Source organism: Streptomyces sp. NPDC050121, from assembly GCF_044460385.1.
Taxonomy (GTDB): Bacteria; Actinomycetota; Actinomycetes; order Streptomycetales; family Streptomycetaceae; genus Streptomyces; species Streptomyces soliscabiei.
Genome location: NZ_JBITJV010000062.1, coordinates 1 through 40,612 on the forward strand (window position 1 = coordinate 1; position 40,612 = coordinate 40,612).

Annotated in this window: 36 protein-coding genes and 1 pseudogene; 25 read left to right on the forward strand and 12 right to left on the reverse strand. The window is 70.5% G+C overall.

Features of this window, described 5'->3' with window-relative positions:
- Positions 1 to 3,591 (forward strand): BTAD domain-containing putative transcriptional regulator (locus tag ACIBTS_RS45910; protein ID WP_399327415.1); only part of this gene is annotated, 3,591 nt, incomplete at its 5' end.
- 49 nt (positions 3,592 to 3,640) lie between these two features.
- Here ACIBTS_RS45910 and ACIBTS_RS45915 read toward each other — a convergent pair.
- A complete protein-coding gene (locus ACIBTS_RS45915; protein ID WP_399327468.1) occupies positions 3,641 to 3,802 on the reverse strand; it encodes a hypothetical protein in 162 nt (53 codons plus the stop codon).
- 226 nt (positions 3,803 to 4,028) lie between these two features.
- Here ACIBTS_RS45915 and ACIBTS_RS45920 point away from each other — a divergent pair, with 226 nt between their 5' ends.
- The 16 genes from ACIBTS_RS45920 (at position 4,029) to ACIBTS_RS45995 (ending at position 16,880) form a co-directional block, all read left to right on the forward strand.
- On the forward strand, positions 4,029 to 4,898 hold the full coding sequence (locus ACIBTS_RS45920) for a hypothetical protein (protein ID WP_399327417.1): 870 nt from the start codon (positions 4,029 to 4,031) through the stop codon (positions 4,896 to 4,898).
- Between the two features lie 85 nt (positions 4,899 to 4,983).
- Positions 4,984 to 5,691, forward strand: a complete 708-nt coding sequence (gene cpaB, locus ACIBTS_RS45925; RefSeq protein ID WP_319674971.1) for a Flp pilus assembly protein CpaB — start codon at positions 4,984 to 4,986, stop codon at positions 5,689 to 5,691.
- 13 nt (positions 5,692 to 5,704) lie between these two features.
- Positions 5,705 to 6,961: a CpaE family protein gene (locus ACIBTS_RS45930; RefSeq protein WP_399327419.1), complete on the forward strand. Its 1,257-nt coding sequence runs from the start codon at positions 5,705 to 5,707 to the stop codon at positions 6,959 to 6,961.
- Between the two features lie 5 nt (positions 6,962 to 6,966).
- Positions 6,967 to 7,362 carry a TadE/TadG family type IV pilus assembly protein gene (locus ACIBTS_RS45935; RefSeq protein ID WP_399327421.1) on the forward strand — a complete coding sequence of 132 codons (396 nt, stop codon included), beginning with the start codon at positions 6,967 to 6,969 and terminating at the stop codon, positions 7,360 to 7,362.
- Position 7,363: 1 nt separating this feature from the next.
- On the forward strand, positions 7,364 to 7,726 hold the full coding sequence (locus ACIBTS_RS45940) for a TadE/TadG family type IV pilus assembly protein (protein ID WP_399327423.1): 363 nt from the start codon (positions 7,364 to 7,366) through the stop codon (positions 7,724 to 7,726).
- A gap of 16 nt (positions 7,727 to 7,742) precedes the next feature.
- Positions 7,743 to 9,080, forward strand: a complete 1,338-nt coding sequence (locus ACIBTS_RS45945; protein WP_319674975.1) for a CpaF family protein — start codon at positions 7,743 to 7,745, stop codon at positions 9,078 to 9,080.
- 5 nt (positions 9,081 to 9,085) lie between these two features.
- Complete coding sequence (locus ACIBTS_RS45950; RefSeq protein WP_399327426.1) at positions 9,086 to 10,030, forward strand: type II secretion system F family protein; 945 nt, start codon at positions 9,086 to 9,088, stop codon at positions 10,028 to 10,030.
- A gap of 34 nt (positions 10,031 to 10,064) precedes the next feature.
- Positions 10,065 to 10,952, forward strand: a complete 888-nt coding sequence (locus tag ACIBTS_RS45955) for a DUF5936 domain-containing protein (protein ID WP_319674977.1) — start codon at positions 10,065 to 10,067, stop codon at positions 10,950 to 10,952.
- Positions 10,953 to 10,963: 11 nt separating this feature from the next.
- Positions 10,964 to 12,484 (forward strand): sensor histidine kinase, encoded by a 1,521-nt coding sequence (locus ACIBTS_RS45960; protein WP_399327428.1) that lies wholly within the window; start codon positions 10,964 to 10,966, stop codon positions 12,482 to 12,484.
- Entirely contained in the window at positions 12,484 to 13,290 is an 807-nt protein-coding gene (locus ACIBTS_RS45965) for a response regulator (protein ID WP_399327430.1), read from the forward strand. The genes ACIBTS_RS45960 and ACIBTS_RS45965 overlap by 1 nt, the downstream gene beginning before the upstream one ends.
- Positions 13,291 to 13,404: 114 nt before the next feature.
- Entirely contained in the window at positions 13,405 to 13,641 is a 237-nt protein-coding gene (locus ACIBTS_RS45970) for a Flp family type IVb pilin (RefSeq protein WP_399327432.1), read from the forward strand.
- A 62-nt stretch (positions 13,642 to 13,703) separates the two neighbouring features.
- Positions 13,704 to 14,300, forward strand: a complete 597-nt coding sequence (locus tag ACIBTS_RS45975) for a pilus assembly protein TadG-related protein (protein WP_399327435.1) — start codon at positions 13,704 to 13,706, stop codon at positions 14,298 to 14,300.
- A gap of 34 nt (positions 14,301 to 14,334) precedes the next feature.
- The gene (locus ACIBTS_RS45980; protein ID WP_399327437.1) at positions 14,335 to 14,916 is read left to right on the forward strand and encodes a hypothetical protein; all 582 of its coding nucleotides are present in this window, start codon (positions 14,335 to 14,337) and stop codon (positions 14,914 to 14,916) included.
- A gap of 8 nt (positions 14,917 to 14,924) precedes the next feature.
- The gene (locus ACIBTS_RS45985) at positions 14,925 to 15,542 is read left to right on the forward strand and encodes an OmpA family protein (protein WP_399327439.1); all 618 of its coding nucleotides are present in this window, start codon (positions 14,925 to 14,927) and stop codon (positions 15,540 to 15,542) included.
- A gap of 53 nt (positions 15,543 to 15,595) precedes the next feature.
- Entirely contained in the window at positions 15,596 to 15,982 is a 387-nt protein-coding gene (locus ACIBTS_RS45990; protein WP_399327441.1) for a DUF192 domain-containing protein, read from the forward strand.
- A gap of 97 nt (positions 15,983 to 16,079) precedes the next feature.
- Positions 16,080 to 16,880 (forward strand): methyltransferase domain-containing protein, encoded by an 801-nt coding sequence (locus ACIBTS_RS45995; protein ID WP_399327443.1) that lies wholly within the window; start codon positions 16,080 to 16,082, stop codon positions 16,878 to 16,880.
- 35 nt (positions 16,881 to 16,915) lie between these two features.
- Here ACIBTS_RS45995 and ACIBTS_RS46000 read toward each other — a convergent pair.
- A pseudogene (locus tag ACIBTS_RS46000) lies at positions 16,916 to 17,260 on the reverse strand (DNA glycosylase AlkZ-like family protein); the annotation flags it as partial.
- 772 nt (positions 17,261 to 18,032) lie between these two features.
- Here ACIBTS_RS46000 and ACIBTS_RS46005 point away from each other — a divergent pair.
- The 5 genes from ACIBTS_RS46005 (at position 18,033) to ACIBTS_RS46025 (ending at position 23,937) form a co-directional block, all read left to right on the forward strand.
- Positions 18,033 to 18,806, forward strand: a complete 774-nt coding sequence (locus tag ACIBTS_RS46005) for an isoprenyl transferase (protein WP_319671558.1) — start codon at positions 18,033 to 18,035, stop codon at positions 18,804 to 18,806.
- Positions 18,807 to 19,153: 347 nt separating this feature from the next.
- Positions 19,154 to 20,479, forward strand: a complete 1,326-nt coding sequence (locus ACIBTS_RS46010; RefSeq protein WP_319671559.1) for a PhoH family protein — start codon at positions 19,154 to 19,156, stop codon at positions 20,477 to 20,479.
- A gap of 418 nt (positions 20,480 to 20,897) precedes the next feature.
- A complete protein-coding gene (locus ACIBTS_RS46015; RefSeq protein WP_079660021.1) occupies positions 20,898 to 21,572 on the forward strand; it encodes a transglycosylase SLT domain-containing protein in 675 nt (224 codons plus the stop codon).
- 73 nt (positions 21,573 to 21,645) lie between these two features.
- Complete coding sequence (locus ACIBTS_RS46020; RefSeq protein WP_399327446.1) at positions 21,646 to 22,362, forward strand: transglycosylase SLT domain-containing protein; 717 nt, start codon at positions 21,646 to 21,648, stop codon at positions 22,360 to 22,362.
- A gap of 141 nt (positions 22,363 to 22,503) precedes the next feature.
- On the forward strand, positions 22,504 to 23,937 hold the full coding sequence (locus tag ACIBTS_RS46025; RefSeq protein ID WP_399327448.1) for an AI-2E family transporter: 1,434 nt from the start codon (positions 22,504 to 22,506) through the stop codon (positions 23,935 to 23,937).
- 3 nt (positions 23,938 to 23,940) lie between these two features.
- Here ACIBTS_RS46025 and ACIBTS_RS46030 read toward each other — a convergent pair whose 3' ends face one another.
- The 6 genes from ACIBTS_RS46030 to ACIBTS_RS46055 all read right to left on the reverse strand — a co-directional run bounded on the left by ACIBTS_RS46030 (position 23,941) and on the right by ACIBTS_RS46055 (position 29,544).
- Entirely contained in the window at positions 23,941 to 24,483 is a 543-nt protein-coding gene (locus ACIBTS_RS46030; protein ID WP_399327450.1) for an alkyl hydroperoxide reductase, read from the reverse strand.
- 191 nt (positions 24,484 to 24,674) lie between these two features.
- Entirely contained in the window at positions 24,675 to 27,011 is a 2,337-nt protein-coding gene (locus ACIBTS_RS46035) for an FtsX-like permease family protein (RefSeq protein ID WP_399327452.1), read from the reverse strand.
- Entirely contained in the window at positions 27,008 to 27,697 is a 690-nt protein-coding gene (locus ACIBTS_RS46040; protein ID WP_319333410.1) for an ABC transporter ATP-binding protein, read from the reverse strand. The genes ACIBTS_RS46035 and ACIBTS_RS46040 overlap by 4 nt, the downstream gene beginning before the upstream one ends.
- The gene (locus ACIBTS_RS46045) at positions 27,694 to 28,218 is read right to left on the reverse strand and encodes a PadR family transcriptional regulator (protein ID WP_079660011.1); all 525 of its coding nucleotides are present in this window, start codon (positions 28,216 to 28,218) and stop codon (positions 27,694 to 27,696) included. Before ACIBTS_RS46045 ends, ACIBTS_RS46040 begins: the two co-directional genes overlap by 4 nt.
- A 127-nt stretch (positions 28,219 to 28,345) precedes the next feature.
- Complete coding sequence (locus ACIBTS_RS46050; RefSeq protein ID WP_399327454.1) at positions 28,346 to 28,600, reverse strand: hypothetical protein; 255 nt, start codon at positions 28,598 to 28,600, stop codon at positions 28,346 to 28,348.
- Positions 28,597 to 29,544 (reverse strand): SPFH domain-containing protein, encoded by a 948-nt coding sequence (locus ACIBTS_RS46055; RefSeq protein ID WP_319671566.1) that lies wholly within the window; start codon positions 29,542 to 29,544, stop codon positions 28,597 to 28,599. Before ACIBTS_RS46055 ends, ACIBTS_RS46050 begins: the two co-directional genes overlap by 4 nt.
- A gap of 307 nt (positions 29,545 to 29,851) precedes the next feature.
- On the opposite strand from ACIBTS_RS46055, the gene ACIBTS_RS46060 reads away from it, so the two are divergent.
- Entirely contained in the window at positions 29,852 to 32,326 is a 2,475-nt protein-coding gene (locus ACIBTS_RS46060) for a transglycosylase domain-containing protein (protein ID WP_399327456.1), read from the forward strand.
- 93 nt (positions 32,327 to 32,419) lie between these two features.
- Here ACIBTS_RS46060 and ACIBTS_RS46065 read toward each other — a convergent pair whose 3' ends face one another.
- From ACIBTS_RS46065 to ACIBTS_RS46080, 4 genes are all read right to left on the reverse strand, one after another.
- Complete coding sequence (locus ACIBTS_RS46065; RefSeq protein WP_399327458.1) at positions 32,420 to 34,552, reverse strand: SpoIIE family protein phosphatase; 2,133 nt, start codon at positions 34,550 to 34,552, stop codon at positions 32,420 to 32,422.
- Positions 34,553 to 34,868: 316 nt separating this feature from the next.
- Complete coding sequence (locus ACIBTS_RS46070) at positions 34,869 to 35,561, reverse strand: DUF402 domain-containing protein (protein WP_399327460.1); 693 nt, start codon at positions 35,559 to 35,561, stop codon at positions 34,869 to 34,871.
- Positions 35,562 to 35,634: 73 nt separating this feature from the next.
- Complete coding sequence (locus tag ACIBTS_RS46075) at positions 35,635 to 37,020, reverse strand: class II fumarate hydratase (protein ID WP_399327462.1); 1,386 nt, start codon at positions 37,018 to 37,020, stop codon at positions 35,635 to 35,637.
- A gap of 460 nt (positions 37,021 to 37,480) precedes the next feature.
- Entirely contained in the window at positions 37,481 to 39,148 is a 1,668-nt protein-coding gene (locus ACIBTS_RS46080) for a fumarate hydratase (protein ID WP_399327464.1), read from the reverse strand.
- Positions 39,149 to 39,326: 178 nt separating this feature from the next.
- Here ACIBTS_RS46080 and ACIBTS_RS46085 point away from each other — a divergent pair, with 178 nt between their 5' ends.
- On the forward strand, positions 39,327 to 40,013 hold the full coding sequence (locus tag ACIBTS_RS46085) for a DUF1707 domain-containing protein (protein ID WP_399327465.1): 687 nt from the start codon (positions 39,327 to 39,329) through the stop codon (positions 40,011 to 40,013).
- A 130-nt stretch (positions 40,014 to 40,143) separates the two neighbouring features.
- Positions 40,144 to 40,521 carry a WhiB family transcriptional regulator gene (locus tag ACIBTS_RS46090; protein WP_319671573.1) on the forward strand — a complete coding sequence of 126 codons (378 nt, stop codon included), beginning with the start codon at positions 40,144 to 40,146 and terminating at the stop codon, positions 40,519 to 40,521.
- Positions 40,522 to 40,612 lie beyond the last annotated feature (91 nt).

Consider the following 40,612-nt stretch of genomic DNA (forward strand, 5'->3'; position numbering starts at 1 on the left):
CCGAGTAGTCCTTCATCGCCATCGGCGGTCTTCTCGCTTCCTCCGGATCAAGCAGATCCAGTATCAGCGTGTCCACCACTCAGGGGGAGGCTCCGGGCCGTGCTCGCCTTCCTGCTGGCAGATGCCGGCCGGCCGGTCCCGATCGACGCGCTGGTCGACCGGCTGTGGGGTGAGCATCCGCCTGCCGAGGCCCGCGCCTCGCTCTATGCGCACATCGCCCGGATCCGTCGGCTCCTGGAGGTGAAGCCGGGTGCCCCGGTTCCCGAGCACGGTGACCCCACCGCGTCGCCGCGTGTCCTGCGTCGCGCCGACGGATACCTGCTCGACGTGGCCCCCGACCAGGTGGACTTGCATCGGTTCCGGCATCTGGTCGAGCAGGCCCGCGGATTTGCCCGCACGGACGGGGAACGGGCGTTGGCGCTACGTCAGGCGTGTGCGTTGTGGCGGGGAGAACCCATGGCCGGGCTACCCGGGCCCTGGGCGGTCCGGGCCCGGGAAAGCTGGAAGCAGGAGTACCTCGCCGCGCTGGTCGCCTGGGCCCACTGCGAGCTGGAAGCGGGCAACCATGCGGCGGTGGTCGGTCGGCTGCCCGATCTGGTCGCCGAGCACCCGCTGGTCGAACCGCTCGCCGCGGCGTTGATGAGGGCGCTGCACATCTGCGGACGCGGCCCGGAAGCTCTGGCCTGTTTCGCCGCCCTACGGGAGCGGCTGGCCGAGGAACTCGGCACTGAGCCGGGACCCGATGTGCAGCGGCTGCATCAGGCGATCCTCCGCGGTGAGGAAACCGGCCCCGGCCGGGCCGACCGCCACAAGGGTTCGGGAGGCGCCCGCCCCTCAGCGGTGCCCGCCGCCGTCGAGACGCGTCCCGCGACGGGCGGCCGAATGGGTCAGCTGGGTCGGCTGGGCCGGCTGGTGGGACGTGACGAAGAGGTGGCGGTGCTCGACCGCGCCCTTGAGGACGTGACCACTGGTGAGTCCGGCGTCCAGGCACACGTGGTGGAGCTCGCCGGGGAACCGGGTATCGGCAAGACGCGACTGCTCGCCGAACTCGGCGAGCGGGCGAGGCGGCGTGGGCTGCTGGTGCTGACCGGGCGCAGCGTGCAGTTCGATCAGGCTCCGTACGGCGCCTTCGTGGACGCGCTGGACGACCACCTCGCTTCCGCGGCCCCGCGCGAGAACCCTGTGGAGGCGCTGCCGAAGGCGGCCGTGCGTCAACTGGCCGCCGTCTTTCCCGCCTTGTGGGACCACGGCGTGGCGGCGGGGGCGGTGCGGGCCGAGCGGTACTGGTTGCACCGGGCAGTGCGGTCGTTGCTGGAAGCCGTGGGCGCGGGTGGCCAGGGGCTCGTACTCAGCCTGGACGATCTGCACTGGGCGGACGACGCGACCGCCGAGTTGATCGACCACCTGATACGGCATCCGCCGAAGGCGCGGGTGCTGCTCGCGCTTGCCCACCGTCCTCGGCAGATTCCACCTCGTCTGTCGGCGGCCCTGAGCCGGGCCGGAGCGGACAGCCGAGTGTCCCGCGTGGAGCTGACTCCCCTTTCGTCCACGGACGCGGCGCGACTGTTCGCAGCCGACATGGGCCCAGGGCGCTGGCGACAGCTGTATGACGTCAGCGGCGGCAATCCGTTCTACCTGGAAGCGCTGACTCGGATGCCCTCCGAGCAGCTCGCGGTGGCCGTCCCGTTGGATCCGGCAGCCTCCATGAGAGACGTGCCCCGACCCGTGCGGGACTCGCTCCTGGCGGAGTTACAGGGTCTGTCGGAGTCGGCGCGGCTCTGCGTGCGGGCGGCCGCGGTTCTCGGCGACTCCTTCTCGGTCACGATGGTCGCGGACGTCGCCGGGTCCGATCAGGCCCGCACGTTGGCAGCCCTCGACGAACTCACCGCACACGACCTGGTGCGGCCCGTGGGACCCCCGGGCCAGTTCGGTTTCCGCCATCCGCTCGTGCGTGCCGCCGTCTACGAAGGAGCGGGCGCCGGCTGGCTGATCAGCGCGCACGGCCGTGCCGCGCGGTGCCTGGCGGCGCGCGGAGCCTCGTCGTCCGCCCAGGCCTCGCACGTCCAGCGATCGGCGCATCCGGGTGACGAGAAGGCCGCGGAGCTGCTGGCGGAGGCTGCCCGCGACGTGCTGACCATCGCTCCGGCCACCGCCGCGCAGTGGACACAGGAGGCCCTCCGGCTGCTGGGCGACGAGGGCCGCCTCCGGCCGGATCTGTGGTTCCAGAGGGCCAGCGCGCTCGGCGCGGTCGGACGGCTGCGAGAAAGTCGTGACCTGCTGCGTGCCACGGCCTTGCTGCTTCCTCCTCAGGCGGGGGACATACGGATCCGGGTCGTCGTCTCCCAGGCCACGATGGAGTGGATGCTCGGCGACTATCAGCAGGCAATGCGCTTGCTGCTGCGGGAGTTGGAGGACCGGGACGGCCGGTCGGACCACGACGTCGCGGAGCTGGAGATGGCGCTCGCCGCCATCGCTCAGCGCACGGACGAGTTCTCCACGGCGGTCCGCTGGAGCGAACGGGCACTTGCCTCGGCGGAGAGAGCGGGAGACCCCCCGCGGCTCGCCATGGCCCGAGCGCTGCTGGCGCTCGCGTACGCCTCGACCGGCGAAAACGCCCTCTCCCACGCCCACCTCACCCGACTGCTCGAGTCCCTCGGCGGAGCGCAGAGCGAACAGCCGGAGTACATCGAGGCCCTTTCCGTGATCGGCTGGACGGAACTGCTGCACGCCCGCCACGACTCGGCCCTGCGCCATCTCGACCAGGGACTCGAGTTGTCCCGCCGTACCGGCAACAGCCTGTTGCTCAGCGATCTGTTCGCCGCCTCCGCGCACGTCCACCTGCTCCTCGGAAACCTGGACGAAGCGAGCAGATGCGCGGAGGAGGCGCTGGAAGCAGCGTCGATGGTCGGCAGCGAGGAGGCGTCCTCCTTCGCCGCCGGTGTGCTCGCCGCCACTCGTCTGTGGCGAGGGGACTACGCCACGGACGATTCCCTCTTCGAGAAGCTGGTGACCTCACTGCACACGGCCGACGACTGCGAGCCCGGACGGGTCAGATCGGTCGCGCTCGGGATTCTCGGCCAGGCCATGCTCTTCAACGGTGACCCGGACGGCTGCGTCCGCACGGTCACCCGGGCAGGCGGCGGCCCTGACCTGCTCAGGTTCGAAGCTCCCACGCGCGCTCTGTGGTTCGGGCTGCTGACCAGAGCGGAGCTGGCCAGGGGCGACCTCGCCGCCGCCGGCACCTGGACGGATCGGGCGGCCTGCGCGGCCAGGCCTGACGGACCACACCACCAGCGTGCCTTCATCGCGCTCTCCCGCGCCGAGCTCCACCTCGCCCGGCAGGACCCCGCGGTCGCGGCGCGGTTCGCACAGGAGGCCGCCGAGGTGTTCCGCACCTGCCGTATGCCGCTCTACGAAGCACTCGCGCGCATACAGGCCGGTACCGCGCTGGCCTCGTCGTCCGAACACAGCCTGGATGCCCTGGCCCAGCTCGAACAGGCGCAATCCCTGTCCGGGACGCGCGGTGCCCACGGCCTGTCGGCATGGGCCGAGGCGGAGTACCGCCGCATTGTCGACGCACCCGCCCCCTAGAACCGGTTACGGCATGCAATGCGGCATCAGGCCGTCCCCCCACACAGAACTACGGCAACCCGTGCACATGCGGACCCACCGCACCCGACCACGCGCCCCCGCCGCCGCGTCCCAGGTAGGTGTAGCCGCCCTGGACCCAGGCGCTCAGCGTGTAGGTGGAGTTGGGCTTCGCCGCCACCATTTCGTTGGTCCAGATCAATCCCGTTGTCAAGGAGTCCGGTTGTGGAGGGCCCGTGGAGGCCGGTGGGAGACCCTGAGTGCGTAACCTGCCCCGGTTTGCTGTGACTTGTGGGACGAAGAGTTTCCGGGCCGTCACGGAAAGCTGTTCTCCGGCCACAGGGGCGTGGATACAGTGCTGAGGTAGTCACGCAATGAAGTCATCCCGGTGCACCGGAGTAACGCCGGTGGGCCGGACCGCGGGAATCGGGGAGCTGCGTGTGCCAACTGCCATTGCCGTGACCGGAGCGGACCTGGCGCTGCCGCCCCAGGACGAGCGCACCCTGCCCGCCGCCGTCCTCGCCGACCTCGACCGGCAGCCGCTGGAGGGGGCCCTCGCCGCCGTCCAGACCCTCCTCGAACAGTACGGGCATGTGATCGTCGTGTACTCGCGGGCCGTGCCCCCCGCCGTGGAGCAGCGGCTGCACACCATCCGCTCCCTCCTGGAGAGCGACCGCATCGCGCTGTTCCGTCCCGAACTGCCCCCGCTCGCCGTCGCCGTCCTCGCCCGCCAGTTGCGTCAGCTCGCCTCCTGCGACCTCGGCCCCGGCGTCCTCGCCTCCGCGGGCCGGCTGCTCACCCACTACCTCCACGCGGGCGCGCTCCTCGGGTCGGTGGCCCGCCTCGACCGGGTTCCGGTCGTCGGCCTGAAGTCGCATGCCAGGTCATGGGTTCCGGGTAGTCAGTTCGGTGTGCTGGCACATCCGCAGGCGGAGATGGTGAAGGCGAGCCCCGAAGTGACGCTTCCCGGGCCCGAGTTCGGCACCTGGATGCTCGTCGCCCGCGGCCAGCTGCAGTCCGACTGGGTCACCGACACCCTCGCCCCGGCCTGGAAGGTGCAGGGGCTGCGGGAGACGACCCTGCCCGCCGAGTCCGCCGACTGGTGGGGCACCGGCAAGGCGATCGAGTTCTGCGGCTATCTGCCCGACCTGTCGGTCCTCTACCAACTGGTCACCTCGGTGCAGCAGGGCGTCTGCCACTGGTGCGGCATCGACGTCATCGGCGACCGCTGCGTCTTCTGCTCCGCGACCCCGCCGTCCGCCTCCGAGCTCACCGCCCGACCCGCCCGCGCGCTCACCGCGGGCGGCTGAGACAGCTCGAACCATCTCGACCCAGCTTGACCTGTAGGCCTCCTTCCGTCCGCTCGACCCGACCCCCAACGAGGTTGTACGGCCCATGAACTCCCGTCAGCGCCGCGGCGTGATTCTCCTGCTTCTGTCGGTGTTGTGCGCGCTCGCGGCCTTCGCCGGCGTCCTCTCCGTCATCGACGACGTGAAGTCCAAGGTCGGCCCCGAGGTCACCGCCTATGAGCTGCGCTCCGACGTGGCCCCCTACGCCGCCCTGAAGGCGGACCAGTTCAAGAAGATAGAGATGCCGGAGCGCTGGCTGTCGGAGAACGCCGTGACCGACCTCGCCGCCATCCGCGGCAAGATCGCGGTGACGACGCTGAAGAAGGGCTCGCTGCTGCAGAGCGACATGATCGTCGACCAGCCCGCCCTGCAGCCGGGGCAGCAGGAGGTCGCCATCATGATCGACGCGGCCACCGGCGTCGCCGGCAAGATCACCCCGGGTGCGACCGTCAACGTGTACGCCACCTTCGAGGGCGCCCGCGCGACCGACCCCGACCAGTCGAAGATCATCGTCACCAACGCCCGGGTCCTCGACGTCGGCGAGATCAAGGCCCTCGAACCGGACGACACCAACCGCAACCGGTCGGCCACCGACCAGGTCCCGATCACCTTCGCGCTGTCCACCCTCGACGCCCAGCGTCTCACCTACGCCGAGTCGTTCGCCAAGCGCGTCCGCCTCGCCCTCGTCGCACCCGGCGGCGACACCACGGTCCCCGAACGGGACCGTACGTACGAGCTCACCACGGACAAGTGAGAGGCCGCCGCCCATGCCCACGAGGATCCTCCCGGCCGTCGGCGACGCGGACGCGGTCCGTTCCCTCACCACCCTGCTCAGCCAGCTCCCGGACGCCGAACCGGTCGCCCCGGTCGGCGACTCCACGCAACTCGTCGACACCCTCGCCCGGCTGGCCGCCGAGTCGGTCGACGAGCTGCCCGAGGTCGTCGTCGTCCACGAACGCATCGGGCCCGTACCGGCGCTTGAGCTGGTCCGCGAGGTCGCCCTGCGCTTCCCGGCGGTCGGCGTCATCCTCGTCACCACCGACGCGGGCCCCGGCCTCTTCGCCGCCGCCATGGACTCCGGCGCCCGCGGCCTGGTCACCCTGCCGCTGAGCTACGAGGATCTCGCCAGCCGCGTCCAGGCCGTCGCCCAGTGGTCGGTGGGCGTACGACGCCATCTCGGACACGGCGGCGACGTGTTCACCGGCGTCGGCGGCACCGTCGTCACCGTCAGCGGCGCGAAGGGCGGTGTGGGCGCGACCCTCACGGCCGTCCAACTCGCCCTCGCCGCCCAGGCGTCCGGCCGTCCCACCGCGCTCGTCGACCTCGACCTCCAGGCCGGCGACATCGCCTCCTACCTGGACGTCCAGTTCCGCCGTTCGGTCGTCGACCTCGCCGCCATCGCCGACATCTCGCCCCGCATCCTCGCCGAGGCCGTCTTCCGCCACGACAGCGGCGTGGCCCTGCTGCTCGCCCCCGGCGAGGGCGAACGCGGCGAGGAGGTCACCGACCGCGCCGCCCGCCAGATCCTCAGCGCCCTGCGCTCCCGCTACGAGGTCGTCGTCGTCGACTGCGGCGCCCAGCTCGGCGGCGCGGGCGCGGCGGCCGTCGAACTCGCCGACCGCGCGCTGCTCGTCACCACCCCCGACGTGGTCGCCGTGCGCGGCGCCAAACGCACCGTCCGCATGTGGGACCGGCTCCAGATCCGCAAGGCGGAGGAGACGACCGTCGTCGTCAACCGGCACAGCCGCGGTACGGAGATCCAGCCCCCGCTCATCCAGAAGATCACCGGCACGGCCCTCGCCACGACGACGGTCCCCGCGAACTTCAAGGAACTCCAGGCCGCCGTGGACGCCGGCCGGGTCGACACCCTCGATGCCAAGGGCGCCGTCCGCCAGGCCCTGTGGGCGCTCGCCGGCGAGCTGGGGCTGGTCAAAGGGCCCGAGGCCGCGCTGGTGCGCAGGAGCGGAGGACGGGCCCGGGGCGGGGACCGGGGCACGGTCGGGTTCCGGCGGCGGAGGGAGTGAGCGTCATGAGCAGACTTCGGGGCGGCGACCGGGGCCAGGTCACCATCGAGTTCCTCGGCATGACACCGCTGATCATCGTGACCCTGGTGGTGGTGTGGCAGTTCGTCCTGGTGGGGTACACCTTCACGCTCGCGGGGAATGCTGCCGACGAGGCGGTGCGGGCGGGCACGGCGGCGCCTCCGGGGGAGCGGCCAGGGGTGTGCCAGGAGGCGGGCCTGGCCAAGCTGGGGGACGCGTGGAAGGGGAACGCCGAGGTGGACTGCGGCGGCACCGGCTATGTGACGGCCGACGTCACCCTGTACGTCCCCGTCCTCTTCCCGGGCCTGATCGACTTCCCGTTCAAGGTGCACGGCCACGCGGGTGCCGTCGAGGAGGACGACGGCGACGAGGGCGGCGGCTGAGATGGCTCACGGACGCCGAAGAGGGTCGAGCGACCGAGGTCAAGTGGCCTTGGAGTACCTCGGGTTCCTGCCCCTGCTCCTGCTGGTCGCGCTGGGTGCCGTACAGCTCGGCCTGATCGCCTACGCCGCCCAGCAGGCGGGCACGGCGGCCAGGACCGGGGCCCGCAGCGCGTCCCTCGACGGGAACTACAACGCCGACTGCCAGCAGGCGGTCAGCAGTTGGCTGAAGGCGAGCTGCGGCGATCTGGCGTTCGGCGACGACGAGGTCACGGTCACCTCCACCGTCACCATCCCGTCCGTCATCCCCGGTATCGGGAACTTCGGCGAGGCACACAAGACGGCCACGATGCCGGTCGACCACTGAGGGAAGGGCATCCGACATGAGCCTGCGGGCACGCATCACCTCCCCCGAGGAGAACAGCGGCCGGGGCGAGGACGGCCATCTGGTCTCCTCCTACCGGACCAAGCTGCTGGAGGAGATCGACCTCGCCGAGATGAGTTCGCTCGCGGCTGCCGAGCGCCGGGCCCGGCTGGAGCGCGTGCTCGGGCACATCATCAGCCGCGAGGGCCCGGTGCTGTCCACGGTGGAGCGCTCGCAGCTGATCCGCCGGGTCGTCGACGAGGCACTGGGCCTCGGCATCCTGGAGCCGCTGCTCGAAGACGCGTCGATCACCGAGATCATGGTGAACGGCCCCGACGCGATCTTCGTCGAGCGCGGCGGCCGGGTGGAGCAACTCCCGCTCCGCTTCGCGTCGAACGACCAGCTGATGCAGACGATCGAGCGCATCGTCTCGACGGTCAACCGCCGTGTCGACGAGACGAACCCGATGGTCGACGCGCGCCTCCCCTCCGGCGAACGCGTCAACGTGATCATCCCGCCGCTGTCCCTCACCGGCCCCACCCTCACCATCCGCCGCTTCCCACGCTCCTTCACCCTGCACGAGCTGATGGGCTTCGGCTCACTGGACGAGCAGATGCTGTACCTGCTGGCGGGTCTGGTGCAGGCGAAGTTCAACGTGATCGTCTCGGGCGCCACGGGCACCGGCAAGACGACGCTCCTCAACGCCCTCTCCGGCCTGATCCCGGACGGCGAACGCATCATCACCATCGAGGACTCGGCGGAACTCCAGCTCCAGCAGTCGCATGTGATCCGCCTGGAGTCCCGCCCCCCGAACGTCGAGGGCAACGGCCGCATCACCATCCGCGACCTGGTCCGCAACTCCCTGCGGATGCGCCCGGACCGGATCGTGGTCGGCGAGGTCCGCGGCGGCGAGTCGCTCGACATGCTCCAGGCGATGTCGACGGGCCACGACGGCTCCCTTGCCACGGTCCACGCCAACAGCGCCGAGGACGCCCTGATGCGGCTGCAGACCCTCGCCTCGATGTCGGACGTCGAGATCCCCTTCGTCGCCCTGCACGACCAGATCAACAGCGCGGTGGACGTCGTCGTCCAGCTCACCCGGTTCGCCGACGGCGCCCGCCGGATCACCGAGATCGCCCTGCTCGACAGCCACGGCGGCGAGCCGTACCGGCTGGCGACGATCGCCCGCTTCAACGCCCAGCCGATGACCGCCGACGGCCGGATCCACGGCGCCTTCGAGTACTTCCCGCTGCCCCGCCGTACCGCCGACCGGCTCTATATGGCGAGCCAGCCGATACCGCAGGCGTTCGGGGTCGCACGGGACGCACTCGAACTGACCACAAGGGAAGCCCGGTAACGCTGATGGACCTCGACACCCTCACCACCCTCACCACCGGCGTGGCCCTGCTGACCTGCGCCCTGGCCGTCGTCGGCGTGCACATCTACGCCAAAGGCCGGGCCCAGCGGGCGGAACTGGTGGAACGCCTCTCCGCCACCGGCCAGCTCACCGGCACCGCCCGCCGACGCCGCTTCCGCACCCTGGACCGCAGGCTGCGCCGCACGACCACGGGCCGCAAGCTGGAGCTGAAACTGACGGCGACCGGCCTGGACCTGACCCCCGGCGAGTTCTTCGTCTACATGCTGGCGGCGGTGGCCGGCCTGTGGCTGGTCGGGCAGGCCACCCTGGCCCCCTTCTTCGGCCCGATCGCCGGCCTCCTGGGCGTCTGGGCGGCGTGGCAGTTCCTCAACTGGCAACGCCAGAAACGCATCGAGAGGTTCATCAACCAACTCCCCGAACTGGCCCGCATACTGGCCAACGCCACCCACGCGGGCCTGGCGCTGCGCACCGCCATCGGCATGGCGGCGGAGGAGCTGGAGGCCCCGGCGGGCGAGGAACTGGCCAAGGTGGCCAACCAGTTGGCGGTCGGCCACTCCATGGACGACGCCCTGGGCGAACTCGCCGACCGTCTCCCCTCCCGAGAGCTCGTCGTCCTCGTCACCACCCTGGTCCTGTCCAACCGCGCCGGCGGCCAGGTCGTCGGCGCGCTGCGCAACCTGACGGAGACGCTGGAGGAACGCAAGGAGACCCGGCGCGAGGTGCGCACCCAGCTGTCGCAGGTGAACATGACCTCCTACGCCGTGCCGGTGCTGGGGGTCGGGGCGTTGTTCCTCATGAACAGCGTCGAGGACGGCACGCTGGACCGCATGACCGGGTCGCCCGTCGGCCAGGCCTGCGTGATCATCGCGTTCAGCCTCTACGCCGTCGGCTTCGTCCTCATCCGCCGTATGTCCCGCATCGACGTCTGAGCAGGGAGTAGGGAGAGGGAGAGGGGAACCAGGGATGGAACTGCTGCTCGCACTCGCCGTGGGCCTCAGCGTCTGGGGCATGTTCGCCGGCATCCGCATGTACCGGGCCGAGGTGAAGCTGCCCAGCGACCTCGCGCTGGCCCTGGAGGTCGGCGCGACCCGCACCAGCGCCGTGGGCTCGCTCATCGACCGCCTCGGCATGCGGTACGCACCCGCCGTGCTGCGGCTGATGGGCCCCAAGCAGGTCACCCGCTACCGCCGCAGGATCGACCTCGCGGGCAACCCGGGCGGCCTGACCATCGACCGCTACGCGGCCCGGCGCGCCGTCTACGGCGCGACCGGCGCCCTCGGCGCCTTCGCCGCCCTGCTCCAGGGCAGCTTCTTCGTCGCGCTGCTCATGCTCGCCTTCGGCCTGTTCTGGTCCGAGGTCGGCATCTGGTCCGCGATCCGCATCCGCAAGGACGCCATCGAGCGGACCCTGCCGGACTTCCTCGACGTCCTCGCCGTGGTGGTGAGCGCGGGCCTCGGCTTCCGCCAGGCCCTCGACCGGGTGGCGTCCCGCTACGAGGGCCCGTGGGCGGACGAGATCCGCATCACCCTCCGGCAGATGGACCTCGGCGTGAGCCGCCGCGAGGCCTTCCAGGAACTGCGCCGGCGCAACGACTCCGAGCAGGTCGCCATGTTCGTCACCGCGCTCCAGCAGGGCGAGGAGCTCGGCGCGCCGATCGTCGACACACTCGTCTCGATCGCCAAGGACATGCGCCGCACGGACGCGCAGAACGCCCGCCGCAAGGCGGCCCGCGCCGTCCCCAAGGCCACGCTGATGATCACGACGTTCATGGTCCCGGCGACGATGCTCCTCCTCGGCGCGGGCATGCTGCTCGGCTCCGGCACGGACTTCAGCTCGATCACGGGCGACTAGGGCGGACGGTCATGACGGTCACCATGGAGACGCGCACGAGGCAGTGGCGCCGCCGCAGCCGTGGTAGTCGCGGCAGCGAGACCGGGGGCAGCGAGACCGGCGGCTGGGCAGTCGGCGGTCGGGCAGCCGGGCGCCGGGCAGCTACGGCCCGGGCAGCGGAGGACGCGGGAGCCATGGGCCGGGCGGCGGAGGACCCGGGAGCCATGGGCGGGGCGGCCGAGGGTCAGGCAACCGAGGGTCAGGCAACTGCGGGTCAGGCAGCCGCGGGCGAGGCCTCCATCCCCCTCCAGGTCAACGCGCTCCAGGCGATGTGCCGCCAGGTCTTCGCCTTCCGTCTGGCCATGATCGCCGTCGCCGCCCCCGCCGCCCTCCTCAACGCGGCCCCCGGCATGAGCGTCCGCCTGGTGGGCGCGGCCGTGGTCGCCACCTTCATGGGCTCGTACGTCCTCTTCCGTGACTGGGAGCGCTTCGGCCCCCTCCTCCTGCGCCACCCTTCCCTGCTGGTCGCGGACACCCTGTTCGGCACCCTGCTGCTGATCTCGGCGGGCCCGGACACCACGCTCGCCTACGTCAGCGTCTGCACCCCGCTCCTCGCCGGCATCGTCTACGGCTGGCGGGGCGCCGCCTGCTTCGCCTCCCTCCAGTCGCTGATCCTGCTGCTGGTCCACGCGACCCTCGTACGGGAGTCGGGGGCGGGCCTGGCCGAGAGACTGCTGCTGCCCGGCTTCTGCGTCATCACCGGCGCGGTCGGCTCCGCCCTGCGCCAGCTGATGCTCCGCTTCGGCACGGCAACCCAGGCCCTGACCACCGTCAAGGCCCGACTGGCCGTCACCGAGGCGGTCGCCGCCGAACGTGCCCGGCTGGCCCGCGAGATGCACGACTCGGTGGCCAAGACGCTGCACGGCGTGGCCCTCGCGGCGGACGCCCTGGCCCATTCGGCGGGCTCACCCGGCATGGACCCGACCCGGGTACGCCAACACGCCGAACTCGTCGCCCGCGCCGCGCGCCGCGCCGCCGCCGAGTCCCGTGAACTCCTCACCGACCTGCGCCGCGAGTCGGACCCGGCGCAGGTCGCCGACCTCCTGCCCGAACTGGCGGCTGCCGCACACGACTTCACGGAACGGACCGGCCTGCCGATCGCGTACCACCGCCCCACCGGCGACGGCGTGATGCTCCCCGTGCCGCCCGCCGTGGCCCGCCAACTCCTCACCATCGCCGCGGAGGCCCTGGAGAACGCCCACCGCCACGCGGCCCCGACCCGCGTCGACGTACGAGTCGACGTACGAGCGGCCGTGACCGGAGGACTCCTGACGCTCACCATCCGGGACGACGGCTGCGGTTTCCCGCCCGACACCACCCTCGAACAGCTCCGCCGCACCGGCCACTTCGGCCTGGTCGGCATGGTGGAACGGGCCGCCTCCGTCGGCGCCCGCATCCACATCGGCCACGGTCCCGGCCCCGACTCCCTGGGCACCGAGGTCCGCGTCGAACTCCCCCTGGCCGCGCTCGCCCCACGAGAGGAGGCCGCCTGATGCCGGACCGACCGCCCCACCCCGACACCGTGCAGCCGCTCTTCCCCCCACCGCACCGGCCCGACCCCGTCCGCGTCGTCGTGGCCGACGACAACCCGGTCGTCCGCGCGGGCCTGACCGCGCTCCTCTCCGGACGCGAGGACCTCACGGTCGTCGCGGAGGCGGCGGACGGCCGCGAGGCCTACGAATCCGCCCTCCGGCACCGCCCCGACGTCGTCCTCCTGGACGTCCGCATGCCCGGCGTCGACGGCCTCTCGGCCCTCCCCCATCTGGCGCGGATCGCCCGGGTCGTGATGCTGACGTACAGCCACGAGCCCGAGATCGTGCAGCAGGCCCTGCGCGAGGGGGCCGGGGGCTATCTGGTCCACGGCGAGTTCACCGTGGAGGAGCTGGTGTCTGCGGTACGGGACGTCACGCGGGGCCGCGCCCACTTCACCCCGACGGCGGCGACAGCAGTACTGGCGCACATCCAGAACGATGCGACTGCACACGTTGAACCGGACTCAACTTCCCTACTTTCGCCGACTTTCACGAAACAGCTTTCGCAGTTGCAATCAACTATGGGACAGTCGATGCCGATGTCGATGCCGACGTCGGCAGGCAGGGAGAGGTTCCCACTGAGCGTGAGGGAGGCGGAGATCATGGACCTCATCGCGTCGGGCATGAACAACCAGCAGATCGCCGCCACCTGCTTCATCAGCGAGAAGACGGTCAAGAACCACATCAACCGCATCTTCGCCAAGCTGCACAGCAGCAGCCGCTCCGAGGCCGCGGCCAAATGGCTGGGAACGGCGGTGACGTCGTGAGGCTCCGAATCCGCCGCACTCCCGCCTGGGCCCGGGATTGGGCCCAGAGACCCTTCTCCGAGGCGGACACACGGCCTTACGTTGCCGGTCACGCCACCGATGGAGAGGAACGCCATGAGCGACCTGCTGCTGAAGACCGCCGTCGCGGCAAAGGTCCGGGTGAGCGGCTGGACGAACACGACGGCGAAGGCCGTACGCCGCCGCGCCCACGGCGACAAGGGGCAGACCGCGGTCGAGTACCTCGGCATCATCGCGGTGGTGGTGGCGATCGTCGTCCTGATCGCGAACACGAACCTGGGACAGACGATCGTCGACAAGCTCAGGGCCCAGATCCTCAAGGTGGCTCCCTGACACGACTTCGCCTTCGCGCGCATGGCGACTCAGGGCAGGTCTTCCCCATCTACATCACGGTGGTGGCGGGCCTGCTCTTCCTCGCGTTCGCGTACTTCGCGGTCGGCCAGGCGGCGGTGAACCGCAGCGGCGCTCAGACGGCCGCCGACGCGGCGGCGCTGGCAGGGGCGCAGGAGACCAGGGACCAACTGGCGGGCCTGTGGGTCGAGGACGTTCTCGATCCAACGAAGTGGCAGGCCATCTTCGACGGTGTCGGAGCGGACGGCGACCCGTGCGGGCGCGCTTCTGAGCTCGCCGCGCAGAACTACGCCAGCCTGGACCGCTGCAAGTCGGACGGCCTCCGGTTCAAGGTCGCCGTCCAGACGAACAAGTCGGCGGGTGACTCCGTGATCCCTGCGACGAGCACCACGAAGGCACACGCCTGGGCCACCGCAGTGATCGATCCTCTGTGCACGTTCGAGTCGCCATCCGAGTCGCCATCCGAGCCATCCGAACCGCCGGCCGAGCCGTCTGGCCCACCGTCGGGCGAGGATCTCGAGGCCAACGTGCTACCGACACTCACCTGCAAGGGTGGGAGGAACTGGGAGCTGGACCCGGACGATCCCGCCGGTTTGCCCCGACCCGAGGATCTCTTCGACGTCCATCTGGTCAACGACTGACGCGGGAACGACAAGTGGTGAAGGAAGCGGAGTGATGAGCATGCGGTTCACGGCGAAAGCCCGCAGGGGGATGGTCGTGCTGGCCGTCGTGGCCGGGTTGGCTCTCGGCACGGCGGCCTGCGGCGGTGGGGGCGACGACGACAAGAAGCCACAGAGCTCGTCGTCCGCGTCCAAGACGGGTGGATCGCAGCCGGACACTCAGGAAGGGCAGTCCGAGGAGCCCTTGGCCGAGCTGAAGGGACCGAGCGGGCTGCTGCTCCGGATCGCCTCCGCCGTGCGCGACTCGGGCGGGTTCGTCACCGTCAACGGGTCCCTCAAGAACGACAGCGGGACGGAAGCAGTCGTCCCCTCGGCGCTGAGCGGCAACGAGACCGAGATCATGAACAATGGACTGTCCCTCGGCGGAGCCACCCTCGTCGACTCCAAGAGCAAGAAGCGCTACTACGTCCTCCGCGACACCGAAGGCCGCCCCCTGACGACCACGGGCTTCTCGACCCTCAAGGCGGGCGAATCCATCGACGTCTTCCTCCAGTTCCCCGCGCCCCCCGCCAGCTCGACCGACGTCACCTTCCAACTCCCGCTGTTCCCCAGCGGGGTCATCAAGATCTCCGGGTGAGGACGGCCATGACCCCACGTCTCACTCTGGCGGTGGCCACGGCCACCCTCGTGATCATCGGGATGGCCCCCGCCGCCCACGGCGACGACACCAAGCCCAGCGTCCCGCCCGGCACCGAACCCACCGCGTCCGCCCCCGTGGAGGTCGACGCCAACGACCCCGACCTCAAGCTCCCGGAGGGCGGCACCCTCGCCGCGCCCAAGGTGCTGGACATCAAGCAGGTCGTCGAGGACGAGGCGGGGGACGAGCGGCGGGAGGACACCAACGCGGACGTGACGTTCGCCCTCCAGGCCGAGGTCCTCTTCGGCAAGGACAGCTCGAAACTCGGCGCGGAGGCGCAGGCCAGGATCGCCACGATCGCCGCCGAGATCAAGAAGCAGAACACCACCCTGGTCCGCGTCTTCGGCTTCACCGACAACCTGGGCTCCTCAGCCCACGGCGACGTCCTGTCGAAGCAGCGGGCGGACGCCGTCCAGGCGCAACTCGCCGGCCAGCTCAACAACCCGAACATCACCTTCGAGGTCCGCGGCTACGGCGAGCAGTACCCCATCTCCGACAACTCCACGGAAGAGGGCCGCAAGAAGAACCGCCGAGTGGAGGTCACGTTCCCCCGCACGACGAGCTGATCTCGCGCGGCACGGGCGGAAGGGTAGGCCGTACAGGACGCGAAAGGCGGGGCATGAGGCGTTGGCGGGACGGGTGGGGCCGGTTGACGGTGCATGGGGGCGGCGGGGCGAGTGTGACCGTTCCGTTGGAGTTCGCCACGTCCTACCGGGCCCGTACGAAGGGTCTGCTGGGTCGGGACGCCGTCGACGGCGCGTTGTTGCTGTCGCCCGCTTCCGGCATCCACACCTTCCGCATGCGCATCCCCATCGACGTCGCCTACCTGACCCGCGACCTCACCGTCCTCGCCGTCCGCACGATGCGCCCCGGCCGGCTGGGCCGACCGCGCCTGCGCGCACGGCATGTTCTGGAGGCGGAGGCGGGGGTCATGGCGGGGTGGGGGGTGAAGGCGGGGGCGCGGGTCTCGGTCGAGGCGGGTAGGGCCGACGGTGAAGCGCCGTGAGAGGAGACAGGGCACCCTCCTCCTGCTGCCCTCCCCTTGGACCGCGCCGGCAGAAAAACCGGCGGCGTCCGTGCCCCTCTTCTGTGATGATCGCCCTATGAGCGCCGACGACCGCGACCCGCGCCCCAGCTTCGAGGACCTCCTGGCCGAAGGGGCCGCCGTCCCCACCGAGGGATGGGACTTCTCGTGGTTCGCGGGGCGGGCCACCGAGGAGCGGCCGTCGTGGGGGTACGCGGTGTCGTTGGCCGAGCGGCTGGCCGGGGCGACGGCCGCGCTCGACATCCAGACCGGGGGAGGGGAGGTCCTGGACTTCGCTCTCGGCCGGGCCGCTCCCGAGGCGCCCGTCCTCACCGTCGCGACCGAGGGCTGGCCGGCGAACGTCGCCAAGGCCACCGCACTGCTCCGCCCGCGCGGCATCGCGGTCGTCGCCTGCCCGGAGGACGCCCCGCTGCCCTTCGCGGACGCCACCTTCGACCTGGTGGGCGGCAGGCATCCGGTCCGGCCCCTCTGGGGTGAGATCGCCCGCGTCCTGGAACCCGGCGGGACCTACTTCGCCCAGCACGTCGGCCCTCGCAGCGTCTTCGAGCTCGTCGAGTACTTCCTGGGGCCGCAGCCCGACGAGGTGAGCAGCACCCGGCATCCCGAGCGGGAGCGCGCCGGGGCCGAGGCGGCGGGGCTGGAGATCGTCGACCTGCGGGCGGAACGGCTGCGGATCGAGTTTCACGACATCGCCGCCGTCGTGCACTTCCTGCGCAAGGTGGTGTGGATGGTCCCGGGCTTCACGGTGGAGGCGTACCGGCCCCGACTCCGCGCCCTGCACGAGCGGATCGAGGCCGAGGGCCCGTTCGTCGCGCACAGCACCCGCCACCTCATAGAGGCCCGCAAACCGACCGACTGACCCGCCCCACCGCCCGTCCGGGTTCGCCCGTCCGCAGCCACTTCCCCGAACAGGGCGGTCGCCCAACTCCCCTTCGTCGTCGACCACTTGGCGAAGTGCGCGGGCGTCGCCGGGCCGTAGGCCGCCGGGTGGCGGCGGACGAGTGTGCGCAGGCCCAGGTCCGGGGGGAGCGGGGCGGCGCGGGTGTATGTCACCTTGCGGCCCCGGTTCGGGCCGAAGCCCAGGGCGCCCGCCTGGCCCGCCCGGTGAAGTACCTGCCGTGGGCGCCGAGCATGGCCGCGACGACCCCCGCGACGACGTTTGCGGGCGGCCGTGGACGGCCTGCCGGCGAATTGGCCAGGAACTGTCGTTCGAGCCGTCGTGCGGAGGCCTCTCGCCAACTGATCCCCAAGGTCATGGCGTCGACGTCAGGGGGCAAAGAGGTCAGATCCTGTTCTCTGTGTCGCCGTGCACCCCCCGAGCGCCCCCGGGCCGGCTCCACCCCCTCCAGAGACCCGCTCCACCCTCTCCGTCCACCCCGCCATCCACCCCGCTATCCACCCCGCTATCCACCCCTCCATCCGCGCGACCCGCCGCCTCCGCGGAGTTTCCACATCGTTATTGCGAACAGTTCACATTCGGCGTTGACCTGACGTAAGTTCGAGGCCAGGCAATTCGCGTGAGCAAAGCTGCGTGGACGTCAGCGCGCAGTGGAGGGGGCTGCGCGGTGACGCCCGCGTCAAGACGCGTTCGCGGTCGGGTTAGCCCATCGGGGGGACCCTCGGACAACTGGCCGGCCCTCGCCCAAGCCGCTCCAAAACCTCTGCTTCCTCCGGCAAACGCCCCCACGCCCTGGGAATCCGCTGCGTTTTGGCCATGAACCACTCATGAACCATGCCTTGAATGGCCACCGGCGCGTTGCCGGGCGACTCCGGAGAGTAGTTGTGGCGCGCCGATGCACACAGCATCACTTACGAAGGGTTATGGTGGAAACCCCCCCTCGGGCCGGTCCGTCTCCCCCCCACGGACCGGCCCGTTTTTTGTGCCCCCACGCGCCTCCCGTCCGCCCTCCCCCCGCACCACCTCCGTGCCCACCCGGCTCAACGACCCAAGCCCCGCAGGGGTAGGCTGCGCCCCGCGGGGACCGCACCGTACGGAGGGGCTGACATTCACGTGAACCTGCGCGACAAGCTGCGCGGCCTTCTGGTCAGGCTGTACGCACGCCGGGTGGAAGGTCACCTGGACCACGCTCAGGTGCCCAAGCACATCGGCGTCATCATGGACGGCAACCGACGCTGGGCAAAGGCCGCGGGTTCCACCACCGAACACGGCCACCGCGCCGGCGCCGACAAGATCGAGGAGTTCCTCGGCTGGTGCAGCGAGACGGACGTCGAGGTCGTCACCCTGTGGCTGCTGTCGACGGACAACCTCGACCGCCCGCAGGAGGAACTCGTTCCGCTCCTCGGCATCATCGAGGACGTCGTGCGCACCCTCGCCGCCGACGGCCGCTGGCGCGTCCACCACGTCGGCACCCCCGACATCCTCCCCTCCCATGTGCAGACCGCGCTGAAGGAGGCCGAGGAGTCCACCGCCCACGTCGACGGAATACTGGTCAACGTCGCCATCGGCTACGGCGGCCGCCAGGAGATCGCCGACGCCGTGCGCTCGATGATCGTGGACGCCGCCGACAAGGGCACCTCGATGGAGGACCTCGCCGACTCCGTCAGCGTCGACCTGATCGGCCGCCACCTCTACACCGGCGCACAGCCCGACCCCGATCTGGTGATCCGCACCAGCGGCGAGCAGCGGCTGTCCGGATTCATGCTGTGGCAGACGGCCCATGCGGAGTACTACTTCTGCGAGGTCTTCTGGCCCGCCTTCCGCAAGGTCGACTTCCTGCGCGCCCTGCGCGACTACGCGGCCCGACACCGGCGTTACGGCGGCTGACACAGCAGGCCCGCCGGCGCCTCCTGCGGGCTACCGGCGGGTCGCCAGGGGCGGAAGTAACGAAGGACGTAACGAGGAGTTCACCGGCGCGCCGTCATATGCCGTGGCATGGCGGCGCGTGTTCGAGGGCATAAGCCAAGCAGGTCGACGCCCGAACCACGGGTGTCGGATCTCAGCGGACGGCACGGGGCCGTCCGCCCGGGAGGCCCTTTGCACCAGCCCGACCGTGCGGTCACGGCACGGAAGAAGCAGCGGGGGGCCGGTTCTCGGCCCGTGCAGGGCGGCCGAGAACCGGTCCAGCTCCACTCCGTCGCTCCCCGACCTCATCCGAGGGGGTACGTCCTTCCGTGGTGACCAGCACAAAGCGCCGTATGCCAGACCGGCGCACCTATGTTCTCGACACCAGCGTCCTGCTGGCCGACCCGAACGCCATGACCCGCTTCGAGGAGCACGAGGTCGTGCTCCCCATCGTGGTGGTCACGGAACTGGAGGCCAAGCGGCACCATCCGGAACTCGGCTACTTCGCCCGGCAGGCGCTGCGTCTGCTGGACGACTACCGGGTGAAGTTCGGTCGCCTCGACGCCCCCATCCCGATCGGGGAACTCGGCGGCACCGTCCGTGTCGAGCTCAACCACTCGGACCCCAGTGTGCTGCCGACCGGCTACCGCCTGGGGGACAACGACTCCCGCATCCTCGCGGTCGCCCGCAATCTGCAGGCCGAGGGGTTCGACGTCACCGTCGTGTCGAAGGACCTTCCGCTCAGGATCAAGGCGTCCTCGGTCGGTCTCCTCGCCGAGGAGTACCGCGCCGAGCTCGCCATCACGGGCTCCTCCGGCTGGACCGGAATGTCCGAACTGAGCCTGTCCGCTGAGCAGGTGGACATCCTCTTCGAGGTCGGCCACACCTACGTGCCCGAGGTCGCCGACCTTCCCGTGCACACCGGTCTGACCATCCAGTCCGAGCGCGGCAAGGCGCTCGGCCGGGTCACCGCCGACGGCAATGTGCGCCTCGTGCGCGGCGACCGGGAGGCGTTCGGCATCAAGGGCCGCAGCGCCGAGCAGCGCATCGCGCTCGATCTGCTGCTCGACCCGGACGTCGGGATCCTGTCGATGGGCGGCCGGGCCGGCACCGGCAAGTCCGCGCTCGCGCTCTGCGCGGGTCTGGAGGCGGTCCTGGAGCGCCGCCAGCACCAGAAGGTGATGGTCTTCCGGCCGCTGTACGCGGTGGGCGGGCAGGAGCTGGGCTATCTGCCCGGTTCCGAGGCCGACAAGATGGGCCCCTGGGCGCAGGCGGTCTTCGACACGCTGTCCGCGGTCACCAGCCGCGAGGTCATCGAGGAGATCACCGCCCGCGGGATGCTGGAGGTGCTGCCCCTGACTCACATCCGGGGCCGTTCCCTCCACGACGCCTTCGTGATCGTCGACGAGGCGCAGTCGCTCGAACGGAATGTACTTCTCACCGTTCTGTCCCGTATCGGTGCGAATTCCCGGGTCGTTCTGACCCACGATGTGGCGCAAAGGGACAATCTGCGGGTCGGGCGATATGACGGTGTGGTCGCCGTCGTCGAGAAACTGAAGGGGCACCCGCTCTTCGCGCACGTGACGCTGAACCGGTCCGAGAGGTCCCAGATCGCGGCACTTGTGACCGAAATGCTGGAGGACGGGCAGATCTGACCCTGATCGGACAACTTCATAAACGCTGAGGTGAGTTGGTGCCGTCCGGCAAAGGCAGTGAGCCTAGTCGGGCGGCGCCTTCGCGTGTGGGCCTTTCGTGAAATCCCCCGGAGTGAAAGAGGTGTGAGCTTTCACACGCAACTCGGAATTGCCTTGCGCGTTTGGTTACGGCAGAGTCTCAGTCCTGTCAGGCCCCGCATACGACACACCTGTACCCCCAGCGGTGCAGAACAACTTGAGCTTCACCTCTCAACTCCATACCGACGTCGTATGCCGCCCGAGCATCATGGCGCTCCCCCAGCGGGAGTTGCCCACCGGGCCCGTGTCTCCAGTGACCCCGCAGTTCGGAGACCAGCGTCAGGGGCACGATTGCGTCCGCCAGGGTCACCGAAGCGGGCGATGCTGGAAGGAAAACCGTGTGAGCCGGATCTCGGTCCGGGGATTCGCAGTGGCCTCGGCCACGGCGGTCACCGCTGTCGGAAGCGTCGTCGGCGTTGCCTCGGGCAGTGTCGCGCAGCCCAACGACGCAGAGGCGACGGCAAGCGACGCGACGCTCCTCGCTGACCTGCCCGTGGGCCAGCAGGCCCAGGTGCAGACGGCGTCCCTCGCGCAGCAGGCCAGCTACCAGGCCATCGCCGCGGACGAGGGCGCGAAGAAGGACGCCGAGGAAGCGGCCCGCAAGGCCGCCGCCGAGACGGCCGTCGCGAAGAAGGAGGCCGCCGAGAAGGCGGCCAAGGAGCGCGCCGAAGCCAAGACCAAGGCCAGCCGCAGCGCGGGCGACTTCCCGATCCTGAGCTCCTACTCCGTCGGGCAGATCCAGGCGATGGCGGCGCAGATGGTGCCCAGCGGCCAGTTCCAGTGCTTCAGCAACATCGTGGACCACGAGTCCAGCTGGAACTACCACGCGGTCAACGCCTCCTCCGGCGCCTACGGTCTCTTCCAGGCGCTGCCCGCCGGCAAGTACGCGTCCGCCGGCTCCGACTGGCAGACCAACCCGGCCACCCAGATCAAGTGGGGCCTGAACTACATGGACAGCCGGTACGGCAGCCCCTGTGAGGCGTGGTCGTTCTGGCAGGCCAACCACTGGTACTAGCAGGCCTCGTGCGGCCCCGGCCGTTCATCCCCCCTCACCCTGACCACCTGATGACTCAGCAGAAGGAATACGTGTGAGCCGGATATCGGCCCGGGGCTTCGCTGTGGCCTCTGCCACCGCCGTGACCACTGTCGGCGCCGTCATGGGCGTCGCCCAGGGCAGCGTCGCGCAGACCAACGACGACGCCGAGGCGACGGCGGGCGACTCGACCCTCCTCGCGGACTTACCGGTAGGGCAGCAGGCCCAGGTACAGACCGCGTCCCTGACCCAGCAGGCCTCCGCGCAGGCCATCGCAGCCGACACCACCGCCAGGAAGTCGGCGGAGGAGACGGCCCGCAAGCAGGCGGCCAAGGACGCGGTGGCCAAGCAGAAGGCCGCCAAGGACGCCGCGGACAAGGCGAAGGCCGACCAGGAGGCCAAGGAACGCGCCGAGGCGCAGACCAAGTCCGCCTCCAGTTCGACCGTGGACCCCGGCAGCTTCACCCAGCAGTCGTCGTACACCGTCGCCGAGGTCCAGGCCATCGCCCGGCAGATCGTGCCCGCCGACCAGTTCCAGTGCTTCAGCAACATCGTGAACCACGAGTCCACCTGGAACTATCAGGCCGTCAACCCCTCCTCCGGCGCCTACGGCCTCGTCCAGGCCTACCCCGGCTCGAAGATGTCGTCGGCCGGCGCCGACTGGCGGACCAACCCGGCCACCCAGATCAAGTGGGGCCTGAACTACATGAACGAGCGCTACGACAGCCCCTGCGGCGCCTGGGACTACTGGCAGGCCAACCACTCCTACTGAGCCGGCGCCACATCTCCCGCTCAACCCTGCGCAGCCCCTCCCCGTCATAGGGGGAGGGGCTTTCGCCCTGTACGGTCGGTACGGCCGGGACCGACGACTCCAGGGGGAGTGGTGGGGAGAGACGGGGGAAGAGGACCGATCATGTCGCGAGTGCCAGGGTGGCTCGGCCGGCTGGGCGCCGGTCTGACGCAAATGGGGGAGCGGCTCGACGAACGGCGCGCGGAGTTCGAGCGGGAGAGCGAGGGCCCCGAGCCGGAACCGCCGCCGCTCCCCGCCGAGACCGCGACGACCGCCACAGCCACCACGGCCACCGCGGTCGGCACGGCCGCTCCGGTGCCTGCCGAGGCCGAGGAACTCCCGCCGCGCAGTACGCGTCCCGACCCCGTGCAGGCCGTGCCGTGGGGAGTGCGGGTCGCCGCCGAGGCCGGCTGGCGGCTGCTGGTACTCGCCGGGACCGTCTGGATCCTGATCAAGGTGATCAGCGCCGTCCAACTCGTCGTCATGGCCTTCGTGGTGGCCCTGCTGCTCACCGCGCTCCTGGAACCCACCGTCGCCCGGCTGAAGCGGGCCGGCGTGCCGGGGGGGCCCGCCACCGCGCTGACGGCGATCCTCGGGTTCGTCGTCATCGGCCTGATGGGCTGGTTCGTGACCTGGCAGGTCATGGCGAACATCGACAACCTCTCCGACCAGGTCCAGGGCGGCATCGACGACCTGCGCCGCTGGCTGCTCAACAGCCCCTTCCACGTCACCGACAAACAGATCAACGGCATCGCCAAGAACCTGCGCGAGGCGATCGGCGACAACACCGACGCGATCACCTCGGTGGGCCTGGAGGGCGTCACCGTCGTGGTCGAGGCGCTCACCGGCATCCTCCTGGCGTTCTTCTCGACGCTCTTCCTGCTCTACGACGGCAAGCGGATCTGGGAGTGGACGCTCAAGCTGGTCCCGGCGGCGGCCCGGCCGGGCGTGGCAGGAGCGGGTCCACGGGCCTGGGCGACGCTCACGGCGTATGTGCGCGGCACGGTGATAGTCGCGCTGATCGACGCGATCTTCATCGGCCTCGGCATCTACTTCCTCGACGTGCCGATGGCCGTCCCGCTCGCCGTGTTCATCTTCCTGTTCTCGTTCATCCCGCTGGTCGGCGCGGTCGCCTCCGGCGCGCTGGCCGTCGTGGTCGCACTCGTCACGCAGGGCGTGTTCACCGCGGTGATGGTCCTGGCGGTGGTGCTGGCCGTGCAACAGATCGAGGGCCACATCCTTCAGCCGTTCATCCTCGGCCGCGCGGTCCGCGTCCACCCGCTGGCGGTGGTCCTGTCGGTCGCGGCGGGCGGCATGGTGGCCGGCATCGGCGGCGCGATCGTGGCCGTACCCCTGGTGGCCGTGACGAACACCGTGGTCGGCTATCTGCACGCCTACTCCCGGGAGCAGGCCCTGCGGCAGTCGCCGCGGCCACGGGGGGCCACGGCGGCCGGTGTCGCACCGGTGGCCGCCCCGGCCGCGGCACCGGCTTCCGCGCCGGAGGACCGGAAGCCGCAGCCCTCGGCCGACGACGCCTCGGTCACGACGCGCGAGTGAACCTCATGTCGAGCAGTCGGCGAGCACCGCTTCCGCGTCCAGCGTCACCGCGAGCGCCTGGACCACCGAGGCGATCTTGAAGGCCTCCTGGACGACCTCACGCCCGACCCCCGCCCTGCGCAGCTTCTGCTCGTGCGAGTCGAGGCACAGACCGCAGCCGTTGACGGCGGAAACGGCGAGCGACCACAGCTCGAAGTCGACCTTCTCGACGCCGGGGTCGCCGATGACGTTCATCCGCAGACCGGGGCGCAGGTTGGCGTACTCGTGGTCGGAGAGCAGGTGGCGGGTGCGGTAGAAGACGTTGTTCGTCGCCATGACGGCCGCCGCCGATCTGGCCGCCGTGTACGCCTGCGGCGAGAGGTTCGCCTTCGCCTCCGGGGCCAACTCGCGCAGCACGAGGGGGGAGCGCGCGGCGATCGCGGTGACCAGCACGGTGCCCCACAACTGCTGTGCGGACAGCTTGGAGTCGCCGATGACCGAGCCCAGGTTGAGCCTCAGGTCCCTGGCGTAGTCCGGAATCGCGGACGTCAGCGCATCCAGCGTCATAGCAGTTCACTCCCGGCCGGCAGCTTGATCGGTTCCAGGGTGGCCTCGCCCTCGGTCCCGGTGCAAGGGCACAGCTCGTCGGAAGGGGCCGGGTCTGCGTACGAAGGGCCCCTCCCCGGTGTGGGGAGGGGCCCTTGCCGTGGTTGCCGTGGCCGGTGTGGTTGCCGTGGCGGGTGTGGACGGGGGAGCGATTACTCGGTGCGCAGGCCGTCCGGGCGCATCAGCCGCATCAGCGGCGGCAGGCTGAGCAGCGTCACCAGCAGGACGACCCCCGCGCCGCAGCCGGTCATCGCCAGCACGCTCGCCCAGTCCACGCCCACCGGGGTGGACGTCATCTTCAGCAGTACGGCGCCCAGTGTGAGCCCCACCGCCAGGGCCAGCAGCAGACCCAGCGCGATAGGGATCGCCGTCTGCCACAGCACCGACAGGCCCAGCGTGCGCCGCCGGGTGCCGAAGGCGACCAGCGACGACAGCAGCTTCTTGCGCTCGCGCAGCTGCTCCAGCTGCGAGACCAGCAGGCTCGCCCCGATCAGCAGCAGCACACAGGCGGAGCCGACGAGCAGACCGGTGCGGATGGAGGTGAACCTCTTGTCCTGCCGGGTGGACGCCCAGGCCATCGGCTCGGCCAGCGGATCCACCTGCGCCGCCGTGTTACGGGCGTACTCGTAGGCGTCGGGCACGGACTCGTCGATCGAGAGGTACAGCTCACCTCTGACCGTGTTCTCGGCCGCCTTGGGCAGCGCGCTCGGCGTCATCAGGAAGCCGCCTCGCTCCCAGTCGACCAGGCCCTTGGACGACTTGGCCCTGACGATGTCCGCGGGCACGGTCCAGGCGACCTCCGGGCCGTGCTCGCGGGAGGAATGGTCCAGGTACAGCTTCGTGCCGGGCTTGTTCAGCTGCGGTCCCTCGGGGGCGTTCTCGCCGCCGTCCAGCACGAACACGTCGCCGTCCTTGCACGAGGGCAGCTTCGCCACCTCGCCCAGGGCCGAGCAGTCGCCCACGGTCAGGTCGGCGATCGTGTTCGGTCCGTCCTCGGTCCGCCAGGAGGCGTCGCCCACATAGCCCTCCCACAGGGCGGTGACCTTGCGGACGCCCTTGGTGTCGGTGAACTTCTGGGCGGTCGCGGCCAGCGGGAGGCCGTCCGGCACCCGCACCTGCATCTGCGCCCGGGTGAGGTCCTGGCCGGTGGGCTTGGTGTAGTCGCCGTCGACGCCCGCGAAGAGCATCTGCAGCGCGATCGCCCCGGCCACCGCCACCGCGATGCCGTTGACCATGCGGGCCGCCGTACCGCTGCTCAACTGCAGTCGCCGTACGGCCAGTTGCCAGGCGACACTGCCCGAGCCGAGCCGGGCGACGACCGTCTCCACGAGCCAGGGCAGCAGCGCGGTGATCCCGATGAGGAGCAGCAGGACGCCGCCGGTCACCAGATACTGGTTGAAGTTCCCGTTCTCGCGGCCCTGTCCGATCATCGGGAAGAGCATCGCGAGGCCGGCCACCGGCATCAGCAGCCGCCACCACAGCCGGCGCCGTGCGGGCTTCGCCGTGCGTACCACGCCGAGCGGCTCGATCACCACACCGCGCAGCGCGAACAGGGTGACCAGGATGGCGGCCGTCGGCACCGCCAGGACGACCAGCGCGGCCAGCGCGGGGGAGGGGTTGAGGTAGCTGGGCCACACGCTGATGTCCATCACCTCGACCGTGCCCGCCGCCTGGCGGCCGATCAGGAAGAAGACCGCGCCGAGGACCAGGCCGAGCAACGAGCCGGCCATCGCCTCGCCCGCCGCGATACGCCGGGTCATCCGGCCGTCGGAACCGATCAGCCGGAGGGCCGCGAGCCTGCGGTCGCGGCGCTCGCCGCCGAACCGCACGGCCGCGGCGATGAACACGGCCACCGGCATCAGCAGCACCACGATGATGACGAGGACCAGCAGGACGAGCACCGGGTCGGTCCGCTCGTGCGTCGGGTTCGGGTTCCCGAACTCCTTCAGCCGGGTCACCCCGGTATCGAGGTGCGAGGCGAGCCCGGAGCCGCCGGCGTAGTAGGCGAGTTCCTGGGAGCCGATGAGTCCGGATTCCCCGATGGTCCCGACGATCCGGTACGGCAGGCGCTCCCGCAGCAGCTCCGAATCGTCGGCGGCGAGCAGCTTCTTCAATGCGGGCGAGACGACCATGTCGCCCTTCGCCGGGAACTCGCTCACGCCGGGCGGCAGCGGGGCCCTCGGGCCTTCCGGCTCCACGAGCCGGCCGCGCACGTTCTTGTCGCGGAAGTCGGTGTCGGACCCGACGATCAGCAGGGTGTCGTCGCCCTTGGCGGGCTCCGAGTCGCCGAACGCCCAGTCCAGCCGGGCCTCTTCACGGTCGTGACGCACCGAGAGCACGTTCGGCACGGCCGTCGTCAGCAGCAGGACCGCCACGCCGAGGCCGACGCCCACCGCCGTCAGAATGGCCCTGACCCAGCCCTCCCGTCCGCCGGCGAAGGCGAACCGGACCCCCATGCCCAGGTCCCGATTCCACTGACGCAGGCTCATACGACCCGCTCCATGTCCCGCGACTTCCCGTCCCGTACGACGATCTCGCGGTCGGAGTAGGCGGCCACCCGGGCCTCGTGCGTGACGAGGACGACGGCCGCGTTGGCGGTGCGGGCGGCCTCGGTGAGCAGCTCCATCACGCGCTCGCCGTTGAGCGAGTCCAGCGCGCCGGTCGGCTCGTCCGCGAAGATCACGCGCGGGCTGGTGACGAGCGAGCGCGCCACGGCCACCCGCTGTCCCTGCCCGCCGGACACCTCGCCGGGCCGCTTCTTGCCGAGGTCGTCGACCTCGAGGCGCTCCATCCAGCTCAGGGCGGTGCGCTCGGCCTGCTTGCGCGGGGCGCCGTTCAGCCGCAGCGGCAGCGCCACGTTCTCCACGCAGGTCAGTTCCGGCACGAGCTGCCCGAACTGGAACACGAACCCGAACTCCGAGCGCCGCAGCTGACTGCGCTGGGCGTCGCTCATCGTCGCGAGGTCACGGCCGTCGTACAGGATCGAACCGGAGTCGGGCGTCACGATGCCGGCGAGGCAGTGCAGCAGCGTCGACTTGCCGGACCCGGACGGGCCCATCACGGCGACGACCTCGCCGGGATGGATGGAGAACTCGGCGCCGTCCAGTGCCATGGTCGGGCCGTACGCCTTGCGCAGGTTCTCGGCGATGAGCAGGGATCCCCCGGGAGCGTTCACGCAGTCACCGCCGCCTTCAGCTTGTCGAGGCGCGCGGCGGCCAGCTCCAGCCAGCGCAGGTCGGCCTCGAGGTGGAACAGGGCATGGTCGCAGATCAGCTGGTCGGCGAGGTCGCCCTTGCGCTTGCGGTCGGTGAGGATGCGCATGCTGCGCAGATGCTCGGACCGCTGCGTGTCGAGGATCTCGGCCGCGTCGCGGTGCGTGAGCAGCGCGAGGACGACTTTGGTGTAGAGCGTCGACTGCAGATACGGCTCGGGCTTCTCGGGCGTGCCGAGCCAGCGCTCCACGTCGGTGACGCCGGCGTCGGTGATCGCGTACCGCTTGCGCTCGGGGCCGCCGCCGGCCTCGATGCCGTCGACCTCGACGAGACCGTTCTTCAGCAGACGGGACATCGTCGAGTAGACCTGGCCGTAGTGCAGGGGCCGGTCGTGACCGAACTTCTCGTCGAAGGCCCGCTTGAGGTCGTAGCCGTGGCGGGGCCCGGACTCCAGGAGTCCCAGGAGGGTGTGACCGATGGACATGAGGAGGACTGTACATGCGGTGTATACCCGGTGTGTATACGCGGAGTGTGCAGCTCACAGCGGTGGGTGCGATTGCGCAGGTGGGGGTCGATTGTCACCGTTCTGCAACAGGCGGCGGCGAGGCCGTTCAGGTCGACGGGGGTCGCGGGGGCGAGCCTCCCGGGGGGCGCCCGCGGCGGGGCAGCGGTCCCGTCTCTCCCGGCAGCCGCCCCGCCTCCTTCAACGCCTTCCGCAGCAGGAACTCGATCTGCGCGTTCGCCGACCGCAACTCGTCCGAGGCCCAGCGGGCCAGCGCGTCGTGGACGAGCGGGTCCAGCCGCAGCAGCACCTGCTTGCGCTGCGGCCGGCCTTGAGGGGCCGAACCCCCGGCGGGAACCGTCACTGGTAGAGGGTTCCGGTGTTCAGGACCGGCTGGGGCGCTCGGTCCCCGCACAGCACCACCATCAGGTTGGACACCATCGCCGCCTTCCGCTCCTCGTCAAGTTCCACGATGCCCTGCTCGGCGATCCGGCTGAGCGCCGCCTCGACCATCCCCACCGCCCCGTCCACGATCTCCCGCCGCGCCGCGACCACCGCGCCCGCCTGCTGCCGCTGGAGCATCGCCGAGGCGATCTCGGGAGCGTACGCGAGGTGGGTGAAGCGGGACTCGATGATCCGCACTCCGGCCGCCTCCACGCGCGCGTGCAGCTCTATGGCGAGCTTCTCGGTGATTTCCTCGGCGTTGCCGCGCAGCGAGAGCCCGTCCTCGTCGTGCGAGTCGTAGGGGTACTCGATGGCGATGTGCCGGACGGCCGCCTCGGTCTGGGTGGCGACGAACTCCAGGAAGTCGTCCACCTCGAAGCTGGCCTGCGCGGTGTCCTGCACGTTCCACACCACGACCGCGGCGAGCTCGATCGGGTTGCCGTAGGCGTCGTTGACCTTCAGGACGGCCGTCTCGTGATTGCGCACCCGGGTGGAGATCTTCTCGCGGGAGGTGAAGGGGTTCACCCAGCGCAGCCCGTCCTCGCGGATCGTGCCCCGGTAGCGGCCGAAGAGCTGCACCACGCGGGCCTCGCCCGGCGCCACCGTGTTCAGCCCGCACATCGCGAGGAACGCGGCGAGGGCGACCAGGATGCCGCCGGTGATCAGCACGGCCTTGACGCCGGTCGCGGTCACGGCGGTGGCCGTGGCGATCATCCCGCCGCCGGCCAGCAGCCCGACCAGCCCGAGCAGCAGCGCGAGCCCGCCGCCCACGCTGTGCGCGGGGAACTCGTGCACGCGCGGGGCCGGCATCTCGGGGGCGTCGACGTCGGGCGCGGAGGTGGAGGTGGATGTGGAGGTGGGCATGGCGGGTCCCCGTTCTCTTTCGTCTTCTCTTCGGTCGTGCGGTCGGCCAGGCGGCCGAATCTGTTAGCGGCTGCCTAGCTAAGTGATATCACTTTAGCGCGTCACGGCAACCCTGCACCCCTCTCGTACGTCGAATCGGTGGGGACCTTCTGCCGGTTCCACCGGTCGGGGTGCTGATTCTCACGCCCCCCGAACACCGGATCGGCTGCCCCTCGTCATAGACAGCGGTGTTAGTTTTCTGAGCTGACCTGCCCCTGCCCACGGGCACTGGTGTGACTGTCGAGTAGGAAGCGGAGCGAGCGGACTCATGGGACGAGCGGAAGAGAGACGAGCGCGACAGCGCGGTGGCCGCCGCGCGGCGCCCAGGAACCGCTCGACGGAGACGGAGTCCGTCGCGCCCCCCACCACCGGGACCGCCACCGGGACCGCGGCGAGGACCGCGACCCGGAGCGCCTCCGAGGCCGCCCCCGAGACCGCCCCCGCGGTCGGCGGGCGCGCGGCGGCCCGCAGGGCCGCAGGGGCGAAGAAGGGCGGCAGGGGCGCGAAGGGCAAGGACGGCAAGAAGAAGAGCTTCATACGCCGGCTCTTCACCTGGAAGAAGATCCTCGGCACGTTCCTCGGCCTGACCGTCGCCGTCATCGGCGCCTTCGTCTGGCTGTACGTGAGCACGCCGATCCCCAAGGGCAACCCCGACGCCGACCTGCAGAGCAACGTCTACAAGTACGGCAACGGCGCGATCCTCGCCCGCGACGGTGACGTCAACCGGGAGAACGTCGAACTCGCCACGATCCCCGAGCCGGTCCAGCACACCTTCGTCGCCGCCGAGAACAAGACCTTCTACACCGACGCCGGCGTCGACCTCAGGGGCACCGCCCGCGGTGTCCTCAACACGCTGATGGGCAAGGGCGCGCAGGGCGGCTCGACGATCACCCAGCAGTACGTCAAGAACTACTACCTGACCCAGGAACAGACCGTCACGCGCAAGTTGAAGGAACTGGTCATCTCCCTGAAGCTGGACCGGGAGAAGGACAAGGACTACATCCTGGCCGGCTACATCAACACCAGCTACTACGGTCGCGGCGCCTACGGCATCCAGGCCGCCGCCCAGGCCTACTATCGCGTCGACGCCGACAAGCTCTCCGTCGAGCAGGGCGCCTACCTCGCCGCGCTGCTCCAGGCACCCAGCCAGTACGACTGGGCCTCCGCCTCCGACACCGGCAAGCGGCTGGTCCAGGCCCGCTGGAACTACGTCCTCGACAACATGGTCGGGCAGGACTGGCTCGACAAGTCCAAGCGCGAGGCCATGAGGTTCCCGATCCCGAAGGACCCGAAGGCCGACCCGAGTCAGGAGGGCCAGGTCGGCTACCTGGTCTACGCGGCCAACGTGGAACTGGCCAAGCAGTTGGTTGCCACGGGCATCGCCAATGACTACGAGTCGGCCGCGGCGCTGGTCAAACGCGGCGGCTGGAACATCGAGCTCAACATCGTCCCGAGCAAGCAGAAGGCGCTGGAGAAGGCGGTCAAGGAACAGCTGACCAGCAAGCTGGACAAGAAGAAACGCCCGGTCGACGGCGACGTCCAGGCCGGCGCGGTGTCGGTGAACCCGAAGACCGGCGCGGTCGAGGCGATGTACGGCGGTACGAGTTACACCGACCACTACATCAACAACGCCACCCGCACCGACTACCAGCCCGCCTCCACCTTCAAGCCGGTGATCCTCGCCGCGGCCTTCGACGAGAACGCCGTGACGCAGAAGGACGAGAAGATCACCGCCAACACGATCTACGACGGCACCAGCAAGCGCCCGGTCGTCGGCAGCGACATCGGCTTCGCCCCGGAGAACGAGGACGACCAGGACTACGGCCCCGTCACCGTCCAGACGGCGCTGAACAAGTCCATCAACTCCGTCTTCGCGCAGATGGGCGTCGACGTCGGCATGGACAAGGTGCTGAAGGTCGCCGACCAGCTCGGCATGGACACCAAGGACCTGAAGGCGGTGCCGGCCCAGACCCTCGGCACCATGGGCGCGAGCCCCCTGCAGATGGCCGCCGTCTACGCCACCCTCGACAACCACGGCAAGAAGGTCACCCCGGCGCTGATCAAGACGGCCGAGAACAGTGCCTATCCGTCCTTCAAGCACACCGACCCCATCGGCGCGCAGGTCATCAACCGCGAGGCCGCGGACTCCGTCACCTCGGTGCTCACCGGTGTGGTCGACGACGGTACGGCCAAGAAGTCCGTGCGGGACAACCCGCTGCGCAAGGGCCAGAAGGTCGCGGGCAAGACGGGTACCTCCGACAACAACAAGTCGGCCTGGTTCACCGGCTACACCCCCGACCTGGTCACCTCGGTCGGCCTGTTCGGCGAGTCCGCCAAGCCCCCGCACCCCCAGGTCACGCTGACCGGCGCGACGACGGGCGACACCACGGTCGACGGCCGTATCAACGGCGGTGGCTTCCCGGCGCAGATCTGGGCGGCGTACACCTTCGGCGTCTCCACCAAGGTCAGCAAGTTCGACCTGGAGACCGACCAGGGCGCGGCGGTCCAGACGGCGTCCCCGTCGCCGACCTCGTCCCCGTCCCCGAGTTCCTCGCCGTCGAACTCGCCGAAGCCCAGTTCGTCCCCGTCGAACTCGCCGAAGCCGAGTTCGTCCCCGTCGAACTCGCCGAAGCCCAGTTCGTCCCCGTCGAACTCGCCGTCGGGCGGCGCGTCGACGGCACCGTCCACGGGCGTCCCGTCGACCGGATCGCCGAATCCGGACAATCCGATCTTCGGCCAGTAGCGGCCTTCGGCCAGTAGCACGACAGCGCAGAGGGCGCCCGGAGATCTCCGGGCGCCCTCTGCTGTGCGTCTGATCGGCGGCTGTTCGCCTCTGTCAGCTCCGGTTCAGCTCGAACCAGACCACCTTGCCGGTGCTCAGCCGGGTGGCCCCCCAGCGCCGGGCGAGCCGGTTCACCAGATACAGGCCGCGCCCACCCTCGTCGGTCGCCCGGGCCTGCCGCAGCCGGGGCAGCTGGGGCACGTCGTCCCCCACCTCGCAGCGCAGGACGTCGGTCCGCAGCAACCGCAGCGTCACCGGTCGCGTGGCATACCGCACCGCGTTGGTGACGACCTCGCTGACCAGCAGCTCGACGGAGTCCGTCATGTCCTCCAGACCCCAGCGGGACAGCGCCCGCCGGGCCAGCCGGCGGGCCCGGCCGGGAGCCGCGTCCTCCGGTTCCAGGAACCAGTACGCCACGTCGCTCGGCGCGATCCCGTCGAACCGGGCGGCGAGCAGCGCGATGTCGTCGTCCCGGTCGCCCGGGCCGAGCATGTCGAGCACCTCGTCGCACAGGGCTTCGAGCGGCGGCGGATGGTCCGGCCCGGTCAGCTGGGCCGTCGCGGCGAGCTTCTCGCGCAGCTGCTCTATGCCGGTCGCCACGTCCCGCAGCCGGGACTCCACCAGCCCGTCGGTGTACAGCAGCAGCGTCGCCCCGGCCGGCGCGTCCAGTTCCACCGCCTCGAAGTCGACCCCGCCGACGCCGATCGGCGCGCCCGGCGGCACCCGCAGCACCTCGGCCCGGCCGCCCAGATGCAGCAGGACGGGCGGCGGATGGCCCGCGTTGGCGATGGTGATGCGATGCGATACCGGGTCGTAGACGGCGTACAGGCAGGTCGCCATGCGGTCGGTGCCCAGCCGCTGGGCCTGCTCGTCCAGGTGGTGCAGGACCTCCTGCGGGGGCAGATCGAGACCGGCCAGCGTCTGGGCCGTCGTGCGCAGCTGCCCCATGATTGCCGCCGACGTCATGGAGTGCCCCATCACGTCGCCCACCACCAGCGCCACCCGGCTGCCGGGCAACGGGATGGCGTCGTACCAGTCGCCGCCGACCCGTGCCGTCTCCGCCGCGGGCAGGTACCGGGACGCCAGCCGGACGCCCGTGGGACGCGGCAGGGTCTCGGGCAGCATCGTGCGCTGCAACTCGTCGGCGATGTACGCCTCACGGTCGTACAGCACCGCCTTGTCGATGCCGAGCGCACTGTGCGTGGCCAGCTGCGCGGCCACCAGCAGATCGTCGTTCTCGAACGGGAGGCGCTCCGGACGGCGCAGGAAGACCGCGGCGCCGATCACCCGGCGCCGGCCGCGCAACGGGGCCAGGATCGCCCGCTGGCCGCCCGGGACGACCAATGTGCTGTCCTCGCCCAGGAGTTCGGGCAGCGCGGCGCGCGCGGCCGGATTGTCCGCGAACACCGGACGCACCCCGCGCAGCACCTCCGCGAGCGCACCGCCGGGCCGCACCTCGCACATGTCCCCGACCGAGGCCGACAGCTCGGCGGTCAGCTCGCCCGGCTCCGGCGGCGGCAGCGCCAGCGCCGCGAAACCCGTCTCGGTGTCCCGCTCCTCGGGGATGCGGTCGGTGCGGCGCAGCCGCAGCATGATGCGGTCCGCGGCCGGCCGCTCGTCACCGACGGGCAGCGGGTCGCGCAGATAGACCAGGATCGCGTCGGAGAAGGTCGGCACGGTGGCCCGGCACAGCCCCATCACGATCTCGTCGAGGTCCAGTCCGCGGGCGATCCGCCGGGTCGCGGCGCCCACGAAGCGCAGCCGGTCCCCGTCCCGCCGCATCGGTGTGGGCCGGCCTGGCTGCGCCGTCGCCGCCGCCCCGCGCCGCTCCTGGCCGCCGGGACCCCGTTCCGCGTGCGGGTCCGTGGCCGACTGGGCCGGGATGGACTCGGGCACGGGGCGCGGCCGGTGAGTGTCCGGCTCGGCGGACGCCGAAGGCTGGGAGTGCTCGGTCTCCGCGGAGGAGCCGGCCTCCGTCCCGGCCGTTTCCTTGCCCGCTGCTCCCTGGCCGCTCTGGCCGCCCATGTTGCCCTTTCCACCCTTGCCGCACGGCGTCGTCGTACCCGAGGCGTCGGGTGGTAAGGCGGACGGGGCCGCAGTGGGCTCCGGGGTACGCAGGAGTGCCCCACGGGGGTCCGTGGGGTCGACGCCCTGGGGGCGTTCGTAGGAGAGGGGCTGCTCCGTCACGCGTGTCGAATCCGTCCGTCCGGGGCTGCACGCCGCGCGCGCAGTTGGTCCCGCAGGAAACCCGATACCCGGAATACATGTCCCCGGAACGGAATTCCCGCGTGGTCAGAGGTTGTTCCTGTGTCACCGGTGGCCCGCGCGCGACCCTGGGGGCCGACGACGGACGTCCCTGCGGTGTTGCCCTCGTACCCCTCGATCACGTCCTGCCGCCCCTCGGTGACGTACGGTCAGACCCGGCGTCTGCTCCGGGAGTTACTGCCAGCGTGCCTTGCGGAGGACGATCCTACGTTTGTTGCCCGGGGGCGCATCAAGGGTCTCATGTGGACAGGTGCGCGGGCGTACGGTCCCAGTCCTCCGGCAGCAACGGTACGGCCCAGGACGGATCCGGGCGCCAGTGCTGCCAGCCCTCGTCGAACGGCGGCCCCCACGCACGGATCACCTCCACCGCCCTGCGGCCCGCCTCCCGCACCTGTTCGGCGACCGTCGCGTCCATCAGACCGTCCTGCTGGGCCTGCGCGAACTCGTCCTCGTCGCGCCAGCCCCAACTGCGGTCCGGGTAGACGCAGATGTCCAGAAAGTGGTCCTCCGAGTCCACCCCGTCGGCCCAACGGGCCAGCGGCTGCTCCAGATTGACGTACCAGTTCTTGAATCGCCAGCCCGGCTCCCAGAACAGCCACACCGACCAGGGCTCGCCGGGTCGGGCCAGCTTCAGCACGCCGGTGCCGAACCAGTGGGCGCGCTGCACGGTCCGCGGCTTGGTGTACCGGGTGTCCAGCGGCTCCTGGTGCAGCGGCGTGCCGTCGGCGAGAACGGGCCGCACGCACTGCGTGCCCGGGGCCATCCACACGGCGAGCACGTCCTCGTCGTCCCGCACGACGGTGACCGGGCGGGCGATGTGGAAGCGTGCTCCGCCGTTCTCCCGGTAGCGCCACAGGATCCGGTCTCCGGGCTCCCAGAAGACCGCCGCACCGCCCGTTCCCATGCGTCTCATCGCTCCACCGTCTGCCATGCACAGATATTAGGTGCCATGGACATACGACGCTGCGGCGCGCGTCACGGTTCGCGCGCCGGAGCGCGAAAGGTTACGGGTGCGTCATCCGCAGGACATCCAGGGCCTCGTCGAGCTGCTGCAGCGTCAGGTCACCGCGCTCCACGTACCCTCCGTCGAGGACGGCCTCCCGGATCGTCTTCTGATCCGCGAGGGCCTTCTTGGCGACCTTCGCGGCCTCCTCGTACCCCAGGTACTTGTTCAGCGGCGTGACCACCGACGGCGAGGACTCGGCGTACTCACGGGCGCGCTCGCGGTGTGCGACGATCCCGTCGACCGTCCGGTCCGCCAGCAGCCGCGACACGTTGGCGAGCAGCCGGACCGACTCCAGGACGTTCTTGGCGATCACCGGCAGCATGACGTTGAGCTCGAAGTTGCCCGCCGCGCCGGCGGCGGCGACCGTGGCGTCGTTGCCCACGACCTGCGCGGCGACCATCAGCACGGCCTCCGGGATCACCGGGTTCACCTTGCCGGGCATGATCGACGAGCCGGGCTGGAGGTCCGGCAGGCTGATCTCGGCCAGTCCGGTGCGCGGTCCCGAGGACATCCACCGCAGATCGTTGGCGATCTTCGTGAGTCCGACCGCGATGGTCCGCAGCTGGCCGCTGGTCTCGACGATCCCGTCCCGCGCGCCCTGCGCCTCGAAGTGGTCGCGCGCCTCGGTCAGCGGCAGTGCGGTGACCCGGGCGATCTCCTCGATGACGGCAGCGGAGAAGCCCGGCGGCGTGTTGATCCCGGTGCCCACGGCGGTGCCGCCCAGCGGCAGCTCGGCGAGACGCGGGAGGGAGGCGTGCAGCCGCTCCACGCCGTACCGCACCTGCGCGGCGTATCCGCCGAACTCCTGGCCCAGGGTGACGGGCGTGGCGTCCATCAGATGCGTCCGCCCCGACTTCACCACGTCGGCGAACTCCCGCGACTTGCGGGTGAGGGCGTCGGCGAGGTGCTCCAGGGCGGGCACGAGGTCGCGGGTGACGGCGGCGGTGGCGGCGATGTGGATCGACGAGGGGAACACGTCGTTGGACGACTGCGAGGCGTTGACGTGGTCGTTGGGGTGCACCTCCCGCCCCAGCCGCTCACCGGCCAGCGTGGCGATGACCTCGTTGGCGTTCATGTTGGACGAGGTCCCGGAGCCGGTCTGGAACACGTCGACCGGGAAGTGCTCGTCCCACCGGCCCTCGGCGACCTCCCCGGCGGCTTCCTGGATCGCCTCGGCGATCTCCTTGTCGAGCACCCCGAGTTCCGCGTTCACCTTGGCGGCGGCGCCCTTGATCCGGGCCAGCGCCTCGATGTGCGCGCGCTCGATGCGCTGCCCGGAGACGGGGAAGTTCTCGACGGCGCGCTGCGTCTGGGCCCGCCACTTGGCGTCCGCCGGGACGCGTACCTCGCCCATGGAGTCGTGCTCGATCCGGTATTCGCTCATGTCTGTAGAGCGATCAGGGCGGCACGGTTGTTCCGGACTTCACTCGTACGTGTCGTGGGGTGTGATCCACGTCTCAGTGCGGCGGTGCAGCCGACGAGGGGGCGCCCCCGTCGAGGACGGGTGCCGGGAAGGCCCCCGAAGAGGGACCAGTTGGTGCGCGCACTGCGGCAACTGCCCATGCGGATGCGAACCGTGGTGGTGCGGCGGGCTCAGGATCGTCCGCCGTGCCCGCAGTCGGCGGCACCGGCCGCGACCGGCGCCGCCCAGGACAGCGACGCCACCACCCTGCTGTTCGAGATCTCCGACGGCCAGAGCACGCCCCGAAGACCGTCAAGAAGGGCGACACGGTCGACTTCACCGTCTGCGCCCGCTGACCGGACGCGGCGAGGACGACGCCCGCCGCTGCAATCAGGGGCGGGCGTCCGTCCGAGGAGCCGGCCAGAGGGTCGGGCCGCAGAGGTCAGGCCAGACCCGGACCCCGCACCGGGATCGTCGTGAACGTCGGCGCGGGCGCCGGGTCCCTGAAGAAGTCGTTGCCCTTGTCGTCGACGACGACGAACGCCGGGAAGTCCTCGACCTCGATCTTCCAGACGGCCTCCATGCCGAGCTCCTCGTACTCGACGACCTCGACCTTCTTGATGCAGTCCTGGGCGAGGCGGGCGGCGGGGCCGCCGATGGAGCCGAGGTAGAAGCCGCCGTGCGTGCCGCAGGCGTCCGTGACCTGCTGGGAGCGGTTGCCCTTGGCGAGCATCACCTTGGAGCCGCCGGCCGCCTGGAACTGCTCGACGTAGGAGTCCATCCGGCCGGCCGTCGTCGGCCCGAAGGAACCGGAGGCGTAGCCCTCGGGGGTCTTGGCCGGACCGGCGTAGTACACCGGGTGGTCCTTCAGGTACTGCGGCATTTCCTCGCCCGCGTCCAGCCGCTCCTTGATCTTGGCGTGCGCGATGTCACGGGCCACGACCAGCGGACCGGAGAGGGAGAGCCGGGTCTTCACCGGGTACTTCGTCAGCTCGGCGAGGATGTCGTCCATCGGCTGGTTCAGGTCGATCTTCACGACGTCGCCGGCCTCGTCGAGGTGCTCGTCCGTCGTGTCCGGCAGGAAGCGCGCCGGGTCCGTCTCCAACTGCTCCAGGAAGACGCCCTCGGCGGTGATCTTCGCGACGGCCTGCCGGTCGGCCGAGCAGGAGACGGCGATGGCGACCGGGCAGGACGCGCCGTGCCGCGGGAGGCGCACCACCCGCACGTCGTGGCAGAAGTACTTGCCGCCGAACTGCGCGCCGATCCCGATCTTCTGCGTCAGCTCGAAGACCTTCTCCTCCAGCTCCTTGTCCCGGAAGCCGTGCCCGAGCGGCGAACCCTCGGCCGGGATCTCGTCCAGGTAGTGCGCGGAGGCGTACTTCGCGGTCTTCAGCGCGTACTCGGCGGACGTGCCGCCGACGACGATCGCCAGGTGGTACGGCGGGCAGGCGGCCGTGCCCAGCGAACGGATCTTCTCCTCCAGGAACTTCATCATGGAGGCCTCGTTCAGGACGGCCTTCGTCTCCTGGTAGAGGAACGACTTGTTGGCGGAGCCGCCGCCCTTGGCCATGAACAGGAACTTGTACGCGCCGCCGTCGGCGGCGTACAGCTCGATCTGCGCCGGGAGGTTGGAGCCGGTGTTCTTCTCGTCCCACATGGTCAGCGGGGCCATCTGCGAGTAGCGCAGGTTGAGGTTCAGGTAGGCGTCGTAGATGCCGCGGGAGAGGGCCTTCTCGTCCTCACCTTCGGTGAGGACGTTCTGCCCGCGCTTGCCCATGACGATCGCCGTGCCGGTGTCCTGGCACATGGGGAGTACTCCGGCGGCCGCGATGTTCGCGTTCTTCAGCAGGTCCAGCGCGACGAACTTGTCGTTGCCGGAGGCCTCCGGGTCGTCGATGATCCGCCGCAGCTGGGCCAGGTGTGCGGGCCGGAGATAGTGCTGGATGTCGTGGATGGCCTCCTCGGCGAGCTTGCGCAGCGCCTCCGGCTCCACCTTGAGGAACGTCCGCCCGTCGGCCTCGAAGGTGGAGACACCCTCGGAGGTCACCAGCCGGTAGGGGGTGGTGTCCTCTCCCATGGGGAGCAGATCGGTGTACGCGAACTCAGGCATCTCGCCCATTCCTCACTCGACAGACGGCGCCCGCCTCCGTTGGCGGGCGCTCACCAGCGTAGAACCTGCCACTGACGCCGGGCCTGTGAGGTAAGGCTCAGTTCGGCGCCGGCCCGATGGGGCGTCTCGGGGTTCGACAGGGGTATCGCGATCTATCGTGTTTGGGTACCCTGCTGTCGTGGACCTTCAGAAGCAGACCGCCGCACCCACGCCGGCCGCCGAGTTGCGCGCCTCCGACGCAGACCGTGACCGTATCGCCGACTTGCTCCGCGAGGCCCTCGCGGAGGGCCGGCTGACCGCCGACGAGCACGCCGAGCGCGTCGAGGGCGTACTGGCCGCCAAGACGGTCGGCGAACTGGAGGCGTTCGTCCGGGACCTGCCCGCCGCGCACGAGCGCCGCGCGGCCCCCGCCTCCGCCCCCAGCCGGCCCACCGCGGGCGCGATACCCGCCGACCCCGACGACAACGTGGTCGCGGTCTTCAGCAGCGCCGTCCGCAGGGGCCGTTGGCGCGCGGGCCGCCGTATCCACGCGTACGCGGTCTTCGGCACCGTCGAGATCGACCTCACCGAGGCGCTCTTCGAGTACCAGCAGGTCGTGATCAAGGCGATCTCGGTCTTCGGCAACATCGAGGTCCGCGTCCCGGAGAACGTCTCGCTGCGCGGCACCGGCGGCGCAGTGCTCGGCAACTTCGAGGTGGACGCGCTCGATTCGCCCCAGTCCGACGCGCCCGTGGTCTACGTCGACGGATGGGCGGTGCTGGGCAACATCGAAGGCCGGCCGAAGCGGGGCAAGCTCGTCGCGGACATTCTCGATCGGGTTCAGTACAAGGTCGACAAGAGTTTGCGCAAACACCTGGACCGTTGACGGTCGTGAACGCGCCAACCCCGACAGCGGGGGATCCGGCGGTTGCGAACCCTGTGCATAGGCGCGCGCACAGCGGGTAGGCCTTGCTGCATCGTCTCTCGCTCGCGAAGCCGTCGTCAGGAGTAGACCCGTGCTGCAACCGCCGCATTCGTCCCTGCAGGTCGCCGCTGTCCCGGCCCAGCGGGTACCAGCGCGCGACAGGGACCAAGACGCTCCCTGGCATACCGAGGCGGTGTGCCGACGCGACGAGGCGGGCCTGTTCTTCGCCCCCTCCAAGGAGCCCACAGCCGCCCGGCTCTCCCGCGAGGAAGCAGCGAAGCGGGTCTGTGCGCGCTGCCCCGTCATGGTGGAGTGTCGCGAACACGCCCTCCTGCAACCCGAGCCCTACGGCGTCTGGGGCGGCCTCACCGCCGCCGAACGCCGCGTGGTCCTCGCCCGCCGCCGCCGCCGCGACGTGGAACTGAAGAAGGCGGCCCGAGCGACGGACCGCATAGCGCAGGCGGGCTAGGTGTATTGCCCTGTGAGGTTGGGGACGCGGCTGGCGGGTGGTTGGCCTTTCAGCGCGGTGTGTCCGCGGTGGTGATTGTAGGTGTGCAGCC

Coding starts and splice junctions, on each gene's coding strand:
- ACIBTS_RS46035 (WP_399327452.1), bottom strand. CDS start 27,011: ATGAGCCTGCGTCAGTGGAATCGGGACCTGGGCATGGGGGTCCGGTTC.
- ACIBTS_RS46030 (WP_399327450.1), bottom strand. CDS start 24,483: ATGACGCTGGATGCGCTGACGTCCGCGATTCCGGACTACGCCAGGGAC.
- ACIBTS_RS46025 (WP_399327448.1), top strand. CDS start 22,504: ATGTCGCGAGTGCCAGGGTGGCTCGGCCGGCTGGGCGCCGGTCTGACG.
- ACIBTS_RS45990 (WP_399327441.1), top strand. CDS start 15,596: ATGAGGCGTTGGCGGGACGGGTGGGGCCGGTTGACGGTGCATGGGGGC.
- ACIBTS_RS46070 (WP_399327460.1), bottom strand. CDS start 35,561: ATGGCAGACGGTGGAGCGATGAGACGCATGGGAACGGGCGGTGCGGCG.
- ACIBTS_RS45985 (WP_399327439.1), top strand. CDS start 14,925: ATGACCCCACGTCTCACTCTGGCGGTGGCCACGGCCACCCTCGTGATC.
- ACIBTS_RS45945 (WP_319674975.1), top strand. CDS start 7,743: ATGAGCCTGCGGGCACGCATCACCTCCCCCGAGGAGAACAGCGGCCGG.
- ACIBTS_RS45955 (WP_319674977.1), top strand. CDS start 10,065: ATGGAACTGCTGCTCGCACTCGCCGTGGGCCTCAGCGTCTGGGGCATG.
- ACIBTS_RS46080 (WP_399327464.1), bottom strand. CDS start 39,148: ATGCCTGAGTTCGCGTACACCGATCTGCTCCCCATGGGAGAGGACACC.
- ACIBTS_RS45970 (WP_399327432.1), top strand. CDS start 13,405: ATGAGCGACCTGCTGCTGAAGACCGCCGTCGCGGCAAAGGTCCGGGTG.
- ACIBTS_RS45960 (WP_399327428.1), top strand. CDS start 10,964: ATGACGGTCACCATGGAGACGCGCACGAGGCAGTGGCGCCGCCGCAGC.
- ACIBTS_RS46045 (WP_079660011.1), bottom strand. CDS start 28,218: ATGTCCATCGGTCACACCCTCCTGGGACTCCTGGAGTCCGGGCCCCGC.
- ACIBTS_RS45995 (WP_399327443.1), top strand. CDS start 16,080: ATGAGCGCCGACGACCGCGACCCGCGCCCCAGCTTCGAGGACCTCCTG.
- ACIBTS_RS46075 (WP_399327462.1), bottom strand. CDS start 37,020: ATGAGCGAATACCGGATCGAGCACGACTCCATGGGCGAGGTACGCGTC.
- ACIBTS_RS45965 (WP_399327430.1), top strand. CDS start 12,484: ATGCCGGACCGACCGCCCCACCCCGACACCGTGCAGCCGCTCTTCCCC.
- ACIBTS_RS45935 (WP_399327421.1), top strand. CDS start 6,967: ATGAGCAGACTTCGGGGCGGCGACCGGGGCCAGGTCACCATCGAGTTC.
- ACIBTS_RS45940 (WP_399327423.1), top strand. CDS start 7,364: ATGGCTCACGGACGCCGAAGAGGGTCGAGCGACCGAGGTCAAGTGGCC.
- ACIBTS_RS45950 (WP_399327426.1), top strand. CDS start 9,086: ATGGACCTCGACACCCTCACCACCCTCACCACCGGCGTGGCCCTGCTG.
- ACIBTS_RS46060 (WP_399327456.1), top strand. CDS start 29,852: ATGGGACGAGCGGAAGAGAGACGAGCGCGACAGCGCGGTGGCCGCCGC.
- ACIBTS_RS45980 (WP_399327437.1), top strand. CDS start 14,335: ATGAGCATGCGGTTCACGGCGAAAGCCCGCAGGGGGATGGTCGTGCTG.
- ACIBTS_RS46055 (WP_319671566.1), bottom strand. CDS start 29,544: ATGCCCACCTCCACATCCACCTCCACCTCCGCGCCCGACGTCGACGCC.
- cpaB (WP_319674971.1), top strand. CDS start 4,984: ATGAACTCCCGTCAGCGCCGCGGCGTGATTCTCCTGCTTCTGTCGGTG.
- ACIBTS_RS45930 (WP_399327419.1), top strand. CDS start 5,705: ATGCCCACGAGGATCCTCCCGGCCGTCGGCGACGCGGACGCGGTCCGT.